At 44.0% G+C, this 57,671-nt stretch carries 52 protein-coding genes, 1 rRNA gene and 2 pseudogenes; 31 read left to right on the top strand and 24 right to left on the bottom strand.

Annotated elements, in window-relative coordinates:
• Positions 1-279 precede the first annotated feature (279 nt).
• Together F6K57_RS00275 and F6K57_RS00270 are read left to right on the top strand one after the other, a co-directional pair.
• Positions 280-408: a hypothetical protein gene (locus tag F6K57_RS00275; RefSeq protein WP_293037752.1), complete on the top strand. Its 129-nt coding sequence runs from the start codon at positions 280-282 to the stop codon at positions 406-408.
• Positions 409-566: 158 nt separating this feature from the next.
• A complete protein-coding gene (locus F6K57_RS00270) occupies positions 567-4,919 on the top strand; it encodes a caspase family protein (protein ID WP_293037756.1) in 4,353 nt (1,450 codons plus the stop codon).
• Positions 4,920-5,166: 247 nt separating this feature from the next.
• Here the strand turns inward: F6K57_RS00270 and F6K57_RS00265 are convergent, their stop codons facing one another.
• From F6K57_RS00265 to F6K57_RS00245, 5 genes are all read right to left on the bottom strand, one after another.
• Positions 5,167-6,003, bottom strand: a complete 837-nt coding sequence (locus tag F6K57_RS00265; protein ID WP_293063843.1) for an Rpn family recombination-promoting nuclease/putative transposase — start codon at positions 6,001-6,003, stop codon at positions 5,167-5,169.
• A gap of 196 nt (positions 6,004-6,199) precedes the next feature.
• A complete protein-coding gene (locus tag F6K57_RS00260) occupies positions 6,200-6,631 on the bottom strand; it encodes a putative toxin-antitoxin system toxin component, PIN family (RefSeq protein WP_293037763.1) in 432 nt (143 codons plus the stop codon).
• A gap of 9 nt (positions 6,632-6,640) precedes the next feature.
• Positions 6,641-6,892, bottom strand: a complete 252-nt coding sequence (locus tag F6K57_RS00255) for an AbrB/MazE/SpoVT family DNA-binding domain-containing protein (RefSeq protein WP_293037767.1) — start codon at positions 6,890-6,892, stop codon at positions 6,641-6,643.
• Positions 6,893-7,146: 254 nt separating this feature from the next.
• Positions 7,147-8,124: an ABC transporter ATP-binding protein gene (locus F6K57_RS00250; RefSeq protein WP_293063840.1), complete on the bottom strand. Its 978-nt coding sequence runs from the start codon at positions 8,122-8,124 to the stop codon at positions 7,147-7,149.
• Between the two features lie 137 nt (positions 8,125-8,261).
• Positions 8,262-10,640, bottom strand: coding sequence for a transglycosylase SLT domain-containing protein (locus F6K57_RS00245; protein WP_293063838.1), 2,379 nt, complete (start codon positions 10,638-10,640; stop codon positions 8,262-8,264).
• 91 nt (positions 10,641-10,731) lie between these two features.
• On the opposite strand from F6K57_RS00245, the gene F6K57_RS00240 reads away from it, so the two are divergent.
• Positions 10,732-10,923, top strand: a complete 192-nt coding sequence (locus tag F6K57_RS00240) for a hypothetical protein (protein WP_293037782.1) — start codon at positions 10,732-10,734, stop codon at positions 10,921-10,923.
• 125 nt (positions 10,924-11,048) lie between these two features.
• Here the strand turns inward: F6K57_RS00240 and F6K57_RS00235 are convergent, their stop codons facing one another.
• Complete coding sequence (locus tag F6K57_RS00235; protein WP_293026216.1) at positions 11,049-12,032, bottom strand: 3'(2'),5'-bisphosphate nucleotidase; 984 nt, start codon at positions 12,030-12,032, stop codon at positions 11,049-11,051.
• A 342-nt stretch (positions 12,033-12,374) separates the two neighbouring features.
• On the opposite strand from F6K57_RS00235, the pseudogene F6K57_RS41770 reads away from it, so the two are divergent.
• From F6K57_RS41770 to F6K57_RS00165, 14 genes and pseudogenes are all read left to right on the top strand, one after another.
• Positions 12,375-12,491, top strand: a pseudogene (locus F6K57_RS41770) (YqaE/Pmp3 family membrane protein); the annotation flags it as partial.
• 288 nt (positions 12,492-12,779) lie between these two features.
• Positions 12,780-12,911 (top strand): YqaE/Pmp3 family membrane protein, encoded by a 132-nt coding sequence (locus F6K57_RS00225; RefSeq protein ID WP_293026238.1) that lies wholly within the window; start codon positions 12,780-12,782, stop codon positions 12,909-12,911.
• Positions 12,912-12,935: 24 nt separating this feature from the next.
• On the top strand, positions 12,936-13,436 hold the full coding sequence (locus F6K57_RS00220) for a hypothetical protein (protein WP_293026213.1): 501 nt from the start codon (positions 12,936-12,938) through the stop codon (positions 13,434-13,436).
• Between the two features lie 751 nt (positions 13,437-14,187).
• A complete protein-coding gene (locus F6K57_RS00215) occupies positions 14,188-14,766 on the top strand; it encodes a DUF3727 domain-containing protein (protein ID WP_293026211.1) in 579 nt (192 codons plus the stop codon).
• Positions 14,767-14,832: 66 nt separating this feature from the next.
• Positions 14,833-15,912: an endolytic transglycosylase MltG gene (gene mltG / locus F6K57_RS00210; protein WP_293063834.1), complete on the top strand. Its 1,080-nt coding sequence runs from the start codon at positions 14,833-14,835 to the stop codon at positions 15,910-15,912.
• A gap of 671 nt (positions 15,913-16,583) precedes the next feature.
• Complete coding sequence (locus tag F6K57_RS00205; RefSeq protein WP_293037796.1) at positions 16,584-17,135, top strand: YqeG family HAD IIIA-type phosphatase; 552 nt, start codon at positions 16,584-16,586, stop codon at positions 17,133-17,135.
• Positions 17,136-17,479: 344 nt separating this feature from the next.
• Entirely contained in the window at positions 17,480-17,743 is a 264-nt protein-coding gene (grxC, locus tag F6K57_RS00200) for a glutaredoxin 3 (RefSeq protein ID WP_293063832.1), read from the top strand.
• A gap of 154 nt (positions 17,744-17,897) precedes the next feature.
• Positions 17,898-18,881, top strand: coding sequence for a glutathione synthase (gshB, locus tag F6K57_RS00195; protein WP_293063830.1), 984 nt, complete (start codon positions 17,898-17,900; stop codon positions 18,879-18,881).
• Positions 18,882-18,941: 60 nt separating this feature from the next.
• Positions 18,942-19,409, top strand: coding sequence for a DUF4870 domain-containing protein (locus F6K57_RS00190; RefSeq protein WP_293026201.1), 468 nt, complete (start codon positions 18,942-18,944; stop codon positions 19,407-19,409).
• Between the two features lie 31 nt (positions 19,410-19,440).
• The gene (locus F6K57_RS00185) at positions 19,441-20,580 is read left to right on the top strand and encodes a Gfo/Idh/MocA family oxidoreductase (protein WP_293063827.1); all 1,140 of its coding nucleotides are present in this window, start codon (positions 19,441-19,443) and stop codon (positions 20,578-20,580) included.
• A 228-nt stretch (positions 20,581-20,808) separates the two neighbouring features.
• Complete coding sequence (locus F6K57_RS00180; RefSeq protein ID WP_293063825.1) at positions 20,809-21,552, top strand: DUF4230 domain-containing protein; 744 nt, start codon at positions 20,809-20,811, stop codon at positions 21,550-21,552.
• Between the two features lie 50 nt (positions 21,553-21,602).
• Positions 21,603-21,719 carry a DUF2237 family protein gene (locus F6K57_RS00175; RefSeq protein WP_364300532.1) on the top strand — a complete coding sequence of 39 codons (117 nt, stop codon included), beginning with the start codon at positions 21,603-21,605 and terminating at the stop codon, positions 21,717-21,719.
• A 134-nt stretch (positions 21,720-21,853) separates the two neighbouring features.
• Entirely contained in the window at positions 21,854-23,104 is a 1,251-nt protein-coding gene (locus F6K57_RS00170) for a transposase (RefSeq protein WP_293063822.1), read from the top strand.
• Positions 23,077-23,340, top strand: a pseudogene (locus F6K57_RS00165) (DUF2237 domain-containing protein); the annotation flags it as partial. The gene F6K57_RS00170 and the pseudogene F6K57_RS00165, both read left to right, overlap by 28 nt.
• Here the strand turns inward: F6K57_RS00165 and F6K57_RS00160 are convergent.
• Positions 23,337-23,501, bottom strand: coding sequence for a hypothetical protein (locus tag F6K57_RS00160; RefSeq protein WP_293063819.1), 165 nt, complete (start codon positions 23,499-23,501; stop codon positions 23,337-23,339). The pseudogene F6K57_RS00165 and the gene F6K57_RS00160 overlap by 4 nt on opposite strands.
• A 177-nt stretch (positions 23,502-23,678) precedes the next feature.
• On the opposite strand from F6K57_RS00160, the gene F6K57_RS00155 reads away from it, so the two are divergent.
• Both F6K57_RS00155 and F6K57_RS00150 read left to right on the top strand, forming a co-directional pair.
• The gene (locus F6K57_RS00155; RefSeq protein WP_293063816.1) at positions 23,679-24,566 is read left to right on the top strand and encodes an NAD(P)-dependent oxidoreductase; all 888 of its coding nucleotides are present in this window, start codon (positions 23,679-23,681) and stop codon (positions 24,564-24,566) included.
• 421 nt (positions 24,567-24,987) lie between these two features.
• Entirely contained in the window at positions 24,988-25,575 is a 588-nt protein-coding gene (locus F6K57_RS00150; RefSeq protein ID WP_293063812.1) for a hypothetical protein, read from the top strand.
• A 156-nt stretch (positions 25,576-25,731) separates the two neighbouring features.
• Here F6K57_RS00150 and F6K57_RS00145 read toward each other — a convergent pair whose 3' ends face one another.
• Positions 25,732-25,938 (bottom strand): hypothetical protein, encoded by a 207-nt coding sequence (locus F6K57_RS00145; protein WP_293063810.1) that lies wholly within the window; start codon positions 25,936-25,938, stop codon positions 25,732-25,734.
• 586 nt (positions 25,939-26,524) lie between these two features.
• On the opposite strand from F6K57_RS00145, the gene F6K57_RS00140 reads away from it, so the two are divergent.
• Complete coding sequence (locus F6K57_RS00140; protein WP_293063808.1) at positions 26,525-26,977, top strand: DNA-binding protein; 453 nt, start codon at positions 26,525-26,527, stop codon at positions 26,975-26,977.
• Between the two features lie 116 nt (positions 26,978-27,093).
• Here F6K57_RS00140 and F6K57_RS00135 read toward each other — a convergent pair whose 3' ends face one another.
• Complete coding sequence (locus F6K57_RS00135) at positions 27,094-27,309, bottom strand: hypothetical protein (RefSeq protein ID WP_293063806.1); 216 nt, start codon at positions 27,307-27,309, stop codon at positions 27,094-27,096.
• An 820-nt stretch (positions 27,310-28,129) separates the two neighbouring features.
• Here F6K57_RS00135 and F6K57_RS00130 point away from each other — a divergent pair.
• Positions 28,130-30,799 (top strand): hypothetical protein, encoded by a 2,670-nt coding sequence (locus F6K57_RS00130; RefSeq protein ID WP_293063804.1) that lies wholly within the window; start codon positions 28,130-28,132, stop codon positions 30,797-30,799.
• A 480-nt stretch (positions 30,800-31,279) separates the two neighbouring features.
• Here the strand turns inward: F6K57_RS00130 and F6K57_RS00125 are convergent, their stop codons facing one another.
• Positions 31,280-31,543: a DUF4278 domain-containing protein gene (locus F6K57_RS00125; RefSeq protein ID WP_293063803.1), complete on the bottom strand. Its 264-nt coding sequence runs from the start codon at positions 31,541-31,543 to the stop codon at positions 31,280-31,282.
• Positions 31,544-31,848: 305 nt separating this feature from the next.
• Between F6K57_RS00125 and F6K57_RS00120 the strand changes: the two genes are divergently transcribed.
• The 3 genes from F6K57_RS00120 to F6K57_RS00110 all read left to right on the top strand — a co-directional run bounded on the left by F6K57_RS00120 (position 31,849) and on the right by F6K57_RS00110 (position 35,023).
• Positions 31,849-32,115 (top strand): hypothetical protein, encoded by a 267-nt coding sequence (locus F6K57_RS00120; RefSeq protein WP_293063800.1) that lies wholly within the window; start codon positions 31,849-31,851, stop codon positions 32,113-32,115.
• Between the two features lie 84 nt (positions 32,116-32,199).
• Positions 32,200-32,652 (top strand): DNA-binding protein, encoded by a 453-nt coding sequence (locus tag F6K57_RS00115; RefSeq protein WP_293063797.1) that lies wholly within the window; start codon positions 32,200-32,202, stop codon positions 32,650-32,652.
• Between the two features lie 112 nt (positions 32,653-32,764).
• On the top strand, positions 32,765-35,023 hold the full coding sequence (locus tag F6K57_RS00110; RefSeq protein ID WP_293025298.1) for a PBP1A family penicillin-binding protein: 2,259 nt from the start codon (positions 32,765-32,767) through the stop codon (positions 35,021-35,023).
• Positions 35,024-35,115: 92 nt separating this feature from the next.
• On the opposite strand, the gene F6K57_RS00105 is transcribed toward F6K57_RS00110, so the two are convergent.
• Positions 35,116-35,862, bottom strand: coding sequence for a Uma2 family endonuclease (locus F6K57_RS00105; RefSeq protein ID WP_293063408.1), 747 nt, complete (start codon positions 35,860-35,862; stop codon positions 35,116-35,118).
• A gap of 142 nt (positions 35,863-36,004) precedes the next feature.
• Between F6K57_RS00105 and F6K57_RS00100 the strand changes: the two genes are divergently transcribed.
• A complete protein-coding gene (locus tag F6K57_RS00100) occupies positions 36,005-36,727 on the top strand; it encodes a TPM domain-containing protein (protein WP_293063793.1) in 723 nt (240 codons plus the stop codon).
• Positions 36,728-36,862: 135 nt separating this feature from the next.
• Here F6K57_RS00100 and F6K57_RS00095 read toward each other — a convergent pair whose 3' ends face one another.
• The 9 genes from F6K57_RS00095 to F6K57_RS00055 all read right to left on the bottom strand — a co-directional run bounded on the left by F6K57_RS00095 (position 36,863) and on the right by F6K57_RS00055 (position 46,732).
• Positions 36,863-37,441 (bottom strand): PspC domain-containing protein, encoded by a 579-nt coding sequence (locus F6K57_RS00095; RefSeq protein ID WP_293063791.1) that lies wholly within the window; start codon positions 37,439-37,441, stop codon positions 36,863-36,865.
• Positions 37,442-37,576: 135 nt separating this feature from the next.
• Positions 37,577-38,041 (bottom strand): GIY-YIG nuclease family protein, encoded by a 465-nt coding sequence (locus tag F6K57_RS00090; RefSeq protein ID WP_293025295.1) that lies wholly within the window; start codon positions 38,039-38,041, stop codon positions 37,577-37,579.
• A 294-nt stretch (positions 38,042-38,335) separates the two neighbouring features.
• Entirely contained in the window at positions 38,336-39,532 is a 1,197-nt protein-coding gene (locus F6K57_RS00085; protein WP_293025293.1) for a GNAT family N-acetyltransferase, read from the bottom strand.
• Between the two features lie 137 nt (positions 39,533-39,669).
• Positions 39,670-40,797: a transposase gene (locus F6K57_RS00080; RefSeq protein ID WP_293063788.1), complete on the bottom strand. Its 1,128-nt coding sequence runs from the start codon at positions 40,795-40,797 to the stop codon at positions 39,670-39,672.
• Positions 40,775-41,317 carry an IS607 family transposase gene (locus tag F6K57_RS00075; protein ID WP_293063786.1) on the bottom strand — a complete coding sequence of 181 codons (543 nt, stop codon included), beginning with the start codon at positions 41,315-41,317 and terminating at the stop codon, positions 40,775-40,777. The genes F6K57_RS00080 and F6K57_RS00075 overlap by 23 nt, the downstream gene beginning before the upstream one ends.
• Before the next feature lie 110 nt (positions 41,318-41,427).
• Entirely contained in the window at positions 41,428-41,796 is a 369-nt protein-coding gene (locus tag F6K57_RS00070; protein ID WP_293063784.1) for a hypothetical protein, read from the bottom strand.
• A 590-nt stretch (positions 41,797-42,386) separates the two neighbouring features.
• Positions 42,387-44,567: an ATPase domain-containing protein gene (locus F6K57_RS00065; RefSeq protein ID WP_293063782.1), complete on the bottom strand. Its 2,181-nt coding sequence runs from the start codon at positions 44,565-44,567 to the stop codon at positions 42,387-42,389.
• A 66-nt stretch (positions 44,568-44,633) separates the two neighbouring features.
• The gene (locus tag F6K57_RS00060; RefSeq protein WP_293039317.1) at positions 44,634-46,304 is read right to left on the bottom strand and encodes an ATPase domain-containing protein; all 1,671 of its coding nucleotides are present in this window, start codon (positions 46,302-46,304) and stop codon (positions 44,634-44,636) included.
• On the bottom strand, positions 46,301-46,732 hold the full coding sequence (locus tag F6K57_RS00055; RefSeq protein WP_293025287.1) for a hypothetical protein: 432 nt from the start codon (positions 46,730-46,732) through the stop codon (positions 46,301-46,303). Before F6K57_RS00055 ends, F6K57_RS00060 begins: the two co-directional genes overlap by 4 nt.
• A 173-nt stretch (positions 46,733-46,905) precedes the next feature.
• Here F6K57_RS00055 and F6K57_RS00050 point away from each other — a divergent pair, with 173 nt between their 5' ends.
• Both F6K57_RS00050 and F6K57_RS00045 read left to right on the top strand, forming a co-directional pair.
• Positions 46,906-47,055, top strand: a complete 150-nt coding sequence (locus F6K57_RS00050; RefSeq protein WP_293063779.1) for a hypothetical protein — start codon at positions 46,906-46,908, stop codon at positions 47,053-47,055.
• Positions 47,056-47,641: 586 nt separating this feature from the next.
• Complete coding sequence (locus F6K57_RS00045) at positions 47,642-48,814, top strand: pyridoxal phosphate-dependent aminotransferase (RefSeq protein WP_293025285.1); 1,173 nt, start codon at positions 47,642-47,644, stop codon at positions 48,812-48,814.
• Positions 48,815-49,591: 777 nt separating this feature from the next.
• On the opposite strand, the gene F6K57_RS00040 is transcribed toward F6K57_RS00045, so the two are convergent.
• The 3 genes from F6K57_RS00040 to F6K57_RS00030 form a co-directional block, all read right to left on the bottom strand.
• Complete coding sequence (locus F6K57_RS00040; protein ID WP_293039323.1) at positions 49,592-50,425, bottom strand: phytoene/squalene synthase family protein; 834 nt, start codon at positions 50,423-50,425, stop codon at positions 49,592-49,594.
• 542 nt (positions 50,426-50,967) lie between these two features.
• Positions 50,968-51,822, bottom strand: coding sequence for a DUF3598 family protein (locus F6K57_RS00035; protein WP_293025281.1), 855 nt, complete (start codon positions 51,820-51,822; stop codon positions 50,968-50,970).
• A gap of 124 nt (positions 51,823-51,946) precedes the next feature.
• Positions 51,947-52,858 (bottom strand): ABC transporter permease, encoded by a 912-nt coding sequence (locus tag F6K57_RS00030; protein WP_293025279.1) that lies wholly within the window; start codon positions 52,856-52,858, stop codon positions 51,947-51,949.
• A 413-nt stretch (positions 52,859-53,271) separates the two neighbouring features.
• On the opposite strand from F6K57_RS00030, the gene def reads away from it, so the two are divergent.
• The 4 genes from def to F6K57_RS00010 all read left to right on the top strand — a co-directional run bounded on the left by def (position 53,272) and on the right by F6K57_RS00010 (position 57,385).
• The gene (gene def / locus F6K57_RS00025; RefSeq protein WP_293025277.1) at positions 53,272-53,835 is read left to right on the top strand and encodes a peptide deformylase; all 564 of its coding nucleotides are present in this window, start codon (positions 53,272-53,274) and stop codon (positions 53,833-53,835) included.
• Positions 53,836-54,249: 414 nt separating this feature from the next.
• The gene (locus F6K57_RS00020; protein WP_198953978.1) at positions 54,250-54,453 is read left to right on the top strand and encodes a hypothetical protein; all 204 of its coding nucleotides are present in this window, start codon (positions 54,250-54,252) and stop codon (positions 54,451-54,453) included.
• A gap of 633 nt (positions 54,454-55,086) precedes the next feature.
• Entirely contained in the window at positions 55,087-56,457 is a 1,371-nt protein-coding gene (locus F6K57_RS00015) for a PrsW family glutamic-type intramembrane protease (RefSeq protein WP_293063775.1), read from the top strand.
• 148 nt (positions 56,458-56,605) lie between these two features.
• On the top strand, positions 56,606-57,385 hold the full coding sequence (locus tag F6K57_RS00010) for a pentapeptide repeat-containing protein (protein ID WP_293063773.1): 780 nt from the start codon (positions 56,606-56,608) through the stop codon (positions 57,383-57,385).
• A 161-nt stretch (positions 57,386-57,546) separates the two neighbouring features.
• On the opposite strand, the gene rrf is transcribed toward F6K57_RS00010, so the two are convergent.
• Positions 57,547-57,664 (bottom strand): 5S ribosomal RNA (rrf, locus tag F6K57_RS00005).
• Positions 57,665-57,671: the final 7 nt, after the last annotated feature.

Raw genomic sequence — 57,671 nt, 5'->3', positions numbered from 1 at the left:
TTATTTATCTGGTTATTTTTATTAGTATCAGCCCTAGAGAAGCCAACAATTTTGTTCAATTTATCAATGAAGCATGGTAATTGGTAATAGGCAGAAGTGTTGCCTAGGGAACAGGGGTAAGAGTGTGGGGAGAGGGGGAAGATGGGGAGATGGGGAGATGGGGAGAATTTTCGACAAGCGATGCAGCGCGGTCTTGGGAGAGATTTTAAGATATCCTTTACAAATTTTGGAAACTTTTTTTAAATCATTATAGAACTAATTAAAGCGTTTTTCATAACTATGAGGTACACAGGATTTTTTCCCTCTTCCCTCTTCTCTGTTCCCTGTTCCCTGTTCCCTAAAACCCAGGAATCTGTACCTTACCCAATTGAAAACCGCTATATAACACAATTTGGTGCTTTTTTTTAGTTCTAAGTTCTAAGAATCAACACTTCTGCCTAGTTTACATCTCCTACAGGAAAGGCTATAGGGTGCATCTCGCTTTTGAAATTAGGCAAAAATTATAATAAAATTCCCGCGCCCGGGCCCCACACTCCCCGCGCCCCCGCCCCTTCTTTTTTACAAATATGAGATGCACCCAACGCTATATGTTCTCCCGCAATCTCGCCTTTATCATCGGTATCAATAACTACACCAACGGCATTTCTCCCCTGAACACCGCCGTAAACGATGCCAAAAAACTAGTGGAAATTCTCCGCGAGAAGCATGATTACGAAGTCTGGGAATGCCTAGACGAAGTGGCAACTCTGTCTAACTTCCACAAATTTTTATTTCATACCTTACCAGAACTTGTCACTGAAAATGACCGCTTATTCTTTTACTTCGCTGGTCATGGAGTCGCCCTCAATGGGGATGATGGTCCGGCTGGTTACTTAATTCCTCAAGATGCATCCTTAGGGGATACTAATAGTTATCTGCCCATGACCAAGTTACACGATGCTTTAATTAAATTACCCTGTCGTCATTTCTTGGGTATCCTCGACTGCTGTTTTGCTGGTGCTTTTAAATGGTCAAGCACCAGGGATTTACTAACATCGCCAGAAGTAATTCACCAAGAACGATACGACCGTTTTATTACTGACCCAGCCTGGCAAATCATTACGTCCTCAGCCTCGGACCAAAAAGCCCTCGATAACTTTTATTTAGATAGCGTACGCGGTCAAGTCGGCAATCATTCCCCTTTTGCGGCAGCATTATTAGAAGCCCTCGAAGGTGCAGCAGATATAATTCCTCCAGCTACGAATGGCAAACCCGCTGGAGATGGGGTAATTACAGCCACCGAATTATATTTACATTTACGGAATCGAGTCGAAATACCCACAGAAAAATGCCATCTACGACAAACCCCTGGTATTTGGTGTTTAAATAAGCACGATAAGGGAGAATATATCTTTCTTTCTCCCGGACATGAACTTAATTTACCCCCCGCACCACCTTTAGATCTCTCACAAAATCCCTATCGCGGTTTAAACTCCTTTGACGAGAAACACAGTTCACTGTTTTTCGGTAGAACATTACTAGTAGAAAAGTTAGAAGATTTTGTCAAAGCTAATCCCTTGACAGTGGTGTTGGGTGCTTCCGGTTCCGGTAAGTCTAGCTTGGTAAAAGCCGGATTAATTCCCAAACTACGGCAAGATAATACTGAGAAATGGTGTATTTTGTCACCCATCCGTCCTGGTGAGACTCCCTTGCAACCGTTAAATAATGTGCTATGTAATGCTAAGTTACCAAGGGTAGAGCGACAAAACCCAGAGCAGAACCTGGCAATGAGCATTGATGTTTGGGCGAAAAATAACCCCAACTCTAAGTTATTACTGTTTATTGACCAAAGCGAAGAAATTATTACACTCTGTCAAAACTTAGATGAGCGTCAGGAATTTTTCCAACAGATACTCACAGCCATAAATGCCCATGGGGATAAATTACGGGTAGTACTATCCCTACGTTCTGACTTTGAACCCCAAGTCAGGGATGCTGGCTTAAAGTTTGTCGGCGAAGAACTTAACTGGGGACGATTTATTGTACCAGCGATGACGCGAGCTGAACTGGGCGAAGCGATTCAGAAACCCGCAGAAGCACGGGTGATGTATTTTCAGCCCCACAAACTTGTAGAAGAATTGATTAATGAAGTGGCGGATATGCCGGGATGCTTACCACTGCTGTCTTTTGCCTTGAGCGAACTTTATCTGAAATACTTAAGGCGACAACGGGAGGCACAATATAGAGGCATCACTATTGACCGGGCGTTGACTCAAGCCGATTATATTGAATTGGGGGGAGTAATGCGATCGCTAACTCAAAGGGCTGATCAGGAATATCAGGCGCTAGTTAAAGAAAATCCCGCTTATGACCAAGTTATCCGTCATGTAATGTTGCGGATGGTTGCCCTGACTGGGGGTGAGTTAGCCCGTAGGCGCGTACTTTTATCAGAACTAGAATATCCGCCTCAGAAAAATGGTTTAGTGAAGGAAGTAATTGAGCGCTTTACCAATGCACGGTTATTGGTGAAAGGAGAAGATACTGTACGGAATCTTTATGTAGAACCAGCCCATGATGCTTTAGTACGGGGTTGGCAAAAGCTACGGCATTGGGTTCAACAAGAGAAAAATCTGGAATTACAACGTCGTTTAACTCCATCCGCCTTAGAGTGGAATGATCACGGAAAAACCAGATTTCTTTGGAATGCGAACCCCTATTTGGATGTATTGAATAAGGAGGTACTCAAATCTCCTGATAACAATTGGTTAAACCAAGTAGAAGCGGAATTTGTACTACGAAGTGTTAAGCGAAGACGGCGAAATACCCAAAGGAATTGGGGAATTGCATTGGGCGTAATGCTGGGATTGAGCGGGTTGACCATTTTATCTTTGATTGCTCAAAGGGAGGCGCTGATAGGTCAAGTTAGGGCTTCTCAAGAAGCCTCAGAAGCCAACTTGCCCTCGAACCAGTTACAAGCCTTGGTCGATAGTTTAAGGGCAGCAAAGTCACTACAGCAACCACTTTTGCTGTTATTCAAGCCAAAAAATCAGCTACAAAATCAAGTAAGAGCAACACTACTACAGGCGGTGCATGGTATAAGAGAAAGCAACCGATTGGAAGAACATAGCAGTCGGGTGATGAGCGTAGTTTTCAGTCCTAATGGTGAGCGGATTGCTGCCACGAGTGGAGATACTACAGTCAAAGTTTGGAACAGAAATGGTATCTTAGAAGCCAACTCAAAACAGCGGGGAATGGTTTTCACTACCCAAGAGGGTAAGTTTCTTACCTGGTCGGTAAGTTCGGACAATACGAACAATATCGAAATCAGGAGGCTTGATGGCACCTTGCTACAAACTCTCAAAGATGCTAATTTTCGGCCTTCGAACGTTTTGCCTTATATTGTTGTTAATAGTGTAGTATTCAGCCCCGATCAAAAGAGAATTGCCGTGGCTCGTGCTGACGGTACAGTACAACTTTGGAAAGCAGATGGAACCTTAATACGCACCCTGAAAGGACATAGCGATATAGTCTATAGTGTAGTTTTCAGTCCTAATGGCGAAATGATTGCTTCGGCGAGTCGCGACAAAACGGTAAAGCTGTGGAAACCAGACGGGACTTTAATACGCACCCTTGAAGGACATAACCGTGGTCTCTTGAAAGTCGCATTCAGCCCAGATAGCAACACCCTCGCCTCAGCAAGCTTCGACAACACGGTAAAGCTGTGGAAACCAGATGGGACTTTAATACGTACCCTCGTTGGACATAACGATGGGGTTTATAGCGTAGCATTCAGCCCTAACGGTGAAATGATTGCCTCAGCAAGCTGGGACACAACGGTAAAACTCTGGAAAATGGACGGCAGCTTGGAGCGCACCCTCTATGGACATAGGTCTTCTGTCACCAGCCTAGCATTCAGCCCAGATAGTAAGACCCTGGCCTCGGCAAGCACAGACACTACTGTCAAACTTTGGAAGCTGGACAACACTAAAGAAGGTATTATCAAAGCACATAGGGATACTGTCAATAGCGTAGCATTCAGCCCTAATGGCGAAATGATTGCCTCAGCAGGCCGGGACAAAACGATAAAGCTGTGGAAACCGGACGGGACTTTAATACGCACCCTGAAAGGACATAGCGATTCTGTCAATAGTGTAGTCTTCAGCCCTAATGGCGAAATGATTGCCTCGGCGAGTAGCGACAAAATGGTAAAGCTGTGGAAACCAGACGGGACTTTAATACGCACCCTGAAAGGACATAGGGATTCTGTCGATAGTGTAGTGTTCAGCCCTAATGGCGAAATGATTGCTTCAGCGGGGAGTGGTGTTATTCAGCTCTGGAAGCCAGACGGTAGCTTTATACGTAATCTCGAAGGGTATGTAAGTTATATAGTATTTAGCCCGGATAGTCAGATGATTATTGCTTCAGCTGGGTGGGGTCAAGGTTTGCTTCAACAGCTAGACGGCACCCCTGTAACCACCCTGCCAGCATATGGCTATGGAGTTAGAAGCGTAGCGTTCAGCCCCGATGGTCAGATGATTGCCTTAGGAAGTAGTGAGCCTAAACTCAGTCTCTTGAAGCCAGACGGAACCTTTGTGCGCGACCTCCAAGGACATGATGATGACGTCAATAGCGTAGCCTTTAGCCCCGATGGGCAGATGATTGCCTCCGCTAGTAGGGATGGTACGGTAAAACTCTGGGAAAGAAACGGCGCTTTGCTGAGTACCCTGAAAGGGTATACAGATCACGAACAGATTATAGTAGATTTCAGTCCTGATGGCAATAGCCTTGTCTGGACTAGTCGTAACGGAAAGGTGATTCTGTGGAATTTAAACCTGGATGATTTGCTCGTACGCGGTTGCAATTGGGTGCGTGACTATCTAGAGAATAACCCCAATGTTGACGAGAGCGATCGCCATCTCTGCGACAATGTTAACAAGTAGTTACCTTGATGTAAAAGTTTTGGTAGCCACGATTGTGTTTTTTGCAATTGGCTCATTTTTTTAATTGTCGAAGAATTTGCGTTCGCGTAGCGTGACCAAAGGTCAATCGCCTTCTTAAAAGTGTTGGGACAAAAGTGCTAGCCTCTTAAAAAGTTTTGGGACAAAAGTGCGATTGACCCTAGGTCACGCTACGGGATGAAGCGTTCGCGTAGCGTGGCCGAAAGGCCAATCACACCGAAAGCTAAACCTACGAGTCGGATTTGCTATCAGCAACAGATAGTGAACGCATCCATTCATCCAAATCGTCAGGTTTCCTAAAGTCCAACAACGCTTCCCCCAAAGCTTCAAGCTGAGGGAGGGATAAGGCTTGAACCTGCGATCGCATTTCTGGGGACACTTCGCCAATGCGACGCAAGAGTAGGCGGAGGATGAGAGATTGTTCCCCTTCGTGACGGCCTTCATCCTTAATATCTTGATAAATTACAGACTGCTCCATGATATCTCTGCGTAAAACCTGGTTAATGAAATCCCTCTTTAATAATAGCCCTGCTAGAATCCCAGCGGAGGCAGCCACATTGCTCTGTATCCTCATTTCTGGAATCGTCTCAACTCTTGCAGCCACCTGACGCAAGGTTTGAGCAGGGTCGGGGGTTTGTGTCAGCACAGCCAAGGGCAATAACCCCGTCGATTCCAGAAACGGCTGAGTCGATTGTTCCCATAGCCGAATGACCTCAAATTCGTGACGAGTACCAGGAATCTCAAACGCTGTCTGATAAACGAGTTCAGAAGTTGAACTGGTTAAGTAAATGACCACTTGGCGCATCTGCTTATTTGGAAAACGGCGGAAAACTCTTAGGCGGTAATCTGCCATTCTGAAGGCCATAGTTGAGTCAGGTTGAGTCTGAAACTCGACGTGAAGGACAAAATCATCAGAATTCAGCAAAATCAAAGCATCCGCTCGAATGGGTTCAAGGGACAGTTCAGATGGACTGAGTTGGGTCATGGTGATGGGTTCACCAAGTAACCAGGAGGCAAAATCTTCCGAAAAGCTCTCAGCGAGGAACTTGCAGGTATTATCGAACATTAAACGATTATATCAGAGTGCCCATATCAAGAATTCTGCTGGATGGGGACTTTCCTGAAGCAGTGCGATTGACCTGCATGTCACGCGGGGCGCGTTCGCTTTCTCAAAACTGTTGGGAAAGAAGTGCGATTGACCTGCATGTCACGCGGGGCGCGTTCGCTCTGTGTTTACTTTTGATTCAGAAGTCGGGGAATCACTAAAGTTTTTCTTGGTTGAGAAGTAGTGCGATCGCCTCTGCCGGATCCACCACCGTTACTTCCTCTAATATCTGACCGTAAAACGAACCAAAATGCTTCTTATCACCGGTTACCAAAAGGTCTGCCCTATTCTCTACTGCTGTCGCTAAAATAGGAGCATCTTTCAAAGGTAGCCCCATCTCCATGGCCCAATTAACTCGTGAAACCGGTGCTTCTCCAACAATAATTAGTTTGGGGATTAAATCCCGTTCCAATCGTGTCAAAGCTTCGGGATACTTAGCTGTAATGTTACGGCGTGTTTCTTCCAAGGCGTGAGGCGATGTTAGCAAAGCACAATACCCAGCAGAAGCTAACTCAAACAAAGCCCTACAGCGACCATCAGGACTAATAGCGGCTGCAAAGATTACATTGGCATCCAGGAACAGGCGCATGTATCTTTCCTACTCAGCATCTTTAAGTTGGCCCATTAGCTGTTCGGCTTCTTCGTTAGTTAACCGATCGCCTGATAAAAACTCCTCAATCCGTTCCTCTGTATACATCTCAATCGGATACACTCCCGCAGGACGCAGTATAATTCCACCATCCGCAGTAGTTTCTACCAGTAGCATAGTTTCACCTTCCAACCCTAAACGCTTGAGAATTGCTTTGGGAATAGAGAGTTGACCTTTTTTTCCTAGCTTGATGACTTCCATAATTTAAAATAACCATAATCCGGCAAACCGGACTTTAACTAAATAGTAATCTATAGCATTTGTATTTGAGTTGTGAACAGAATCCCTTAGGTAAAGGCAAGAGGCAAGAGGCAAGAGGCAAGAGAGTATAATATAATATAATTTCAGGATAATTACCCTTAATCAAAATTTCCCACACTTCCCACACTCCCCCCTCTCCCCACACTTCCCACACTTCCCACCCTACCGACTCCCGACTCCCGACTCCCGACTCCCTACTCCCTAAAACCCGGATTATTCAACTGCTTCATAAAAAACTCTTCCAATGAAGGACGATTTAAAGTCATACTCATCAATTGGGCATCCATCAGCCGGAGGGAAGCCATAAACTCTTGGGGTTCCCCTCGCAATTGACCGTACCAGCAATCATCCTCAAATTCCAATTCCATCAACCACCGTTTGATAATCTCTATATTCCCACCTTTGCCTTTAACTCGGTAGGTGTTATCGGTACCCAAAAGTTCATCTAACGCTCCCATACAAATTAATTCCCCATTAGCGAGAATCGCGATGCGATCGCAAATTTTCTCCACATCTGACAACACATGGCTGTTGAAGAAAATAGTCTTGCCTTGAGCTTTAAGAGACATAATAATTTCCCGGATTTGGTAGCGTCCCATCGGGTCAAGACCGGACATGGGTTCATCGAGAAATACAACTTCTGGGTTATTAACCAGTGCCTGGGCCATACCGATGCGCTGGAGCATCCCTTTAGAATACTGACGTAATTGTTTCTTTCGTGCGGCTGATTGGGACAATCCTACTAGTTCTAACAGCCGAGGAATGCGTTTACGTTTTACCTCATGGGGAATTTCAAATAGTCCAGCGGTAAAGTGCAAAAATTCCCAGCCAGTGAGATAGTCATAGAAGTAGGGGTTTTCTGGTAAGTAACCAATGCGCTGCTTGACTTTAACATTACCAAGGGGATGTCCCAGTAACCATCCTTGTCCGCCAGTAGGACGGACAATTCCTAGTAAGGTTTTTAACAGGGTAGTTTTCCCGGCTCCATTTGGACCGAGTAATCCAAAGGTTTCTCCCTGATAGACGCTGAGGGAGCAATTTTTCAGGGATTCAATTTTTTGATTGAGCCAGAAGCCCGTGCGGTAGACTTTGCGCAGTTGGGAGGTCTGAACCACAGGGATTGGTTCAGAGGTGGTGAGTTGGAGGGGTAAAGTGAGAGTAGATTGCTCCATCCTGTTGCTGGGATATGAGGGATATAATCTATATTTATTTATTCCCTATTTTGCCGATTTTGAATCTATTCTGAATAAAATCCATGATATCTGATCCGGTAGAGCCTGGCTGAATGTTTACGGTCAGTCTTGCTGGATCACTCTTGAGCAAAAAAGTCTACTAACTGCTGACCAACCTCAGGATTGTATAAGCGTAAGTAATTCCAGTAATTACCCAAAACTTGCTTGACATAGTTTCTGGTTTCACCAAAGGGTATAGTTTCCACAAACTCATCTAAATCAATGGGTTCATTTTCCTTTAGCCATTTCCCTACATTACCTTGACCAGCATTGTAACTAGCAATGGCGAATGCGGAGTTATCCTCATACACGCGATGGCTATGGGCGAGAAACCAGGTTCCTAGTTTAATATTATCGTTGGGTTCCGCTAATTTATAGTCGTTGAAATTGATGGATTTCCCTACCCAAGCTGCAGTACTGGGTAACATTTGCATTAAGCCCATGGCACCAGCAACTGATGTAATGTTTGGCTCAAATCGAGACTCTTGACGCATTAAGGATATAACCAGTAGAGGATTAATGTTACGCTGTTTTGACTCAGTTTCGATTATCTCTATATAGGGAAAGGGATAGAGGGCTTGCCAGTAAGCCGGTTTTTTCCTGATTTTCTGATACTGCTCCTGTTCTTGGGATGTTTCTCGGTCTTCGAGGGTCTCTACCTCGGAAATGCCTTTGAGGTATTCTCCCATCGCCAGCCTGAACAAGCCATCAGTAAACTGTTGTGGCACAGTCGGCTTGAGGCGAGTTTGAAATTCCCCTTGCCATAGGCTCCAAGCATCCTGGTCTTGACCAAGCTGATACAATTCCTTCAAAGCTGCTGAGCCCACAGGTAACTCGGGTCGCACCGTTGGCCAGTTTACAGTAAGGGATGACTGGCGCAGTGTGCTAAAGTCTCCCACATCCCAACCCAACTGTACCGCTGAGCGCCAAGCATAGTAAGATTGAATATGGTTGGTAATCACCTGCTTAAACGCTGCTTCGGCTTCCTGCTTCCGTCCTAGCTGAGTTGCCCATTTTCCCGACCAAAACCCTGCTCTACGGGCGATCAGACTGTGGGGATTATCCTTAAGGATAGGCTGAACGTTATGCCAAGCGGTTAGGATGTCTCCATTTTGTGCAGCCTCTTTAGCCATCTGCCAGCGATAGTCCGCTGCCGCATCAGAATTGCTATAGTTGTCGATTAACAATTGATAGGCTTGCTCAGCAGCGTTGGGACTTTTGAGTTGTTCGAGAGTTTTGGCTTTGGCCAAAAGTGCCTCAGCAGCTCGGTCGGGAAAGCGATCGATAACTTGGTCGAAATACGGTATCTTGTCAATGGGTGGTTCTAGTGCAGCGAGTTGGAGATAAGCCAAAGCGGTTTCTTTGGCATTGGGAAATTCCTCAACCATCTTTTTATAAGCCACTTTCGCTGCTTTGGGCTTTTGAGCATACTGAAGTGCTCTAGCCCCTAGGTAAGTATGCTTAGGTATTGGTTTAGCATTGGCATAAGCAGCACTGGCTTGAGCATATTTGCGGTCTTTCCAATAGGCTAATGCGATCGCTTCCCAATCTTGGGGCTGGATTATAGCACGATTTTTCTCATCGACAGATTTGCCGTAGTTACTCACTAGTTTATCTAGCACTAGGGTAACCCCTGGTTGGTCAAAGGTATACCTGGCTAATAACAGCATCAGTTCAGGTTGATTGGGCTGATCCTTGAGCTTTTGCTGGATTAATTCAATGATGCGAGGATGAGAAGGATATTTTTTCAGTGCTCGTTCCCAGTATTTTGCCTCTTCGGCAGAGAAGTCATACATCTGCTGTATTTTTGCTAACCACGGCTGCTCAGAAGTCGAGGTGATTCTGGCATATTTCGGAGCAATAGATTCCTGTTCTGGTTTGCGGTAGGGTGAATCATCTGACAAGAAGGCATACAACGCTTCAGCTGCCACTGGCTGATTACCATAGCGTTGGAGCAACTCCTGCCAAGCTTCTTGGGCTTGAGCTTTGTCCCCAGTGAGTTGGTAAGCCTGTGCTCGTTTGAGCACAATATGTCCGGCTATTACTGGATATTCCCACTCTAACTTATCTAACCAACGCAGTGCCTCCCTGCCCTGCTGCCCAGCTATGGCATCAACCGCCAATAGGTAACGAGCACGGCCACGATTGAGGGATTTTGGTCCAATTGCGATCGCTTCGAGTTGTGCCATCCGCTCCTCGGGGGATTGGGATGCTAGTTTTAGGACTGTAGTGTCCTTGGGATTTCTGCGCCCCATGATTTGCTGGGGCAGCAACACTACCCAATTCGTTAATCCTAGCGGGTTCTTGCGATCAATCAACACTAAAATGGTGATCGAGATCAGCAGTAGGCTCAATCCCACACTAGACGCTAGTAGGATTTGTCGTCTGGTACGCTGACGCAATTGCTGGCGCCATAAAGGATAGTAGCGGGAGAATTTCAAACGTGACCGTTTCATAGAGCCTCCTGGTGATGCACGTCCATAGTAGGATTAGATTTTGGGAATAGAAAGCTCTGTAACAACCGTGCTGTGATTTGATAGAAGACTTATGGAACGCGGAAAAATAGTCGCTATTATAACTGGAGCTATATCGATATTGCTAGCGATCGCTTACTTAATTATTGTCCAGCTGCTGGATTTTCGAGGAGAGATGATCCCTGCTCCAGTTAGCCAATCATTAGACTGGGGATATTGGATCGGGTACTTTTACCCAGATCTTGCCCAATGGTTAATTACTTAATAAACCCATAAGTGTCAATGAAACTCCCCGCGCGTTTACGCGCAGGGATGATTGGGCAAGAGAAATACTATTCCCTTGCCGGATCGTTGCCCCAGGTTCTGATCTGCCCTGTGCTTTAGCTGTCTCTATTTGGCTGTATCCCGCAGTGCTGCCAACACCGTCTCATGGATTACACCATTGCTGACAACCACACCCTGATTTTCAACTAGCTTAGAACCGATCGAAAAGTTCAGAGGCTTACCATGCATATCTGTAACAAGCCCACCAGCTTCCTCCACAACAATAGTGCCTGCAGCATGGTCCCAAATTTTCTCACGGTAGTTGGGATACTTCGAGGAAGGTAAACGTAGGTAAAGGGCTGCGTGACCAGAGGCAACCGCACCATACTTAGCCTGAGAATCCATCCGCAGGGAATCTGCAGTAATTCCCACCGCTTTAGCTACAAAATCTTGGCGAGAATGGTCACCATGACCAGATTCCACGCTTTCGACGAACCGGAGTTCTGCTGTATTACCAGCATCAGTCACTTGAATCGATTGGGGTTCCCCACCACTAATAGGTACCATGGTTGCTCCCTGACCCCGTACTGCCACAAATAGGACACCCCGTTCCCCATCTGGTTGGGCTAGGTTGACGGGTAAAGCTGGGCAAGCTAGCACTCCTACTTTCACTTCACCTTGTTCTACCAAAGCCAAGGCGACAGCATATTGATCATTACGCAGAAACCCTTTGGTGCCATCAATCGGGTCTAAGGTCCAGTAGCGAGGTCCAATCTCACCATTGCCTCGATTAATCCAACTAACCACTGCCTCAGGAGTAGCATCATTAGTTACAGATTGCACATAACTAGTTACCTGTGCCAACTGATTCGCCATGGTTGGTTCCACCAAATCAGCAGCATCTTCTTCACCCACTACTGGAACATTAGGAAAAGCTTGGCCAAGTAAGCGGCAAATCACTGCCTGGGAACCATAATCGGCAACAGTGACAGGGCTTTTGTCACTTTTTTCCATAGCTTCAGTCACCCGTTCACTCCGGACTTGCTCACAAATTTTGGCAGCGGCTAAGGCTGCCTCAATCGCAACCTGTTTCTCTTGTTGATAAGACATTGTAAATAACTGCTCCTAAGGGCGAAAAGATTTTTGGAAGGTTTTTTCGGTCATGGGTAATAGGTATAGCTAATCGGTAATAGACCCTTGAGTAATCACCATTAGCAATTAGAGATTACCTATTACTGACTAGGAACTGCCTGGTTTTAAAGGCTTGTGGCCTAGCAGCATGTTTTTCCCTGACCTTAGAGACAGAGCTAGGAACTGGCAGTCATTCATAGGTGTCATAACCCTTACAAAGGGGGAACTAATCTCCATTGCTGGCATCTTAGCTAGGAAATTCCGGATTCAGAGGAAATTACCAGGGAATTAACTAAGAGCAGTAATCGAGGTACAACAATAATGTATTTCATCCGGATCATCTGTGCCATTTTCCTTCCACCACTCGGTGTGTTCTTGCAAGTGAGTTTTGGCAAGTCCTTTTGGCTTAATATTCTGTTAATGGTATTGGGTTTCATTGTAGGCACTCAACTTGGTTTTCCCAAATATGGTGTAGTGCCTGCCATACTCCATGCTGTATGGGTGACTGCTAATCAATATCAGGATTAAACTGTTTACTAGGGACTCTGCCCTAACCGAACACAGACTAGGGAGGAATTATAGCTCCTGTAACCCGGCTCTAAGACTAGAATAATTTGGCACAATGGAAGTGAGTAGGCAAAAGCAGTGCTTCAGCCAATCAGCCTTGTCCTAACAAACACCAAAGGTATACAAGAATGGATGTAATTCGGACAATTATTATGCGCTATTTTAGTGCCACCACTGGGAGTATTTTTGCAAGTGGGTATTGGCTGGCCCTTTTGGATAAATATTCTTTTAACCCTATTGGGTTACATTCCAGGTATTATCCATGCCGTTTGGGTGATTGCCAAGAGATAAAATAAAGGATTAGACTGACTACAAATGTCCAAACAATCATCCCAACCTGTGAATGTGAAGTATAAGGCTTTGAACTATCAGGGAGTCTACCCCTGCCCAGTCTGTCGTGTCGGTCAGATTCAAAATTTATCGTTAATGGAAGCTTTTGCCTGTCACGAGTGCCGCCACATTTTCACTGCTGATCTCGAAAGGCAAATCCTCAAAATAACCGATCGGCAGCCCCCAATGACCTGGCACTGGAATGGCAAAAAGTGGACAGGGGCGCATCTAGAGGGGGTTGAATGGGGATGGGTGAATTGGTTATTAGCCTTGGCATTTGTAGTTTGTCCAACGACCTTAATTGGGGCAGCCGTTTATATGTTTCCCCCTGCCCCAGATAGTCCTGTATCTTGGCTTCCAGCTGCTTGGGTAGGGTTAACGTTTTTATGCCATCTGGCAATCGTTGTCTGGTTGGTGATGGAATTTTATCAATTTCCAGTTTGGGAGTACTTGAGAATTGGACGGCAGCGAATTATGGGTCGTTAGTTCTGTTAATTAACTTGAATATAGTGCTGAGTATTGTTAAGAATAACACCCTTAGATTTTAATCCTTTATAGTTTATAGTTACTAATTCATACTTGCTCAGGATCACAGCTCTAGCCGTTTACGGGGAAATTAAGTATAATTTGTTACAAAATTGAGGACTCCTGCTATAAGATAGGGGGTTGCTAGTGCTAATTATGCGTTCCCGTAGCGGCTCTGTTCGCGTAGCGTGGCCTTTGGCCTTAAGAGCATCCGATAGCGACTCTGTTCGCGTAGCGTGGCCTTTGGCCTTAAGAGCATTGACCGTAGGTCACGCTACTTGAGGTGCAACCCATGGCACTAAAACATTTTGGCTGAGCTGATTTCCTAGAAAAACACATTTTTATGCTAATGTCAAGTCCCACTGATTAGTTATACTTATAGGTTGCTAACAACACTTTTTTACAACTGATTGACCGTAGGTCACGCGGGGCGCGTTCGCTATGATTGAAGAATGTGCAATTTTTAGCTATACCATAGTTAACTAATGCTTATGCTCATAGAAAGCCGATCATTGTAGAAATAGTATAGACAAACCCATTCAAAGACAACTGCTGGAACTATCCTCGTTGGTTTTGGTGCTATCCTGATGGGAAGCAGTCTACACTTGAGCTTACTGTCGCGTACTGTCGCGTACTGTCAAAGCGTACTGTCAAAAGGGAGGTTGGATTTCTTTCCACGACCACTTGACCACTAATAGACACATTAAGTGCCATGTTTTCATCTCAATCCCCCCAAGAAAATGGGGAATCTCCAAAAGGGGACATTACGCTGAAGGACGCTAACGGTAAAACTCTCGAATGTTACATTGAGCATTCCCTAGAGCTGGAGGGTTGTGAATACCTTCTGCTGTTACCTGTGGACTCACCCATAGAAATTGTTGCTTGGGATGAGGATGATGATGAAGACTTAGCTGATGCCTCTCTAGTTGAAGATGAAGCTGAGCTTGACTTGATATTCCCTGACGCCCAAGCTGTTCTGGCAGAGCAAAATCTTCAGCTCAAGCGCACCGCTTTTACCTTAACTGTTGCTGGTGAGTTGCCACCAGTGGACGAAGACGACATTCTCACCCTGGAAATTGAAGACGATAATGTTCCGATGGAAGCAGAGGAACTACAGGAGCTAGCGAGCTTTTATTACAAAGAACAAGAGTATGGAATCTATACGCCTGTAGAGCCACTCCTGTTTTTTGCTCGCTCGAACCAATCTGGTCAACCCGAGTTACTGTCTACACAGGAAATTAAACAAGTTCAGCCAATGCTCGAAGAACTGCTATTCGATGATCTCGAGTAGGAGACTTGAACTCGGGTTGACCCCTTAAACGATTCAGGGGAAACTAATGTTTTGGTGTATTAGAGTATGAAAACTCTCAAAAGCATCTCCAATAGGTTTTTTTATTTCGTTCTATTGCCAGCGACCCTTGGTATTTGTGCATGGCAGGGTTGGGAGTGGTGGAGTTGGGTGGTATCCCCACCCGTTAAAGCACAATCTTCCGAAGATGTCGCTCCAACCCTCGTAAAAATCGAGATTCCCCCAGGAACCCCAGGTCAGCAAATAGGCAGAGATCTGGAAGCTTCTGGTTTAATTCGCTCAGCCGATGCTTGGAAACTGTGGACTCATTGGCGGCAGCTGGTAGACCGAGATGGTGAGTTTAAAGCTGGAACTTACGAACTATCACCAACTCAACCCCTGACCAAAATCGCCGAAACCATTTGGAAAGGGAAGGTGATGCAGCTGTCTTTCACCATACCGGAAGGGTGGTCGATTCAGCAAATGGCGGATTATTTTGAATCCCTAGGATTTTTCTCGGCTGATGACTTTATCGCTGCTAGTAGCAAAATCCCCTGGGATAAGTATCCTTGGTTGCCCAGTGAGCTGCCTCATCTCGAAGGTTATTTATACCCAGATACCTATAAGTTACCCAGTGATGGCATCTCGCCACAAACAGTCATCCAACAAATGCTTAATCGATTTGAACAGGTAGCTTTACCAGTATACCAAAAAGGTCAGGACAAAACCCAGCTTAGTATCAATGATTGGGTAACATTAGGGAGCATTGTCGAGAAGGAAGCGGTAGTTGCTGAAGAACGCGATCGCATTGCTGGTGTCTTTACTGAACGGTTGCGGCGAGGGATGAGATTAGAAACGGATCCCACCGTTGAATATGGATTGGGGATTCGACAAACTGCTGATCAGCCCCTAACCTACAAGCAAGTGCGGCAACCCTCCCCTTACAATACCTATCTCAACCCAGGATTACCGCCGACCCCGATTGCCAGTCCTGGAATAGGGAGTTTGAAAGCAACCCTTGATCCCGAAGACACCGAATACCTGTTTTTTGTGGCTCGTTACGATGGCACTCATGTTTTTAGCAAAACCCTAACAGAACACGAAGCAGCTAAAAATGCCATCCGTAGAGAACGGCGAGCAAAGCAATAAACTATAACAACTCGTGATCACAGAAGCTTTATCTACTGGGGAGGTTGAGAGAAAATGCATCCCCGACCTAAGATGACGGGGATGCATTTTCGACAATGTTAATATTAGGAGATAAGGGTCTCAAAAAACTGGGTATTGACCCTACTCAGCTACCGACCGTGCGGGGGAAAGTCAGGCCAATGGAGATAACAGCCAATTAGGTTGTGCCATATAATCACCATGCCTGCGACGGATGGGGCTAGCCACTGTTGACGATTTTCTCCAAATATCTTGCAGTATCTACAAAAATATGTTAGACTTTGATTAGTTATCTAGTGTCATTGAAAACATTCTGGTTCCTTGAATTGAAGCCGAAAACCAAAGCAAACCATGATAGTGGTTGCGTTTTCTATTAAACACAGATAATAGCGCCAAGAGCGGAACAAAACCTATCTTGGCCTTGGGAGATACCCCCTGGCTGCTTAAGCAGCTTGCATTAGTGGGCTAAAATCGGCAAAGTAGATTTTGGTAGCTAAAAAGTATCGGAAGTTCAAAGGTTCAATAGAACTGAATCACTATAACCGTTGCCCGCTGCCATCATCAGGCTGAGCGGGCTTAGTGTATTGACAATTGACGGGTAAGCATCAAAAATCAACAGAGTTACCGACTTTCAATTTATCAGTTAACTAAATATGTCTTGGGTCTCAAAGTTACAACCTGACTTAATCCTTGGTGGCTCCATCTTAGACCTGACACCAGATATTCTCCAGCAATATCAGCTGTCAGGTCTAGTGTTGGATGTTGACCAGACTTTAATACCAGTGACGAAATCCCGTGTTTCTCAGGAAATTGAACGGTGGGTAGAGCAAACTAGACCGATGGTTTCCCTGTGGCTGGTGAGTAATAACCTCAGTGAACATCGCATTAGCCGTATTGCTTCCTCCCTAGATTTGCCTTACATATATGGAGCTCGCAAACCTTCGCGACGCAAGCTGAAAATAGCTGTAGATGCGATGAACCTACCTATAGACCAAGTGGCAATGGTAGGCGATCGCTTATTCACTGATGTCTTAGCTGGGAATCGACTGGGAATGTTCACCATTCTTGTAGAACCAATACGGGACCCAGCGATGAGCAAGTCTTTATACCCAATGCGTGATTTAGAAGTGTGGTTCTCTCAAGCCTTAGGGGTTTCCCTGACCACCATGCAACAAAACTTCAACAAACCTGACAAATCAACATAAACTGAAATATAAAGAAAATATTATAAAAATTACTAAACCAAAATTTGTCTGACACAATAGATAACAGTTGGAAAGAGGGTCAGCTTATATAAAGACCCTATATATGACCAACCTTTTAAATGGGGTCAGCTTATATAAAGACCCTAGATATAACAAACGCTTATCACTAATAGACAGCCCAGCCTTGAGGTAATCAGGAGCTGGGCTGTCTATGATTTGCCATTACATTACCCAGCCTTGACCCCTATTAGCCTAAGTAACGTAGCCCAATCCTCAAGAATCTGCACCAAGCTAAACCCCAAGGTAAAATTTAAGAAACATTACTTAACAAACTATCGCCAAGCATGAGCGCAAACGTTGAAATCTACACCTGGAGCAGTTGCCCCTTCTGTATCCGTGCTAAAGGTCTACTAAACAAGAAGGGAGTTGAATTTACTGAATACTCTATTGATGGTGATAACCAGGCACGGGCGAAGATGGCTCAAAGGGCAAATGGAGCACGCTCATTACCACAGATTTTTATCAATGACCAGCATATCGGTGGCTGTGATGAGCTTCACACTCTGGAATTTCAGGGTGAGTTAGACAACCTGCTCAAGGCAAGCTAACCACTAGGTGATTGACAATCTAGTCTGTAGGATCGCTCTTGGGTATTGGTATATCGCTGTTACTCGTTCCCCGTTCAAGATCTTGATCAGTATGTTACCGAATCAAATAGGATTGCTGTAGCATAGGGTAATTGCCTGACAGGGGAATTCAACCGTGAAATTTGCGTTTATCATAGACCCTCTCCCGAAACTTGATCCCGGTCACGATACTAGTGTGGCGCTGATGGAAGCCGCACAGGAATTAGGTCATGAGGTTTGGGTCACTCAGGCTCAACAATTGAGTGTTATTCAGGGTCAGGCTTGGGGGCTTCTAGAACCTGTGCAACTAACTCCAGCCAAACTCGATGACGGGCATTGGGTCGTCATCGAGCAGTGGTACCAGACTGGTAAGGCTCTGTTGAAACCTCTAGAGGAGATGGATGCTGTCTGGATGCGGACAGACCCGCCTGTTACTATACCTTACCTGTATGCGACCTATATCTTAGACTACATCAATCCAGATAAAACGTTGGTGATTAATTCACCAACTGGCATCAGGACAGCTAACGAAAAAATGTATGCCCTCCAGTTTCAGGAGGTGATGCCACAGACAATTGTCAGTCAGGATAAATCGGTGATTCGGCAATTCCTGGAGGAAAAAGAGACAGCAGTACTAAAACCTCTGGGAGGCAAAGCTGGTGAGGGGATTATATTTCTACAGCCAAGCGATCGCAATTTTAACTCCTTGGTGGAAATTAGCACTAAACAGGGTAGTGAGCCAGTGATGGTTCAGGCTTATCTGCCTGCGGCGAAAGATGGAGATAAGCGGATTATCCTCTTGAATGGTGAACCGATTGGAGCAGTAAATCGCATTCCCACAGGTAAGGAATTTCGGGGTAACATGGCTGTGGGTGGTCGAGTAGCGGCTACGGAAATTACTCCCCGAGAGGAAGAAATCTGTTCCCTGCTCAAGCCAAAACTGCAGCAAGATGGCTTATATTTTGTAGGCATAGACGTTATCGGCGGCTACCTCACCGAAGTTAATGTCACCAGTCCTACTGGCATCCGGGAAATTGACCGCTTAGATGGTACTCATCTGGCTAAACAGGTAATTACCTGGGTTGAAGCAGTTAAAAACAACGGCGGTGAAACAATATAATGGCTTAACCAGACTCTTGAGCAAAGTCATGGGATGTAATGTCGGTTTTGGGTCAGTTTTATGGATCAAGTAACAGTGCCACGGAACGATAGGAAAGCTCGAATCTGGGGGATGCTGTGTCATCTATCCTCCCTGCTATGGATTCCCCTATTGATTATGGGTCTACCTATCCCTTTGGCTAACCTGGCAGGCCCGTTGATGATCTGGTTAAACAAGAGAAATAAATACCGCTTTGTAAAGGTTCACGGTAAAGAATCTATTAATTTTCAAATCTCGATTACCCTTTACGCTACCATTATCCTGACCATATTTACTGCCTTTGCCTGGGCGTTTTTCATCCTAATTGGTGCAATAAAAGATTTTGACCCTGACTCTTGGTTGGAGCTGTTTAAACTCATAGAATTCTGGTTATGGTGTATAGCTAGTATCCTGGGAATCATTGATTCACTGCTGGTGACTATGGCCTCAATCGCTGCTCAATATGGTAGGCATTACCGTTATCCGTTTACCCTGCGATTTTTACGATAAGTCCCTAATATAAGTCACAAGATAGTCGATAATGGCTGAGTTTTCTGCAACAGGTGCAACTGAACAGCTACCAACAATTGGTGTGGCGGTAGTTGGAACTGGATTTGGACAAAAAATCCATATCCCTGGCTTTAACGCTCATTCCCGAACGGAAGTGGTGGCTGTCTATCACCGCGACCCGGATCAGGCAAATGCGATCGCAAACCAATATGATATTCCCCATGGATGCGATCGCATAGAAGACATCCTAGCTTTACCGGAAGTAGAAGCGGTTAGCATCTGTACTCCCCCGTTTCTGCACTACGAAATGGCGAAAATGGTTCTAGAAGCAGGCAAACATCTGCTACTAGAGAAACCGATGACCTTAAAGGCAGCCGAAACCCAGGAGCTTTACCAACTCGCTACAGAAAAGGGTGTTGTCGCTATACCTGATTTTGAATTCCGCTTTATCCCCTCATGGCAGCTGTTAGCGGAATATCTCGAAAAAGACTATGTGGGTAAAAAGCGTCTGATTAAAATTGACTGGTTAGTCTCTAGCCGAGCTAATCCTGAACGCCCCTGGAACTGGTATGCTCAAAAGGATAAGGGTGGCGGAGCACTAGGGGCAGTTGGTTCTCATGCCTTTGATTATATTCATTGGCTATTTGGACCAGTGCAGCGGTTGTGTGCTCAACTGAGTACTGCAATTCCAGCACGACCAGACCCCAACGCTAGCAATTTACTTAAGCCAGTAGATGCTGATGACACCTGTCTGTTATTACTGGAATTGGCAGATGGTACCCCTTGTCAACTCACTATTAGTTCCGTAACCTATCACGGGCGAGGTCACTTTGTAGAGGTTTATGGCGATCGCGGTACCTTAGTCTTAGGCAGTAACAATCTCAAAGACTACGTTCATGGATTTCGCCTGTGGGCAGCCACCGCCGGTCAATCCCTGATGGAAGTAGAAATTCCCCAGCGACTAGCATTTGCTGAAACCTATCTCGATGGTCGTTTAGCGCCATTTATCCGGGTGGTTGACTATTGGGTGCAAGCCATTGACAATGGTAGCGTTACCACACTATCTCTCAAAGAAGGAGTGTACTCCCAGATGTTAATGGATTTAACCCATGAGTCTCATGAAACTAGACGTTGGGTTGAGGTAGATAAGCATAAGTATAGCGGTTTTTAATAGGGAATAGGGAATAGGGAATAGGGAATAGGGAATAGGGAATAGGGAATAGGGAATAGGGAATAGGGCAAAAAAAATTGTCTACCTCATTAGGCTAGAAATTGCTATATATCGCTTTGATAATTTTAAAATAGATTTTTGACACCAAATAGCATTTCATTGTTATTAAACAATAGCATAAATTAGGAATAAATAACTGTTAATAATTAAATTTTAAGGTAAACAAAAATGAAGAGTCAGCATCGAAAGCATCAGTTACTCAGCATTATCTCTAGTATACCTAGAGGTTTGATTTTGATGAGCACAGGGGGCATGATACTCACGACCCTAATTTTAGGAGTGGTGATGTGGCGCACTAGCTCCCGCTTGTTTGAACAAGTTAATGGTCTATTCGACTTATCACAATTAAACTTATCACAGCCAGAACCAGAGGTGGATGTGAGAAACGTTGTGGTTAATAAAGTTCGTAATGTTAGTGAATTGACCACTGCTGTGTTTAGCATGGAGGCAGTTGTTCCAACTCGTCAAGATAGAAACTTAGGACAATATCGCTTAGCGTCAACGACATTACTCTACATTGCTTATGGGGAAGTTAGAGCTGGGGTTGATTTAGGGAAATTAAGCGTGGATGATGTCAAAATCAGCAATGACTCGATCCAAGTGCAGTTGCCACCACCCCAATTACTGGATAGCAAGATTGATGTTACCCGTTCCCAGGTCTACGACTACAACCGAGGATTTTTGGGTCTTGGACCCGATGTTGCCCCTCAATTACAGATGCTAGCTCAACAGGAAACCCTCCGAAAAATTCAGGCTACTGCTTGTCAGCAAGGTGTGCTAGAGCAAGCTAATCAAAGGGCGCAATTAGTGGTGACTAATTTATTGATGACAGCTGGTTACAAAACCGTAGACGTAAAGCTTCAACCTTCATCACCATCGATGTGTTTGACAGCTTTCCAAACACCATCCTAGCACAACACATAAGCAAGATTATTGTAGTAATTAGAGTTAACTACCGGATCATGAACAATGCCAAAAACGTTCTTGGCGGAACACTTAAGGTGTGCTGCACATCTCCGATGACGGGATTTTTTCGGAACGGAAAATGTGACACAGGACCAACTGACCGAAAACCCTGAGGGCGCAAGCCCCTAAATTCTATTTATGGGGTTAGCCCGAGCAGGAATTTATTCCCTAACTGCTCGGGAACTTTTATCTCAGCTAACCGACTACAATATTAAGTAAAGATAGAAGACAAGGAGGTGATACTGAAGTGTTAGTTATGGAGTTCAAGGCTGTGTTGAAAAAGCCTCAAGAGTGGGCAATCAATGAAGCTATTAGAACTGCTCGCTTTGTCAGGAACAAAGTGCTTCGGTACTGGATGGACAATCGCGGAGTAGGGAAGAAAGAACTCTATCGCTACAACACTCAACTAAGGGACGAATTTGAATTTGTCAAGAATCTTAACAGCCATGCTTGTCAAGCCTCTGTTGAGAATGTAGAGCGTGCTATTAAGCGGTTCTTCGACAATTGCAAGAAGAAAGTCCCAGGAAAAAAAGGATACCCAAAATTCAAGAAGCATTCCAGGTCTGTTGAGTACAAGCAATCAGGATGGAAACTATCCCCCGACAAAAAGTCAATCAAGTTTACAGACAAGAAAGGGATAGGAAAAGTTAAACTCAAAGGTACGTGGGACTTATGGTGCTTCGACCAAAAACTCATCAAGCGAGTTCGTGTAGTACAAAGAGCCGATGGGTATTACGTTCAGTTCTGCGTAAAAATTGACAATTCAGAACAACTGGAAGCTACTGGATATACCATTGGCCTGGATGTTGGACTAAAAGACTTTTACACCGACTCTGATGGATATTCAGAACCTAACCCTAGATTCTATCGCAAAGGCGAAAAACGCTTAAAGTTTCATCAACGTAGAGTTTCCCGAAAAAAGAAAGGCTCTACTAACCGAAAGAAAGCTATTAATAGGCTAGGCAGGACACACCTCAAAATAAGTAGGCAGCGTGAAGAACATGCCAAGATACTGGCGCGTTGCGTAATCCGGTCTAACGACCTGGTCGCCTACGAAGATTTGAGAGTTAAAAATTTAGTTAAAAACCATTGCCTTGCCAAATCTATTAATGATGCAGGTTGGTACAAGTTTCGGGAATGGCTAGAGCACTTTGGCACTAAGTTTGGTCGGATAACTGTTGCAGTAAATCCTGCTTATACTAGCCAAAACTGCTCTAGTTGCGGAGAAGTGGTCAAGAAGTCATTATCCACTCGAACCCATGTTTGCAAGTGTGGATGTCAGTTAGACCGTGATCACAATGCCGCCATAAACATCTTAACGAGAGCCTTAGGTACGGTGGGGCACACCGGAACTTATCAAAACGCTCGGGGAGACTCGACCTCTACTCTGCTTGGTTCCGACCTGGTTGAGCAAGTTGGCTCGCTGAACCGAGAATCCCCTGGCATAAGCGCCATGGGGAGTGTCAAGTTGGTGTACATATCGTTTGTGCAGAAATGACGGAAGAGTTTCTCTCTTTTACTAAGCAAAGAGGGAATGATTTGAGTACACCATCCCCAGTCTATAATTTTCCTGGTCTTAAACCTGGAGATCAATGGTGTTTGTGTCTCAGTCGTTGGAAGGAGGCGCTGGATGCTGGGGTTGCGCCACCAGTGATTTTGTCAGCAACCCATGAAGCAGCCCTTGATTACATTCCTTTGGAGGTATTTAAGGAACACGCTGTTATGAACGGCTAATCGTTGATATAGCCGTTTTCAATTAGGTAAGGTATACATGTTTTTAGGGAGCAGGGAGTAGGGAGTAGGGAGCAGAGAATAGTTAGGTAGGGTGCGTTAGGGACGGGCGAGCTCTCATTTTCTCGGTAGCCAGTGTTAGGAAAGTCCGTCCCGTAACGCACCAATGGGTCAAACAGCTTTTAGGAGATGCACCCAATTGAAAGTCTTGGGAAAAGCCCATCTAAGCTGACTGCTGAACGCTGATTGCTGTCAGCTTATTTAATGGGCACTTAAGGAAATCAAAAGATAGAACAGTAACAAGGATATCTGTTTTCCCCCCTTACTAACTCTAAATTTTGATGAGAAAAAAACTCTTAGTGACAGGAGCTAGCGGTTTCCTTGGATGGAACCTTTGCCAGCTCGCTAAAGAAAAATGGGATATTTATGGAACGTATTTTACCCAGAAAATAGATATTCCGGGAATAAGCCTAGTAAAGGCTGACTTGAGGGAATTCCAAGACATGAAGCATCTGTTTGCTGAGATTCAGCCAGCAGGAGTAATTCATACCGCAGCTCAATCTAAACCTAATTTTTGTCAGACCCATCGAGAGGAATCATACTCGATTAATGTTACAGCTTCTATCAATATTGCTCGACTAAGTGCAGATTATGATATCCCTTGCGTGTTTACCTCTACTGACTTGGTCTTCGATGGTTTAAATCCTCCTTATCTGGAAACTGATCCGGTATCGCCCATCAGCTATTACGGTGAGCAAAAAGTTATGGCAGAAGAAGGGATGCGATCGCATTATCCTAAAGTCGCGATTTGCCGGATGCCCTTAATGTTTGGCATGGCTCCTCCTACTGCCAGTAGCTTTATCCAACCCTTCCTCAAAATCCTGAGAGAAGGGCGACCATTGAGCTTATTTACCGATGAAATTAGAACCCCTGTCAGTGGCACAACAGCAGCCAAGGGACTGTTATTAGCGCTAGAGAAAGTCCAAGGTCTAGTTAATCTGGGGGGAAAAGAAAGGATCTCCCGCTATGAATTTGGTTGTCTGATGGCTGAGGTATTTGAGCTTTCCCAAGATAACTTGGGACGCTGTCTACAAAAGGATGTACCGATGGCTGCCCCTAGATCTCCGGATACGTCATTGGATAGTTCATTAGCATTTAGTTTGGGGTATCAACCGTTATCAGTGCGGGAGGAATTGGAAGGGTTACGGGGGAAAGTCGGAAAATTCTAGCATTTATATTTGAGTTGTGAACAGAATCCCTTAGGTCAAGGCAAGAGGCAAGAGGCAAGAGGCAAGAGTTAATCAAATATATAACGCTACACCCAAGGCAAAAAGTGTGTTTAGGACCTAGATACAAACGCGCTTATTTAGCGTTCTGAATCAGATGTAAACCTGTATGGTCTTTTTTGATTGGACAATTAAACTTCCGATCTCTTGCCCCTCTTGCCTTTTGCCTGTTGCCTTTTGCCTTTTTCGGTCAGAAGACGTGATTTCCCTACCGTTAGTGCGGTAGTTACCACGAAACAAAACAAATCTCCCACAAGTCAATAGTCCTAAGTGAAGAGGCAAACACCAGCAATTGGTCTTGATACTGCTGCTAACTTCTCTACCTTGGCCTATCGGTACACCTTCAACTAAAAAAGGGAATCAGATGAAAAACTTGCGTGCAATCACCCCATCCTCTTATATTATTGCTGCCTGTGCATTAACCGGAATTTTATCCTTTAGTGCAGTAACTAGCCAAGCTGGTCAAAGTAAGTTCTTACCATCAGGTAACTCTACCGCAACCGCTCAGGTTGAATCAGTAGACAATCAAGACCTACTGGCAGCAGTACCGATTCCCAGCAGTGAATTACCACCAGCCCTAGAAAAGAATACCGTATTTCGTGCGATCGCAAATGGTGGTTTCTTTGGTCAAACCGTTGAAACCCGTCTGCTCAACAATGGACAAGTGATTCAGCAGTACATACGGATCAATGGGAATAGCACTCCCACCGAGATTGCTCGCATTTCCCGTCAAGATGTCAAAGGCTTTGAAGAGTTTCTCAACAAAGACGTAGACTTTGGTCAGTTTGATCAGCTCAGTTACCCTGCTCCTATTGGTGCTGCTGATTACATCAGTGTTACTCTGAGCAGCAATGCTGGTACCACACGTTATGCCGATATTGGTCATAACCAGCTCCCGGAAGCTTTGCAGCAAGTGATTCAGAATTGGGAGACTATTGTGAGTAGTAAATGAGCGGTCAGTGGTCAGCGGTCAGTGGTCAGCTGTGGCACAGGCTTCCAGCCTGTGACCTAACCCCTCAAGTAGGGTGGAACAGGCTTCCAGCCTGTGACCTAACCCATAAGCTGATAACTGATCACTGATAACTGAAAGCTGAAAGCTAATTACTCCCTACTCCCTATTCTCCTCAGATTCTTCATCTATATCCTGCCCAATATCAAATACAATGATAAATTTCCCATCAGGCATTAACCGCTTCAGAGCCTCCATGTGACCTTCCGCATCCGAACGGTTGCGGAAACGACCAACAACTACTCTTTGCATCTTGGGCAATAGCCGAACTACCGCCCATGGATATAGGCGTTGAGAGTACGTCATAATAATAAGTTATCTCCTTAACTGGGGGACGAGAGCCAGCCTTCCGTGTGACTTCTGTAGGCTGGCTCTTACCGTGGAACGTTTCTTGATGCAATAGCGAGTGGGGGAAACCCCCAAGACCGCGCTGCATCGCTTTAGCGCCCACGGTAATTTCATTATAGCACAAATAATCTTATATTATAACATATTTTGAAAATTTTTGTAACAAACTTGTGAGGGAGTCGGGAGTCGGGAATCGGGAGTCGGGAGTAGTGGAGTCGGGAAAAATCCTGTTTCCCCAACCATTAATTAATTAATTTTGTAAGTGACTATGTGTGATGGTAGCTAGCCGCTGCGTGGACTCAAGCTACCTTAAGGGATTCTTAGGACAGGCCAAACAATGCTCCTTTGGAGCCGCTACGCGATGAAGCGTCGGCTTTGCGATCGCGTAGCGTGACCAAAGGTCAATCGCATTTCCCTACCACACCCTAAACTCTTCCGTTTCTTCCCGATTCCCGATTCCCGACTCCCGACTCCCTAAAGTTGCCAATTTTTTCTTTATCCCTTATAATAGTATTATAGGAAGAGTTAAAAATTAAGTCCACTAATGAACAAGTGCGTTGGAACTACTGAAGCGGCATCTCTATTAGGAATTTCTTCTCGACGATTGCGCCAACTCCTAGAGAAGGGTCGCGTCCGGGGTGCTTATAAAACTGGGAAATTCTGGATTATTCCTCTGTTCAACCATTTGCCACAAATTACCAAAGGGTCTCGTGGACCAAAAGGGAAATGGCGCACTAGTCGTCCTCCCGCTTTAGCCAAGATTAATGTCAATCGCAATCACATTGGCTCGAATATCAAGAAAAGCCCTCAAGACCGGAAGCCAGTGATTTCAGTAAAACGCAGTGGTACCAATCTCTACGGCAACGAAGTGGAAATCCTTGGTCCATGTAAGATTGTCTATAATCCCGATAATCCACTCGATTGTGGTGCTCGTTTGTGGATCGAAACCTTTAGTGATATTCACTTTATTGGTGGGAGTTTTCCGGCGAGTCGGTGAGGGGGTCAAGGGTTTTGGGACTATTTTGGGTAACTACGGGTTTTGTGAATACTTAATGTCGCTCACATGCCAAGGATTGCACGATAAGTTGAGGTACAGAGGGTAATCACCAAAGGTCAACCAACAGGCGTGTTTTCAATCGGTATTCTGCACTTCAAACGAATCAATGACTCTGGTGTAGGGAAAGTGGTAACGGTTTTAGTAGACTTGCTCTTCTTAATCTCTGTATGGATGAGGTTCCCATCCTGGTCATACTTCTGAGTTACCACATCTAAAGGAGTGGTCACACTGGTTACCATCTTCTCATTCTCAAGCAAATCTTTAGCTACCAAGATCGCCCGATGACCTAACAGCTATCTTGGCAGCTAAATGAGTATTTTAAATGAGATTAACCCCTTCAATAGCAAGGGATTCAATAAACTAAAAATACATTTTTAAGCACCTACACAGAATTAATTACCTACTCGCAATCTCTGTAACCCTTACATTGTAAATCTTTGAGTTTTATGAAATGTGTAATGTAAGCATTCAGCCATCAGCGGTCAGCCGTCAGCCCTGAGCCATTACCGTAGCGTGAGCCTTGGCCCAAAGCTAATAGCTGATAGCTGATACGCGACACGCTGATAGCTGATACGCGACACGCTGATAGCTGATACGCGACACGCTGATACGCGACACGCTGATAGCTGAATCCTTACTGTGTAATTAATTTTGTGCACCTGCTTATTAAAATTGCATTTTTAAATTACTTAAAGCCTTACTTATTAAGCGCTATAGCGATTATTTTATACTAAATTTATCATAAGCACCTACACAAAATTAATTACCTACTCTGAATCTCTGTAACCCTTACATTGTAAGGCTTTGAGTTTTGAAAAATGTGCAATTAATTTTGTGCACCTGCTTAGCCACACTAGGAGAGCAAAAAAAATTACCCTTTCAGGAACGCCATAAAAGGTACCCTCAAGGGTACTTTCAAACCTGAATCATGTCGTATAGTCTATAAATGTGGCCTAAATAACGCACACAAAAACATCTAAATGCTAAATGCTATTAATGGCATTTAGGATGTCTGCCATATATATAATTAGGTCTCTATGCAATAGGTTGTAATCCTTTTAGTTAGTTCATTCGCAAGATATTTTTTTAAACATGACTACACCAGTAATCGACCAGATTTACGCACAACTTAGTGAACTGTTCGGGAGCGGCATTACTGAACGATTTTGTATGATGATTCCAGGGACAAGTCTTGATCCATCAAGATTCTCATGGAACACAAATGGTGTAAAACCAGCGATAGTGAGGGCGGCTGAATCTGAACTGGTCAATCAGATGTTTTATCCTGTTCAAGTCACAGGGAGTTCCAACGGTCACCATCTCGGCTATCAGTATTTACAGGCATTAAGCGTTTTGGTTCCCCGTTTTGATGAGGAACTAATGAAAACAAAGGCCGAACTCAGAAACTTCCTCAGCTCTCAACCAGACTACCGATTAAAGGGTAAAGACTATGGAGGCAGTGTTATTGAACTGTATTCCGAATTATTTGCAAAATGGGTTGCAAAGAAACAGGAATGGGAAAAACTACAGCAAGACACAAAGGATCGGCTACGTGAAGAATACAAAGACAACGAAACGGGGAAAATCAACGAAAAGGCAGCCAATGAAGCATTCTTCGAGTGGTATGAACAAAGTGCTGAAGGTCACATGGCTGAGCTAAATGCAACAATGGGAGATGTACTTGGATTCTTCAGTCCGGAAGACATGAATGCAATTCTCGGTGTTCTTGAAGCGGGACCTGGTGGCTCAATTCAAGAAGCACGACAGAACCTTCTGAATATTAGAGAGCTTTTACCTGATGGTGGGTACGCTTATCCCGTTGAGCTAACTCCCTCAGACTGGTTTATAGATCTAACAAGTGACATAAATCCAGAAGATTTACTGGAATCACCCAAATACATCATAAGTAAACTGTCGAACAGACGAAAAGTTTTAAATGCTGCCATAAGCCAAGTTAATGCGCTTATAAAACGAAAGGTAAGCGACGAAAAATTAAAGGAAGCAAACGATGCATTGGTAGAAGCTGAAAAAGCATATAGCCAAGCACAAACTGACCTGACCGGACAGTTTTCTGATAACGCTGTACTTGCATTCAATATCTATATGGAATCCGGTGGAAGTGGTGAAGAAACAAAGGAACTGGAAGAAATCAATAACATAAAGAATACTCTTGATAAAGATGGTGATCATCAATCATCAACCATCTCCAAAGAAGATCTTGAAGAATTAAAAAAGGGACAAAAAGACCTTGACGAAAAGCAACAGGCACTCACAAATTCTGCTCTGGATGTAGCAACAAAAGGTGTTAATTATCTTAATCTTCAAGCCGGAGATTTCGGTAATCTGGAACCTCTGCTTTATCGGATCACAGCATTACTGAATGAAGTTCAAGAACTGGAGCAAAATTTAAAGCAAGCAGCCAAAAAAGCTGATGAAAAAAAAGACGAAACACCGCTACCTACTGTAGGAGAGAGATTAGAACATAAATCCAATAAATCGGAAGGCTCAGACCGTTTTATGGATCTGACAATGTATGTCACCTCTGAAGCAATGGATCATACCACTACCCTCCAAACAAGTTTCGAGCAAACCGATTGGCACGTTAGCTTGTTTTTTGGAAGCGCCGGGGGACACAAAGAAAAGTCAACGCTTCATAGCACTGACAAATTCACAGAGATCAGTACAGCAATAGAGATCGGAATGAAAGTTGCAAAAGTTAACATTGAACGCAACTGGTTTGAACCTGGTATTTTCAATCTGACCTCTACAATGGATCGCCTGTCCAACCAAAAGGTTACTTTCGGATTTAACGAACTCGAAAACGCACGTAAGCTTGCAAAAGAAAAACCTGAAGAAGCTCAACAAGCTCTTAATGATGCACTTGAGAACGCTAGGAAAACTTTAATCCCTTGCTTCCCAAGTTCTTTTTTAGTGGCAAAAGACATTACTATCCGTTTCAAAGCAAATGAGAACAGTCTCAGTGCAATTCATTCAATGCTTGACAGCAAATCCTCAATAGGTGGAGGGTTCCTGTGTTTTAGCGCTTCACACTCTGAAGCATCTCATTCTGATGATAAAAGGGTGAGTTCATCCATTAAGGAGAAAGTGGTGACAATCAATATTCGAGTCCCACAAATAATTGGATGGTTCCTCCAATTTGCTCCTGAAGACCAGAGTAAACCGATTTCTGCCGACACATCAGAGACAAACACAAAATCAATTAAAGAGTATGTGAAAACCCTTGCAGAATTACAACAGTCTAACGCTCCAGCTTCTCCAACTCTACGAAGAAGCCCTATGATGAATCTCATGGTGACAGGTGCTGATGTTGATCGAGACCACCCATATTACGATCCAGCAGACGATTCAGATTCAGATTCAAACTATCAAGGCTATGATCCTAATAAAGATCCAAACCCTTCCCCAGACGATTTAGGTGCCATTACGGCAACAGGTAATGTATCAAATGATCTTAATTTTTGGCTGGATAATAAATATTATAAACGACACCAACCTACAGCTCACGTAACAAATAACTCAAAAATAGTATTTATTTGGGAAAACGCTTACTACAACCCCGCCAGAAATGACAAAGATCTTAATTTATTCAGTATCAGGGCAAATCTCCACTACAACATTGCAACAAAAGTAACAACAATGGGCGCGTTATGGATAGATCAACATCCTAACGTACAGCTTCATCCGGCAATGAGCGGTGGGTTATATAAGTATATGAACAACATAGCCCAATCTCTGATATGAATATACCCTAATTTACCTTAAAAACGTCGAATGACCTCTCATTCGGCGTTTTTATTGTCTGCAAAAAATCGATAAATCCTAGTGCTATTTTTCAATATGTTTAACGCACTAGTAAAGAGCCATAAAAATGTTAATAAAGTCCGTGGCGATAAGTATAGAATGGCTTTGGGATTCCATTAAAATACACTGACAGGATACAGGAGACAGGATTAACATTGACAGATTACGAGACTACGGGGGTGACAAGGAAAGCACAAAGTAGATGGATAAGACTTGCAGCCTTCAACCCTCGCTGATAATTGGCCCATTTCTGGCGACTTAATTTCATTAATGCCTGAGTTTAAGAGCTAATTTGTAAAGTAAATATTAAGAAGCCTGAAAACCTTGCTATGATTGTCTTTTGGGTATTAAATAGTTCAATTGTTCTAGTTTAGCCCAAGCCTTATCCTACAAGGATTACAGCGAGTTTACAAATCAGCTCTAAAGCGCGAATAATTGCAAAGACTCAAACCATGTTTGCCCATGTAAGCCAATATAAAAATTGGGCGTTGCTGATTCTGGATATGTCAGAGGATTTACACTTGAGGATTTAGCCACATATTTGGGATAGTTATATCTCCAATTTTGTCCTCGATAAATCCCTCCAATTTCACCCTCTGTTACTTCTAGTAGAGAGGGTTGAACGTCGTAACTTAGACCACGATACCTAAGTTTCATATCTCCTCCGATTGTTAAGTTTGTCAAACTTATATTAAATTTTAAAAAACACTTATGGATTTAAGGCTATTTTTCTGTTAAATCCTGGTTATATTTTTTTAACCTTATAATTCCGATAAAAATATGACTGAAACCGTTGCTTGATCAGGGTTCCATTTAAATAACTATACATAAACAAATAAAATTTTTTATTAATAAATTTACTAATAGTTTCTATGCCCTTACTTGGGAGCACTCCCAAGGGATGCTCCTTTGGAGCCGTTACGGGATGGCATGACCGACCATAGCTCAACTCTTCCGCTTGTTCAGAAGTTGTGGACGGGGATTAACAAATGCGATTGACCTGCATGTCACGCTACGCGATGCTCCTTTGGAGCCGCTACGCGAACGCATTTTCCAACAGCTATAGCGATCGCATTTCCATATCATATGCGATTGACCTTTGGTCACGCTACGCGATGAAGCGAAGCTTCCGCGCTTATGCGATCGCATTCCCGATTCCCAATTTTCCAACTATTCCGATATTGACGCAGTCGCTAATATTGGAAACCACAGCACTTGATTTGCTCTCCACCCTCTCCACACTTACCACACTTTAGCTACTTTCATCCCTATTTAAAAAAAGTTGCCAATTTTCTTTTTATCTATTAAAATAGGATTATAGGAAGAGTTAAAAACACTCCATGAACAAGTGCGTTGGAACTACTGAAGCGGCATCTCTATTAGGAATTTCTTCTCGACGATTGCGCCAACTCCTAGAGAAGGGTCGCGTTCGCGGTGCTTATAAAACTGGGAAATTCTGGATTATTCCTCTGTTCAACCATTTGCCACAAATTACCAAAGGGTCTCGTGGACCAAAAGGAAAATGGCGCACTAGTCGTCCTCCCGCTTTAGCCAAGATTAATGTCAATCGCAATCACATTGGCTCGAATATCAAGAAAAGCCCCAAAGACCGGAAGCCAGTAATTTCAGTAAAACGCAGTGGTACCAATCTCTACGGCAACGAAGTGGAAATCCTTGGTCCATGTAAGATTGTTTATAACCCAGATAATCCCCTCGATTGTGGCGCTCGTTTGTGGATTGAAACCTTTAGTGATATTCACTTTATTGGTGGAAGTTTTCCGGCTAGTCCCTGAATCGGGAATCGGGAATCGGGAATCGGGAATCGGGAACAGGGAAAAAGAGCTGATTGCTAGAGCGATTAGAATGGTTCAATAAGCACCCAAGAATCGCTTATCGCTGACAACCATGAGTTCTCAACCACCCTCCAAACCACCAAAAACCATACTTAGTCAGCTAACTCAGGTAGTACAGACCATTCATGCTAAGGTAAATCTTCAAGCAGTAGCACTAAAGCCTAATGCTAGAGTGCCGGAACTTTGGGTGCAAGACGCTAATACCAACAAATCCGATGTCTATCCCCTGGTTGGGGACCGTTACGTACTCGGGCGCAGTTCCAAATCCTGTGACATAATCGTTCGCAACCCAGTAGTCAGTCAAGTTCATCTCTCCCTAGAACGGTATGGTAGGCGTGGGCGTAGGTTTATCATAAAAGACCAAAACTCTACCAATGGTATCTATCGTGGCAGACGCCGACTTTCCTCCTTGCTTCTGTATCACGGAGACACCCTTACCATCGGACCACCAGAACTAGCTGCATCAGTTGAGCTACAGTACGTCTATCCTCCCCCCTGGTATATCCAAGGAATTCGTTACTTTCTCTATGGCATCGGTGGCTTAATTGCCTTAGTGGTATTACTAATTGGATTTCAAACCCTGAGAGCACCATCAGTCAGGCCATTGCCCGAGGGAGTTACAGGTCCTGTGATTGTTTACTCTCGTGACCAAATTCCCCTACGGCAACCCCGGACCGATGCTCACCGAGAACTGAGGAGGTTATCGGATTTTTCCCCATATTTGCCCAAAGCAGTGATTGCTTCAGAAGACAGCCGCTTTTACTGGCACTTTGGAGTAGACCCCTATGGGATTATGCGAGCTGTGGTGCGGAATCTTCAAGGGGGAGGCATTCGCGAAGGTGCTAGTACCATAACTCAGCAGGTAGCACGAAGCCTATTTCCGGAGTATGTCGGTCGAGCCAATACCGCAGACCGGAAAGTGCGGGAAGCAATTATTGCCCTGAAGTTAGAGACAGTTTACAGTAAGGACGCGATCTTAAAGGCTTACTTAAACCGAGTTTACTTGGGTATAGAAGCATTTGGTTTTGAAGATGCTGCTCAATTTTATTTCGACAAATCAGCAGCTAATCTGAATATCCAAGAAGCCGCAACTCTGGTAGCAAGTTTACCAGCACCCAATAGCTATAACCCGATCCAGAATTATGATACGTCATTACAATTACGGAATCGGGTGATTGACCGGATGCACGCTTTGGGAATGATTAGTCGAGAAGAGGCTAATCGAGCTAGGCGATCGCGGATTGAAGTTAGCCCGAAAGCCCGACAAATTCTTTCTAGCACCAAGGCACCCTATTTCTATAACTACGTTTTCCAGCAATTGAGGAGGTTACTGGGCAAAGAGTTGGCTAAGGAAGGTAATTTTATTGTAGAAACTACTGTAGATACCGAGTCTCAGGCCAAAGCTGAAGCAGCTCTACGGGACTATGTCAAAAATACTGGTAGCCGCTTAGGATTTTCCCAGGGAGCGATCGCAAGCCTGAATACCAGTAATGGCGAGATTCTAGCCATGGTTGGAGGTGCCGATTACCAAAAAAGCCAGTTTAATCGGGTTATCCAAGCCAAGCGTCAACCAGGCTCAACCTTTAAACTCTTTGCCTATGCTGCTGCCTTAGAAAAAGGGATTTTACCAAGCAAAACCTACTCCTGCTCTGGGATTAAACGGATTAGACGTTGTGAGCGGTCTGGAGATGCTACTAATATTGATATGTATGCTGGTCTGGCTCAATCGGAAAATGCGGTAGCGATCAGGGTAGCTCAAGATGCTGGTTTAGATAGAGTAGTACGGCTGGCGCAACGGTTGGGTATTAGCTCAAAACTCGAGCCTGTGTTTGGTTTAGCCTTAGGTCAAAGTGAGGTTACTCTGTTAGAAATGACTGGAGCCTATGGTGCGATCGCAAATCAAGGTCTGTGGTATCGTCCCCATGGTATTGTCAGAATTCTCGACAGTAGTGATTGCACCGATAACCAAGACTACCAAACCTGTCGAGTAATCTACAACTTCGCTGATCAGCCAACTATCAACAAGCAAGCGGTTTCACCAGCGGTAGCCAACACCATGACAGAAATGCTTCAGGGTGTAGTCACTAGTGGCACCGGTCGCAGTGCTCGGATTGGTCAAGGAGAAGGGGGAAAAACCGGTACTACTGATAAAAATGTAGACTTGTGGTTTATCGGTTTTATTCCCAAGCATCAGATCGTTACAGGGATTTGGTTAGGTAATGATAATAATTCTCCTACTAGTGGCAGTAGTAGCCAAGCTGCCCAGTTGTGGGGGATGTATATGGGTCAGGTGGTAGAGAAACAGAGTTGATACCGAAATTGGTTGGATGGGGAGATGGGGAGATGGGGAGATTGGGAGAAGAGAAAGTTGTTGCTTTGACCGCAACTTGGTATCAAAGGTGATCAATCCAAAAGCTGATCAGGATTGATTCCCATTTGTTTGAGTCGAGACTTCAAAGCTTCAAGCTCTTGTTGAGCTTGATTAGCAGCTTGTTGAGCTTGAGTAGCCCGTTGCTCAGCCTGTTGAGTTCTCTCATTTTCGGAGGGATACCGTCTAGCATTTTGGTCGTACCAATACAACCACTCCCTAGTCCAATCAAGATAAGTTCCTTCTGCTGTGCCTATGCCCAAACCAATTTCCGGCATCCAGACCGGATTCCCTGGTTGACGCACATACACTCCATCTACCAAGCGATGCACTTCAAAGCTATCCCCTTTTCGAGGTTGAAAGTTATCGCTATCATAAATAACGTAATATAATAACCCTAAGTCAGCATAGTCTAATTTTTTCTGGTCATACTCGCCGTTATAGGTTTGAGAGACAATCTCGATCGCGAGAATTGGCACAACACCATTTTCTTCCCACAACACATAACTTAAACGTCCCTGACGACCCTTAGGGCGAGTTTTCCATCTCTGTACTCCTAAACTCAGGAATCCATCAGGCACTATGGCTGACTGTTTGGGATTGTAATAGTATCCCATATCTATACCAAAAAACCAATCCCTGCGCTCTGACCAGATTATCGATAAAATCGATTTCAATAAGTGAGGGATGGTATCTTGCAGTTCATTATCCACAGGGGTTTCATCAGAAGAGGGTAATTCTTCTGAACTCGGAAGGTATTGTAACGGGTCATAGTTTAACATGGTTCCATTGGCTAGACCTGACTGGTGACATGTTAGCAGTTTCACGAAGTACCATTATCTTGGCCATAAATAAGATTAGGTTGATTGGCAGTTCTATAGTATTTTGGGGAAAAGCCAATTTTGCTTTGTTGTCAGGTTTTTTATGAAACAGCTCCTCAACCAACTACACAACCAACGCAAATACATAAAATCCCTAATTATCCCTCTTTTAGCTATCTTGTTAGCAAGCGGAATAATTGCAGCACCAGCCAATGCCATCAATGTCTATCAAATGCCTAACATTAGCGCTGGAGAACCGACTTGGGTAATTGACAAGTCAGAGGTTCTGTCTCGCTTTACAGAAGGCAAGTTGACTCAATCCTTAGAGGATTTAGCGAAAGCAACGGGCAATCAAGTTAGACTGGTCACTGTCCATGGCCTAGATTATGGTGAAACAGCAGCAACTTTTGCCCAAGGGTTGTTTGAAAAATGGTATAATACTCCAGAAGACCAAGCTAATCAAACCTTGATAGTGCTCGATACTGTCACCAATAACAGTGCTATCGTTACTGGCAATGCCGTTAAGGAAATTATGTCCGATGACATTGCTGAAAGTGTGGCTTCTGAAACCCTACAGGTGCCGCTGCGGGATGGTAACAAGTATAATCAGGGTTTCTTAGATGTAAGCGATCGCATAGTAGCTGTTTTATCTGGCGAACCTGATCCCGGTCCTCCTGTAGTTGAAGAAGAAATCAACATTGCTGGCAACTTTAAGAGTGCAGAAGAAACTCAAGAGAGCAATGCTACCCTTTGGGTTGTAGTGATCTTGGTTGTTGCTACAGTTGTGCCGATGGTTACCTACTTTTTCTACCAAGGTTTTTCCTAAAGTATCAGGTAAGCGAACAGCGAGTTTTTTTTAAAACTCATAAATTGGTTAAATTGGTAATGGGCAATGATTTAGATGTTTGCCTATTACCATTAAATCTTTTGTTGATGACTTCGTAGTAGTTGAATTCTGTAATTAAGTATTGTCCGTGGAAGAGGACAAGGGAAATGCTAACCAGATCCAGAAATAGAGTAGCAGGAAAATAATGGGCATAGCAATCGAAAGGGCGACCGTTACAATCCGTACAGCCAGAACTGAAATCCTAAACCGTTGAGCAATGGCTCCACAAACCCCTGCAATTACCTTATGGCGTCTGCTCCTCGTAAACCGGTTTCTTGTGCTCCCTGAAATCTGATCTTCTGACTTTTTAAAACGCTTTACTAAGGTAATCACCAATCCCACAGTACCCACAAATGCGGAGGGAATTGTAAAGATGGCAAACCCATAAGCAAAAGTCATGAACGAAATAATATTCCCAAGCCAAGGCTGTTGCGGACAAGTAAATGACATTGTTCCCATTCCAACAGATTCACAGCCAAAGAACAGTGCCAATTGGACTCCGCCAAAAGTGAGCAAAAGTGGTAGAATACCGTAGAGAATACAACCTGCGATCAGATCCGTGTGTTGCGAAAGTGTAACAGAACGACGGACAGGAATGGCAGCTAGTGCTGGTCCAATGAAAAATAACAACAGGAGTAAAGGAAGGTAAATCATGCCAGAGTTAATGGCATGCTAAAACCACAGCCTTAGAGCCCTTGGTGTTAGCACCCTTGGTGAAGAACTACTCCTATGCTAGCCCAATCTCTCCCAGATCGGGAAAGATGTGAAGCTCCTGTGGGGTTAATAGTCTCAAAGAGATGATATATATCTCATCACTTCTGGAGTCGCATCAAACCATTCCCCAGAAATCCTAAGATGTTGGAACTTTCTGTGAAATTCTGTTTCCATCTTAGCACTTCCTGGGATAATTTTTATTAGTTCTAAAGTGGTTACACTCTTAGTTTCAAGCCCTCTAATCTTACCATTGGGGTTAGTAGTGTAACCAATCCGAATCGCATTGCGTCCCTTGTCTAAGATAAAGAAAAGCCTAGCTGGATTGTCTTCGTCAGAGCTGGATAGGCAGCTTTGTACTAAAGTCCCTGTGGCTTTGTGCAACCGAATAAAGGTTTGAGCGTCACTAGCGTATTCTGGAAGCTTAGAACGCTCTACGGCCATGGTCATATAACGCAATGCGGCGGCGTGTCTTCCCTCCGACGCTTCATCCACAGCCAGAGCTAGCAAGTCATAGGGTGAGCATTGGCGAAAATTACTCATTCATTATTGTTGTAGTTCGGCTTAGCAATACCTGATTTGTCTGCTACGAAGTCGTTATATTACCACACTCCATGACCTTGTGTCAAGCCACATCTGGGAAATCTGATCTGTGCCAGGGCAAACGCATCTAAATTCTAGAAGCCTTACTCAGAAGATATTTGAAAATTCATAAGCATAAATACTTATCCTATGAATCTCATATCCACTAGGCATTTCAAAATAAGATGCGTTTACCCTGTGATCTGTGCTTTGTGCAAAAGGCGCGTTTATTCAAAATACTCGTGCATCTCCTAATTAATCCGGAAGCTGAAAATTAATTTCCCGTTTGGTAAAGGGCAAATCTTGATTAATAGCCTCAATTTCCTCAAGTTCCATTAAGTTAACCTCATCGATATAGTTTTGAAAAATCCGGTCAAAGCGTTTATCATAGAATCGATGAACACTATAGTTAGCAGTTGCTGGGAATCCACGACGCTTCTTGTGACGCCCACCAGCACCAGGGTCAAACATGGTGATGCCCTGGCCGATTGCCCACTCAATCGGTGCATAGTAACAGGCTTCAAAATGTAGGCAGTCAAATTCTTCAAAACAGCCCCAATAACGACCATACAAATGATTGCCCTTATTGATACAAAAGGACATTCCCACTGGTTTTTGGTCATCCTCCTCCTGGTAAGCAGCAATTAGTACCACTCGCTGACGGTAGTTAGGATACAATTGCTTAAAAAATTGGCGCGTGAGATATTTGCTACCCCACATAAATTTATCGCAGGTGCTGCTGTAGAAGCTGTAGATTAAGGGAAACAAGGATTTTTCAATGTCATTCCCCGTTAATATTTTCAGGGTTAGACCTGCTTTGGCTACAGCCTTACGTTCTCGTTTAATATTGCGGCGTTGATTGGCATTAAAGACCTTTAGGTAATCCTCAAAACTACTAAAGCCTTGGTTTTGCCAAATATAGCTGTGATGTAGCCAGCCCTTAAAACCATTGCGTTCAATTACTGGTCGCCAATCGGGGTCAACAAAGAGGAAGTGACAACCAGACAGATGATTGCGATCGCAAAAATGATCGATAGCACTTACCATGATCTGTGTCAGTTCATCTTCATCTTCTCCTGGTGCCATTAAAAACCGATAGCCTACTGCTGGGGTAAATGGTGTCATACCCAACAACTTTGGATAGTAGGAAATGCCCAAGCGGTAGGATAAATCCGCCCACTGTTGGTCAAAGACAAACTCTCCGTAACTGTGACCTTTGACATACATAGGTGCAGCAGCGATCAGCTGTCTATCTCGCCAGACCGTTAGGTGATTGGGCAACCAACCGGTTTTAGCAGTAGCACTACCAGATGTTTCAATATTATTCAACCACTCCCACTCCAAAAAAGGGGTTTTTAGGGGTTGGGCAAGGTCATCCCAAGGGGATTGGGGAATATCTGCCATGCGGTTGACCCAGATAACGGAATAGTCAAGCTTGGGTTGTTGAACCATTGGGGTAATCTAGGATTAGGGGAACTTGAGATTTGGAAAATCTAAAGTCTGAAGTCTGAAACAATTCCTGGGATCAATTACTGAAAAACTGGAATGTTTGTTACCGATACTTTTTAGCTACCAGAATCTACCAAAGGCTAATTCTGGCTCACTAATGCAAGCTGTTCACGAAGTGTCGGCTTTGCCGAATCACTCAGCCAGGGGGTATCTCCCAAAGCTCGTAGAAATATTCCACGAGCGCCGTTGATATCTCGATCCATTGTTCGACCATCAACTTTTGATTTAATAATTTTGCTTCCGCCTATATTGACCAGTTCTCCTGTCCAGCTGACAGTTTTACTGGTATAAGCTTCACAAACGTCTACGACGATTTTTCCAGTCTCTTGAGCTTTGTGTTTCAGAAACTCTTTGAATCGATAGTGAGCAAAGTTGAGCATGTTCCGGACAGTCTTAGATCTTATTCTCCTATTCCCTTTTTTAGACATTTGAGCTGTTTCAAAAGTTGGGAGTAAAATAACATCAAAGTTGTCAACCAGAAATCTAGCCGTCTTATGATGAAGCTCGTTTATTAGATTCTGGATTTTGATTACCATCCGTCGGGCAGCTTTCCTCATTCGGCGTTTCTGTCCACCCTTAGATTTACTAATCCTAGACATCAAATTATCTAAGTGCTGACATAATCGCTGAATCCGAGAAAAATCTCCATCTCCAATCTTTCCTACAGATGTTTCACTAAAGAAAGTGATAAAAGTCCTAACTCCAGGGTCTAAAGCAACTACTCTGCCTTGGTTTTCGGTTTTATTTTTAGTTACTTTATAGGGAACAACTAGATAATAGTTCCCATTGTTACTGGTTAGTCGGCAATCGCAAATATCATCAGGAAGACCTTCAGTATAAGTTATCTTTCCCAGTTTTGTATGATATATTCCCGCAACGGAAACTGCTGATTTTGGGATATAGCAAGACTGAATGGGGTTTTTGCGAGACCTGAACCTTACTCTGTTTATTTGTGAGGTCTTTTTGTATTTCTTTTTGGCCTCCCGAACAGCAGTGCAAGCATCCTTAATCGCTATAGATTTAATTTGATAAGGTACTACTTTACACCACTCAGGGAGGTCGTTTAATATGTCGGTTTTGATAGCTTTCCAGTTAGCTTTTACAATGCCTACCTGGAGTATTTTGATGGTTTTATTGAACACATAACGGGACACTCCAAACCATTGGCGAACAAGCGTACGCTGTTCAGGGTTTAGGAACAGTCGCATCTTCTTTGATTTTCTTCCCATATTTTCTGAGTCCGTGGACACGGCATGAGAAGACATGAATGATGGAGAGAAGATCTGCGGTAAGCTCGGATTCTGGACAACTTTCAGGTTGGTCGAGAACCAGGATTTTTCCACCGTTGAGACCGACCAAGTACTCAATGAGTTCAAATCCGAATCGGGTGAGTCTGTCTCTACAGGTAACAACAATCGTGAGCTTATCTCCGCGCACGACTCGCTCCAATATGGTTTTAAGTCCTTTCCTCTTGTAGTTGAGTCCTGAACCAATTTCTTTGACGATTTCTGCTTCCGGGAAGAGGGAGTGGAGGTAGGCGACTTGCCTAGCAAGGTCGTCTCTTTGTTTGGTACTACTGACTCGGCAATAGCACACTGTGAATTGACGAAGTCTATTATGTTCTGTATGTCTTGAGCCGAACCTGAGTAGGCTTTCTGAATCAAAAAGTCTAGTTCCTCCTGGAGTCTTTTCCCATCTGATCGTCCCATTGTCCCCATACTTCCTCAACGTGTTCCTAGAGAGTCCCGTAAGTTCGACCGCCTTAGGTCGTGGTACAAGTGCCATAGGTATAATCTACCACAATTTCAGATATAATGGTAGATAAGTTGATATTTTAGTTAGCTGTTGCAAGCCTCAACATGATTACGGTTAGCCAATGATTGACTTTGCTGCACCGACGATACAAAAGTCGGTCGGTTAGTTAGCAATGGGTTAACACAAGTACTGGCGGCGATTGCTTTGGTCTCTAGATCCATCAACTGTACACAATCGATCGGATGTGGTAACAGTTGAGCCAATTGTTCTACAAATTGTTGATAGGCGGTTGGGGATTCCGACTTTAGGGCTACAGCTTCACTGGCACTCACCAAGTTGCTTTTCAGGGCAGCAATTGACTCTTGAATGCTCTGTGCCTGGAGTACAGCAATTTCGGTAAGATTTTGGCGAGCACTGTCCAACAGCAATGAGCGTGCCTTTGTGTAAGTCACATACACTCCTGGGTAGTGATAAAGATGTAGTGATTTTGCTACGGTCTGATGGAGGTTTCGGGAGCTAAAATCACTACTTGTGTAACACTACCCACTCCTGTTAGTAATACTGGCACACTTAACAGCAGAAGGCGCGAAAGTAAAATCCGACGAAAGGAGGATAGACCTTGTTCACTCCAATCCTGATATTTTATCTCAAGTCATCCGACAGAACAAATTAGATGGCGGATGTAGATTAATGTAGATTGTGGCAGTTGTGGCTAACACCACAACAGAGGGCTAATTCATCCCTAACCTAAGAGGATGAGGGCTCAAGGCTAGCCACTGTTGACGATTTTATCCAAATATCTTGCATTATCTCCAAAAATATGTTAGACAATGATTAGTTTTATAGTGTCATTGAAAACATTCTGGTTCCTTGAATTGAAGCCGAAAACCAAAGCAAACCATGATAGTGGTTGCGTTTTCTATTAAACACAGATAATTGCGCCTTGAGCGGAACAAAACCTATCTTGGCCTTGGGAGATACCCCCTGGCTGCTTAAGCAGCTTGCATTAGTGGGCTAAAATCGGCAAAGTAGATTTTGGTAGCTAAAAAGTATCGGTGCTATCAATCACAATCCCCTTAGTGGGGGAGATACTGTAAGGGTAGGGACGCTGATCTGCCTTAGCGCCACGAATTTTACTAATTCGCAGCCAATTTTTGTAGCCAATGTCTGCTCCATTATTCATTTGATCCCAGTCAGGTGAATAAAGGTCTACTACGACATCATAAAGGTTCAGTAAATTGTAGAGATCGCTTTTTTCCATGCCGTCCTGAGCAAAAATATCTAACACTGCCACATCAGGCTGACGGAGTTGGCGATTTTTGCGGTAGACCAGCTTAATAAACTCTCTAGGAGTACAGCTGATTAATAGAGGCGTGAGGGAGTCAAAGATTACTCTACAGGGTTTAGGCATCTGCTCGAGCTGTTGGGCAATCCTGAGCAAAAGCATCTCCGGGTCATTCAGATTCAGGTGTACAGAGGTTGTTGGCAATGTCTCTACCATGGGACTAAAGGTATCGAGGATCACCAACTGCCCTGTTTCCAGGTAGGGGTCAGGGAGCAATCCCCAACTTGGGAGGGTTTGATAAACTTGTTGTCTGGGAATATCGGCACTAATATATAGCACTGATTCTTGGCGATGCAAGCCTGAGAGCAAAAACTGATAGGCTAGGGTACTCTTACCCAGTCCGGGAGCGCCCTCCACCAAGCAAGCGGTGTTATAGGGGATTTGGCTTGGGAGCAATTTTTCGAGTGACCCAAACACTAAATAGGGAGCATCCTCAATAAATTTTAATGATTCGGTGGTTGAGGGGGGAGATATTTGGCTGGCACTGTACAATATCTCAATACCGTTTTCTGTGATTGCCATGCGGTGAGAACCACAGACATGGTCAGATGCTCGCATTTTAAATACTTCTAGATAGCGATCGCGTCTACGACCAACCAGTTCTTTTGATAGCACAATCATGCCATCGACAATGGTTTCTTCCACACCAAAGCTGGATAGGTGTCCAGTTTCATGAGCAGGGATACCTGAGATAAAGATACCCACTCCACCGATTTGTTGCATCAGGGTTGCTAATTGGAAGGTTTTTTCTCGCTGGATGGCTCGGTTATTGACTTTGTAGAACAAGACTGATATTGAATCCACCACAAAACGTTGAGGCTGGAAGGAGGCGATTTCCTGAGCAATTTGATCTAGGTGTTCTTCAACCCGGATGTTAGTTTGGGTAACAAAGACAATGCGCAGCATTTCCTGTTGAATCAGACGTTCTAAGTCCCAACCAAAACCGGCTGCCATCTGGGACAGATGAGAGGGGGTTTCCTCAAAAGAAAAGAGCAAGCCTTTTTCCCCTCGGTCAACTCCAGCCATGAGAAACTGTAGGCCAAAGGTAGTTTTACCAGTGCCAGCAACTCCCGAGAGGATGATTGAACGACCGTAGGGGATACCTCCCCGCAACAGTTGATCCAAACCCGGAATTCCCATCACCATACGCCCTGCTGGAACTGACCAACTCACCGACTTTTGCCTGAGGGTTAGGGTAGGGCTGAGAATCCGCACCCCCACATTAGTGATCACAAAGGGAAATGGTTCCATATACGGTGCCAGACCCCGTAATTTATGAACCTGTAACCAACGGCGTTGCTCCCCTGCCTCCTCATGGGTCGAAAGGTAAATGATGCCATCAGCCAAAGCAAATTCTGCACTGTAGTTAATCTGAGAGGGATCGGATTCACTCACTAAAAAAGTCGTGCAACGAGCACTGGCGAGGCGAACCGATAGTTCGTAGCAAAAACGGCGGAAGTCACCACTTTTTTCGGTCAGGTCAGCAATGGCCTTAAAAGAGTCAATGACTATAACTTCTGCTTGATGTTGATTGACCAAACCCACTATATGATCTGCCAACCTAGGCATCGGTTGTTCAATTAAGAATGAACCGACATCACTATAGATCACCTGCTCACCAAATACTTGAGCATCGAAGAATTGGAAGTGCTGCATATAACGCACCACCTTAAGGGTTGGCTCGGAAAGGGTACTGAGGTAAAGAGCTCTCTTATGGGGTTGGTGCTTGATAGTGTTAAACAGAATCTGCTGCACCAAAATTGTTTTGCCAGTGCCAGGAGCCCCTGCCAAGATATTCAATGAGTAGATGGGAAAGCCACCGCCCAAAACTGCATCCAGATTTGGCACTCCTGTAGGCATTAATTTGATTTTGGGCATTAGTCATTAGCCATTATTCATTAGTCATTAGTGGTAATTTAACTAATAATCAATCAAAATCATCAATCAAATCGTAGCTTTGTAATAGGTTGTATTCTGACTTTCCCAGGTAATTACCATACCCTGCTGCTTCAGATTCTCTAACTCATGGAGCAACTCTTGAGGGCTGAATCCAGTGCGATTTGCTAATTGATTGATGTCCATCTCCTCCACCCCCTGCAAGATTTCCATGATATTACGACTCTGGTTAAGCAACTCCTTAAAGCCATTGTCATTGAAGTAATTATTATTAAAGACAGGCATTCCAGTCAGCACACCAGTTTGAGCTTGAATCACCTCGTCGATGCGAATTCCATCTGAGGTAATTTCAAAAAACCGGATTTCTTTGCTGTGGGGCGCTCCCCTTACCTTCATAATGTTTATGGCTCGTCCAATGCGACCGGATAGTTCTACATAGCGCAAGAGGATAACATTATCCACCACAAAGGATACGCCATGTTCACTCAACTGAAACGGTCCGAAGAGCTCCCCAATTTCGTTGGTTACGATGGTGGTCACACCTTGAAGTTTAAACTGGTTCACTAAGGAGTAAATATAGTCTTTGTAGCGAACCTTATTTGGGGTGGCAATCTCAATATCCTTGAGAGAATCAAGCATAATCCGGCCAGCCTTAACCCTGTCTACAACAGCTTTCACCTTAGCAGCATGGATATCCGGCTGTAGTTCTACGGGAGAATCATACAGATGCACTAGCATTCCCTGCTTTTCCATGGCCTCTAAATCCCAACCTAAGGACAGGGCAATGGCTTTGAGCTGTTGGGGATTTTCTTGAAAGGTAACAATTACTCCAGGCTCCCCTTGGAGAATTCCAGCCACAATGAAGTGAAGTCCCATCAAGGTTTTACCAGTGCCTGCGCCTCCAGCAACCATAGTTGCCGTGCTATGCTGCAATCCCCCATCTAACATCCTATCCAGTTCAGGTATGCCAGTGGAAAGTTTGTTTTGGCTGGCCTGGGTCTGCTTCGATAAGTTTTCCAGCATCTTAATCCGGGGATAAACTTCTATGCCAGTCTTACTGATTTCAAAGGGGTGCAACCCGGTAAAATAATTTTCCCCCCTGAGTTTGAGCACATCTAAATAACGCTGGTAGTGTAACCCCAGAGGCTGATTTTGCAGACGAATAATCCCATCGGCGATGGCAAAGATGGGTTGATGTTTAATTTCTTCGTCAGTGTATTCCCCTACTAAAAAAGCTGTTACTCCCCAAGTGGTCAGACGCACTGAGAGGTCGTAGCCAAACTTACGTACTTCTACGGGATCCGTTGCCAAATCATGAATAGCTTTAAAGCTATCAATGCCGATCAGCGCAGGTCGATACTCCTTTACGTAATTAATAATGGCAGCGATCGCTTCTGTTAGACCCTGCTCTCGGATAATCTCGCCGATGTCGAGATAAATTACTGCAGTACCTACCTTACTGGGGTCAAAAAAATCAAACTTTTGTAGGTAGTGCAGTAATTTGACTGAAGGTTCAGATAGGGTGACTAGATAAAGGGCTTTGTGCTCTGTACTAGCATTGGTGTATAGTATTTGCTGGGTAAAGATCGTCTTACCAGATCCGGGTGGCCCAGTGATGATGTTAATGGACAATTCCGGAATACCACCAGCGAGAATCGAGTCTAGACCAGGAATACTAGTAGGCAGTTTACCTAAGGGCTTTGTCCGAGGCCTGATCATATAAGTTTTTTCCCTTCAATTTCCTTGAGTAATTGTCTGACTAGAATGTCGCCCGTCAAGATGGCTAGAATATCGATTAGGGTTGTGACTAACTCTTTGAGCGCCTCACGAATTAACAACCGTTGTTCTGGTGAAACCTTTTGGCGAAACACCTCAAACGAAACTCCCTCGGCACTTGATTCTATGTAGCCAATCAGGGGATATTTTTCCGCTGTCAAAGCTAGAGATCTTTCCATAATCGACACTACTGTCACTCTACCTAAGGTCGGCATAATCCGGTTCCAGATCGTGGTGAGCAAATCTTCGTAAATGTCGATAACTTCTTCCTTACGGGCCTCTGTCTTCGCCTGGTCAACTTGATCCTGGACTGGCTGTTCAGCTAATGGTTGTGCCGATCGCATCTCCATTTCTCTATTAGGATCGCTCATCGCACTCTCCTCAAATTTTCGTGCCCAGTTAAGGTTAAGAAAACTATTAGTTCTAGCTGAGGGGGTTATATAAGCTCTGAAAAGCCGACTATATAAGGCTTTGATGCCAATAACTCAGGCAAGATACAGTCCGAAATTGACCCTGGATTCATTGTCAGCCATGCAAAGCGCGAGTGGGGAAAACCACGGCAGTTGCTCATGGCGCATGGGTCTGTGTACGGAACCTGCGTCCGCACCGCTGTTTGCCCCGTGGAACGGCAGTCGCTCATGGTGTGGCCTCCTTTGACCGCGCTGCCTCCTTTGACCGCACTGCCTCCCCGTGAGGCCACTGCATCGCTTTCTGGAAGCTTAAACCCTTATAACTAGGTGCAATGTCAGCCCAAAACAGCATGTATCTTTCTGTTACTTATGAGCTGAAATTATTACCCAGTAATGATTTCAGCTTGCATGTCGCCCCCCCAGTAGTTCTATTCATGGCTATCTATGGATAACTACCAGTTTATCCCATCAATTTCCACAGATTATTAGATTATCAAAAGTAATGGGATTGGTTATCTCTTTTTTTAGATTTTTTTAAATTTTTTTTAGTAATACCGAATTAAAAACAAACAAAAATTAATACAAAAGTATTTAAATATAATTAACATAACTTTTCTTAAAGGAAAAGTAAACAACGCCTTTAAGGATAGCAACACAATACTGAAGCAATAGAAAAATTCAGTTTTTTTTTATCTCGATTAACTGCTGATACCAAATCCTGTTTCCATACCCCCCTGATCCGCATAGCCCTATATTCCTGGGATAAAAAGATTTGGTCGATTTTTATAAAGGGGTAATGACCAAGCGGATTTGGTATGAGATTCGCTAGTATGAACCACGGGTACCTTCACTCAAAAAAAAGAAGAAACCATGAAAACCCTGACCTCCCGCATGGAGGCGGTGCAGTTGCCAGTCATTCCCATGGTTGGCGAACTGATCCGTAAATATCCTGACACAATATCCTTAGGACAGGGGGTGGTATATTATGATCCCCCTCCAGAGGCAATGGCAATGTTGCGTGAATTCTACAGCTTACCAGGTAATCATAAGTACAAACCGGTACAGGGAATTGCGACTTTGCGAGAGGCAATTGAGGCAAAACTGCAAACTGATAACAAAATTGAGATTAACTCCGCCAACCGCATCGTTGTCACCGCAGGAAGCAACATGGCGTTTATGAACGCGATTCTGGCAATTACCACTCCCGGGGACGAGATTATTCTTCAAAGGCCTTACTATTTCAACCACGAAATGGCGATTAAGATGGCTAGTTGTGATCCAGTGCTGGTGCCAACCGATGATAATTACCAGCTAAATCCGTTCGCGATCGCACAGGCTATTACCGACAGAACCAAGGCAGTAGTGACCATATCACCTAATAATCCTACTGGGGCGGTATATTCCGAAGAGGCATTGCGTCAGGTAAATCAACTCTGTGGCGATCACGGAATTTACCACATCAGTGATGAAGCTTATGAGTATTTTACCTACAACGGGGTAAAACACTTTTCTCCAGGTGCCTTTCCCGAAAGTAGTCAACACACTATTTCTCTCTACAGTCTCTCCAAAGCCTACGGTTTTGCCAGTTGGCGGATTGGCTACATGATTATTCCAGAACACTTGTTTGAAGCAATTCAAAAGGTTCAGGATACAATCCTAATTTGTCCCCCAGTCATTTCTCAGTATGCGGCTTTAGGGGCATTGAGTACTCGAAAAGATTACTGTCAACCTCATATTAATGCGATCGCGTCTGTAAGACAGGTGGTATTGAACTCCCTGAAACGTCTAGAGGGTTTGTGTACCATTGGTTCTGCGGATGGAGCGTTCTATGTTTTCCTAAAAGTGGATACTCAGTTGGATGCTTTTGAGTTGGTACAGAGACTGATTCGGGAACATCGGGTAGCTGTGATGCCAGGTAGCGCCTTTGGTATTGAGGACGGGTGTTACCTCAGGCTTGCTTATGGTGCTTTGCAAAAGGAAACTGCAGCAGAAGGTATTGAACGATTCGTTGCAGGTCTTAACGAAATTTTACAAAAAGTTTGACCCAAGGGCAGGAGATGCAAAAAATATTTTGTAGAAAAATTGACTCACAAATTGGCCACAAGGGGCGAGGTATCATACCAGTTTTTTTTCTAGTGAACCCACCTGTGCTTGGTGGGTTCATAATACATTTTGATTGAGACTGATGTCATCTAAACCTGCTTACTGGCTTGGTTTTGGCAAAGTCTGGTTAGGCGTTATTGATGCTTCTGTCTGGCAGAATCCACCATAACACCGGAGACAAAATCATACAGGAAATAGAAAAAATCAACACCAGTAATAGAACTTGGCTCAGTTCGCTATCCATAGGTCTTACCTCTTTACTATCGACTCAGGCTTTTTAAAGCCTCTAGATTTATACTTCAATATGAGTTAAGTCTATTCCGGATAACAAATTATGGGTAGTTTTTATGGTAAAGATTTCTCTACTCTGGTGATACTTATAGTTAACTTATAATAAGTTTTATTGCGAATTCGGGGAAAGTGCGGTGCGACCCGTGGCGAATTTAATTCACCTAGGTCAAGGGCACCGGGAAAGAAATATCATGCCAAATCCGGTTGACTAATTATCATTGCCTTCTCGGGTAATGGATAATTGGTCATGGGGACTTGAGCATTTTTAAATTCAAAATGCCAAATTCAAAATTTCAAATGAATAGTCTTCTAATTTTGAATTTTTTCCACCGGATAAAAGCTCCTGAATTAATTTATGGGGTAGTTTTGAATTTTTAATTTATAATTTTGACTGGTAGCAAAGCGATTGAACCTTAAGATCTAGCACTACCTCACAGTCAACTTCTCAACAATACCAATCACTGCCTCACGACTAAGTTTAGCTTGTCCGAGAGCTAAAACATCAAGTGTTGCATGAGCCAAAGCAAGAGGAATTTGACAAAAATTTCTAGCTGGACCTTTGGGAAGAGCGTTAGTATAGGCATCAGCTAAAGAAAGATTTCTACGGGCATACCTTTGCATAGTTTCTGAACTCCATCCCTGGGGAAAGAAATCCACGTGACGTGTCAAATCATCAGTTCGATTACGTAGAATGTTAACTGCCTGTAAGCCTCGACCAAAACCAATTGCCTGGTGACGATTGGTTTGGGTTCCATCATACCAAGCCCACAAATCAGAAAGTAATAATCCTACAGAACCAGCAACACTGAAAGTGTAGCCATTCAAATCACCCTCTGTACGAATCTTCCAACCGCACTCAACCCAGTAAGCCATTCTATCTGCCATTGCTGAAGTTGCTTCCCAAATTCGAGGTGCAATGGTTTCTGGTGCTAGAATTGCCCAATCACCAATACGAGTTGTTACCTCTGGAAGTGTTTCATATTTACTTAAAACTGCAAGAAGTTCATCATTAGTATAACTATTAGTAGAACTAGCATTATAACTGCTGCCCATTGTTTGTAGGTTTAAGCTAATTGTTCTTAACAGCGCTGCTTTGGTAGACTTACCAAGTTGAGGATGATCTTCGATTTCATCAATTGCACGCATGCATAAGTAGGCAGAAGCGACAGCTTCTTGAAGGTCTTTAGGCAGAGTACTAATTGGAATATAAAAAGTCCGACTAGTCTCTTTGAGAATCTCTAAGCTACCTTTATAGGTCATCTTTACCAATCCATATTCCCTATGGGGCAAATTTGAACAAGTTTTTTGGATCTGACTGAAATTTCTGGGTATTATACCACTTTTATTTCAGATTCAATCCATAATTTTGAATTTTGATACAAAAATTTACAACTTTAACGTAAGTTGGTAGTTACCGCTGTGGAATAGAAACAAAAAAAACGTAGGCGCAACTTTAACCACTTAACAGGTTAAACAAGCTATAGGGCTAGTTGAGTTAGAATAGGGAATAGCGCTGCATCACTTTATTAGATCAATCCACGGTGCGCGCCTCCTAGGGCGAGTAAATCGCCCTTGGGTCGCACCGCTATGTTTATATTTAAAATTAAAATGCTATATAGCATTTCCAAACCAAATCTTTGATTGCTCATAACATCAAAAAATACTTGTATTTCTTTCCTACTGATCCGAAGTTATCTTTATCCATCAATCCTAATTTCACATCTCCTTTAAAAATGCTGTATATAATATCGATTCAGATTGACTGGGTTGTAAACAAGCCCACCTACTTCATCCTTGATACTTTATCCTTTTATATAAGGCCCAGAAGATACTTTGTGCTCTCTTACCAAAGTAAGACTAACCCATTGCCCTTTATCGTTAAAAGAGCGAATCAGCCGCTGACGTTGGTTAGGTTGCCACAGCCAACCTACTTCTAGGAAGAAAGAATGACCTGACTTAACCATTATTGGACAAGTAGACGATGCCCCATCGGGCAATAATAAGACTTGAGTAGAAACAGCACCCTCGTCAAAATACAGAATTGAGCCATCAATCTTAGCGCTAGAGGTGATGGTACCTAATGATTCTCCTGTGCCAAATGTGAGTTGTTGTACTAAGCGGTTACTTTCATGATGCTGAAGTTTAAGGTGAGTAGGATAGATGTTAGGCGTACGCAAATCAGAATAAAGCGTTACCGCCTCTCCACGCCACTCTCCGAGCAACTGTTCCAAGGTTAATGCTGGACGTTCTGGTGTATCCGTACCCGCCAGTTTTTCTCGAATTAAGGTCAACTGTTTCAGCTGACTCTCCCTGTTATACAGTTGCACCATCCGCAGACGACGGTTACCCTCAATCAAGCCAAATTCTGCCCCAAATTCGGAATAAGGAGCCCACTGTAGTGCGCCTTGGGAAAACGCACCAGTGTCAAAGAACATAAGATAGCGATCTACATGGGTGTATTCCAGAACTCGGTTGAATATAGCTTGTTCAGGTGGCAGATAGCGAAGAGTCAAACGAATTTTTTGGTTATCGTCGAGTCCTTCTATGGTGAGCACAGAGGGAATATCTTTTAACTGTTGCCCTTTTGGTGAGAATGTGGTAAAGGAACCATGCCAACTCCCTTGATTTTGCAAAAAACATTCCCATTGCGATCGCATAAGTAGTCCTTAGTTATTAGCTGTGAGTCATTAGTCATTGGTCATCAGTCCTCTGTTACTCTAACCACTTGCCATGACACTAACCACTGACAAAATACCAGAATTAGACCAAATTTTGGTAACCTCATTTCCCGATAGCGATGCTTTCGAGACTAACAGCTAGGCAGCTACCGAGCAAACCCACTGAACCCCCCAGAATCAACAACAGTAAGGGTAGCACAACAATTTTAAGTGGATCCGGTGGTACCACTGTAGCGATAAATTCGATAAAATCAGGTCCAGTCGCTAGCAGATTAGTCAGAAATTGCCGCAGACCGATCAACAAAACCCAGGCTAGGACTGCCCCAGCTACACCAAAAGTAATTCCTTGCAACATGAACGGCAGATAAATCCAGGATCTGGTTGCCCCAACTAGCTGCATAATCTCAATTTCCCGGCGTCTTGCGATCACAATCAGGCGCATTGTGGTGGTGACAACTGCCACTGCGGTCAGACTGAGAATGGTAGTAATGATCAGACTCACCCAGCCTAAACCATGATGAAGCTGTCGCATTTGTTTGAGAGTCTGATCCATATACTGCACCTGATCTATTCCTGGCAACTGTGACAACTGCTGGGCAAGAATTAGCACATCCTTTGGTTTGCTTACCTTTACCTTCAGTTCATCCACTAGGGGATTCCCTTCCAACTGTTCCGTAGCAGCTGCAATCTCCGAAATTCCCAGTTCCTCAACCAAGGATGCCCAAGCTTTTTCTTTGGAAATGGTTTGAACCGCCATCACCTTGGGCAGTTTCTGAACTGCTGGTAAGACCATTTCTGCCTCAGCCCCTGGTTCGAGATAAACAGCTACTTCTAGTTGATTCCCCAACTGATTGAGTAGCCCACCTAACTGCCAGGAGGCTTGCCAGCTTATACCAAAGAGAAACAATAGGACAGTCACCGTGCTAACCGCCGCCCAGTTGATCCAGCCGCCACGTTGTAGACCTAAGAAAGTTTCCCGCAGCAGGTAATCCAGTTGAGTGAGAAATTTAAACATCAGTCCCTGACTTGGTGTTACTTTTGGGTTCTAATCGATAGAGCTGCTAGTTTCCAGCGTAAAAGAATTGTGGGATACCAAGAAATCACTTGAAACGTACGATTTTGACATAATACCCACCTATGGGCGACCAGGGAGAGTCAATCAAATCATTGCAACGCGCTCCCCATCCCCTCTCTTGGTGTGCGTTCCCTTGAGGAGGTTCAGGCAGCGCCTTGTCGCACCGCAGCGCAAAGGCTCTTGGGGCGTGGGGCATGATAAACTAAGAAAGCGAGGCAAGACTATAATAATAGACCAACTTAGGCACTCTGTCTTAGGCACTCTGTTGAAGAATGTGTATGTTGAGTGTTCTAATCCTTTAGCAGCTGAGCGTCTAACCCTAACCATACCCTGACTCACAACTCAATAACCCCATGACTGCTGAACTTATCGTTGAAAAGAAAAAATTAGAGAATCCACCATTAACAATTCATTATCTAGGCGATCGCGTCCTGCGTCAGCCTGCCAAGCGGGTTGCTAAAGTAGACCACAACATCCGAAAATTAGCTGAGCAAATGCTGCAAACCATGTACAGTGCAGATGGTATCGGTTTGGCAGCCCCTCAGGTCGGGATTAATAAGCAAATAATTGTGGTTGACTGTGAACCTAATAACCAAGATAACCCACCGCTGGTGTTAATTAACCCAGAAATCAAGAGTTTTGGTAGCACCCCGTGTGATGGCCAGGAAGGTTGTTTGAGCATCCCCGGTGTATATTTAGATGTCACCCGTCCAGACGACATTGAAGTAGCCTACAAGGATGAGAACGGACGCCCTAGAACCTTAAAGGCGAATGGATTACTATCTCGCGTCATTCAGCATGAGATAGACCATCTTAAAGGAGTGATGTTTGTTGATCGGGTGCAAAATGGTCTAGCCTTGACTGAAGAACTGAATAAGCACGGATTCTCACCCCAAGCGGTGAAACCAATTAAATAACTATACCAATCTGATTTTATTTGTGCAACCTCTGGTGAGGTCGTCATAGGGTGATGGAAAAGACTATAACAACCTGTTCTTGTTCAATTTTCAATTACGATTGCTATAGTCACAGTTGCTATAGTCACAGTAATATTTATACTCCCTTAACTTTCTACAATTTCCTGAACTGTGACTGCTCTTATAAACTTGATATGAAGTCCGGTTAATCACTTATAATAGGGTTTATCGGATCGGTATAAATTTAAAATTGGCAATTGTCAATCTTCAATGCTTAATTAACTAACACCCAAGCATGATAAATACTAAAACGCACTAAATATGACCTATTACTTAGAGGTTAGGTCTAATTGATTGGCCCACAGCTAATTTCAATCTTATGATTTCTGATAATAATCTTTAACAAAAAAGCTTATGATGACTCCAAAAAGTGCTCTATTTTTGATGATTGCCTGTGTGGCTGGGATTGCGGCTGTGGGTTCAATTTTTGAACTTTCCTATGGTGACCCCGAGTTAGGTAAGTTGGTGACTGGAATTATCCTCGCTGCTAGTATTCCTATTGGTGGTCTCTCTTTCTACCTAGCGGTGCTTGATGCCAGGGCGAATATCAAGGGCTAATGATATTTTAAAAAATAGTAGTGAAATTCGTTTGGTGGTGCAATTCCTTTGCTAGAAACCATCGTAAACCGTGGGTGATTAGGATCCAAGGATATACAAAAATGATTGGACAACTGATCACTATCCTGGTGATGTTAATGCAGCCAAAGTAATCCAAAGCCTCTGCTAAGGCGACCGTTGGGCATTTGGGAAGTATGCGAGCGATGCAGCGCGGTCTTGGGGAAAGAAAACCCCCACTCGCGCTTTGCATGGCTGACAGGGTGGATGTTTCCTATATCTGTGTTGATCGAGAGATCTGCAAAGGAAAGAAACGTTCTTGAAACTAGAATCCCCTGCCGGATTAGCATGGGGAGTGTGATTGAACCTCCCCACCCTAAGAGGGATGGGGATTCCCAGGCACAGCCGTGGGCGACTGTTATCTCCATGGGCGTGACTTTCCCGCGCACCGAACGCGCCCCGCGTGGCCTATGGCCAGGGTAGCTGAGTAGGGTCAATACCCAGTTTTTTTGAGACCCTTACTTTTTATATTAACACTATTTGAGAGGGAAAATTCATCCCCGACCTTTGAGGACGGGGTATTCTTTTCCCTCTCAAACTCTCCCACTCTGATAACCAATAACGACCAAAGTAGCAATGACTGGTCAAGTTTACAGTGGATTTCTGCGCCAGCTTTCCACTAGTGATAACAAAGAGATACTCGCCCTACTACCCCTTTCTGAATTAGAGGATAACGTCATTGGACGTGACCCTAGCTGTAAAATTTCCTTAGATCCCTATCGCTACGTCAGCGTATCGCGCCGTCATGCGGTAATTAGCCCTCTGACCCCTCTAAAAAATGGCTGTCCCCGCTGGGAAATTTGTGACCTTGATAGTGTGAATGGCACCTATGTCAATGGCGAATATTTGCAGGGTTGTCAGCAATTGCACTCAGGGGATCGGATTGAGTTGGGTCACGATGGTCCAAAATTCATCTTTGAGTGCGAGGTAACGACATTCGTTAATTTACCATCCATCCCATCCCAAACTATTGCCATAGAAAAACCCCTAAAACCGATTAGCAAGATACCAAAGCCTCAGACTGATTATGTCACCTTTACCCAACTGTTTCCCATCTTCTCAACAGGACGGGATTTAAATCAGAAAGCTTTTTTGGCTCCTGGTATCGTGACTGTACTCTTTGTCGTATCAATGTTTGCTGCAGTTGGTCAACCAGTAGTTTTTAATCTGTTGCTAGCTGCCTACTTGGCAGGATTAGCCTATTACTTTGTTTACCAACTTTGTGGCAAACCTAAACCTTGGTGGGTGCTGGTGGGTAGTACTCTATCCACCAGCTTAATCTTGATCAGTCCGCTGCTGCCCCTATTTATCAATATTTTTCGAGGAATTTTACCTGGCGATATACCACAACTAGGTGAAGTTGTCAACTTGACTACTTTATTCATCCGGATGTTTTTTGGTGCTGGGTTAATGGAAGAGTTGCTCAAGGCTATACCTGTGCTGGGATTATATGCTTTGGGACAGTTGCTGCGTACCCCTTGGCGAGAAAGAATTGGTGTCTGGGAACCCCTCGATGGAATTTTATTGGGGACAGCATCAGGGGTGGGATTTACCTTGGTAGAAACCTTAGGGCAATATGTGCCGAATATTATAGACGATGTGATACTGCCAACTACTGAATTGGACGGTCACCTGTTAGGATTGCAGTTGCTGATTCCTCGGGTTCTTGGCTCAGTGGCAGGACACATGGCTTATAGTGGATACTTCGGGTATTTTATTGGGTTAAGCGTCCTCAAACCCCGTAAGCGTTGGCAGATCATAGGCATTGGCTATCTGAATGCTTCTGCTCTGCATGCCTTGTGGAACGCCATGGGATATGTTAATAGTATACTCTTGGCAATAGTTGGGGTTGTGTCCTACGTCTTTTTAACAGCGGCAATTCTCAAAGCAAGGGCACTGTCACCAACGCGATCGCAAAACTTCGCCACCCAATTTTTTAAAAATTAGGGATAATTATGAAAGTTTAAGGTTTAAAGGAGTTTAGAAGTTTAGCCTATCACGTTAACTAAAAACTTTAACCACAACTAGGATTTACACTTCATAATTCATAATTGCTAATTCATAATTAGCAGCTGTTGGAAGAACAATGAATTCCATGAACATCAAACTCACAATTTTCACCAGTGCGGCTTTACTAACTACGACCAGCCTCAGCACCATTGCTAAAGCTGAAAATCTAGCTCATACTCAACAGTTACTCTCAACCAAACAGTGTCAAGGGTGTGATTTAACTAGGGTAGGTTTGATTATGGCTGACTTAGTGGGTGCTAATCTCGCTGGGGCTGACTTGAGTCGTGCTAATCTCAGCCGTGCTAATTTGACAGGAGCTGACCTGAGTGGTGCCAATCTCACTGGTGCTTCTCTCAATGGTGCTAATCTTGCTGGTGCTAATCTTGCTGGTGCTAACTTATTCAGTACTGACCTGAGGGAAGCGTTTTTAGTTAATGCCCAATTGTATGGTGTGAGCTTGAGTAATGCTTATATACAAGGAACGATTGGTATTCCAGATTATGCAGGTACCCCAGAAGATTTCTATGCGTGGGGAGTAGTAGAAGCCAAAAGAGGTAACTACAAAACTGCCATTGAGTATTACGACAAAACCTTGAGCATTAAGCCTGACTTTGCTCCAGCTTTTTTGGCTCGTGGTATGGCTCGTTTCCGACTAGGAGAGGAAGCAGCAGCGACCCAAGATGGCACTATTGCTAGTGAACTGTTTAAAGAACAAGGAAATATTCCTGGATACCAGGCGTCACAGAGTTTGGTTAAAGGGATAGAAATTGCCCAAAATTCTGTAACCTCTAAAGGAGGTTCTAATTTAGGCAATGCCTTGGCATCGGTTGGGAGCATACTCTTGAGATTTCTTTCTCCGTTTTAAGTGGCTTTTAAGTGGCTAAATTTTAATAAGTTGCTAAATTTTAGGTGTGGGCTGATGGCCAAGCACAACTATCCCTATTTCCTAGAACTATCGCTATTTCCTAAAATCTAAAACCTCCTCAGGTCAAGATTACCTAAGGAGGTTTTAGTCTAAATTAATTATCCTGGCACTGAGCTATTTTAGCAGGCAGCTACCCACCAACTATCTTCGCCGCAGCTACGTTTCACCTCCGAGTTCGGGATGGGGTCGGTGTGGTTCCGTAGCGCTATAAGCACCAGGAAGGTAG

This window comes from Moorena sp. SIO4A5 (genome assembly GCF_010672005.1).
In the GTDB taxonomy this organism is placed as follows: Bacteria; Cyanobacteriota; Cyanobacteriia; order Cyanobacteriales; family Coleofasciculaceae; genus Moorena.
This window is presented reverse-complemented; position numbering and strand designations above follow the sequence as displayed.

What these genes read in the sequence shown, in the direction of transcription:
- F6K57_RS00275 (WP_293037752.1), top strand. Translation starts at nt 280, where the DNA reads ATGAGGTACACAGGATTTTTTCCCTCTTCCCTCTTCTCTGTTCCCTGT.
- F6K57_RS00270 (WP_293037756.1), top strand. Translation starts at nt 567, where the DNA reads ATGAGATGCACCCAACGCTATATGTTCTCCCGCAATCTCGCCTTTATC.
- F6K57_RS00265 (WP_293063843.1), bottom strand. Translation starts at nt 6,003, where the DNA reads ATGTTCGATAATACCTGCAAGTTCCTCGCTGAGAGCTTTTCGGAAGAT.
- F6K57_RS00260 (WP_293037763.1), bottom strand. Translation starts at nt 6,631, where the DNA reads ATGCGCCTGTTCCTGGATGCCAATGTAATCTTTGCAGCCGCTATTAGT.
- F6K57_RS00255 (WP_293037767.1), bottom strand. Translation starts at nt 6,892, where the DNA reads ATGGAAGTCATCAAGCTAGGAAAAAAAGGTCAACTCTCTATTCCCAAA.
- F6K57_RS00250 (WP_293063840.1), bottom strand. Translation starts at nt 8,124, where the DNA reads ATGGAGCAATCTACTCTCACTTTACCCCTCCAACTCACCACCTCTGAA.
- F6K57_RS00245 (WP_293063838.1), bottom strand. Translation starts at nt 10,640, where the DNA reads ATGAAACGGTCACGTTTGAAATTCTCCCGCTACTATCCTTTATGGCGC.
- F6K57_RS00240 (WP_293037782.1), top strand. Translation starts at nt 10,732, where the DNA reads ATGGAACGCGGAAAAATAGTCGCTATTATAACTGGAGCTATATCGATA.
- F6K57_RS00235 (WP_293026216.1), bottom strand. Translation starts at nt 12,032, where the DNA reads ATGTCTTATCAACAAGAGAAACAGGTTGCGATTGAGGCAGCCTTAGCC.
- F6K57_RS00220 (WP_293026213.1), top strand. Translation starts at nt 12,936, where the DNA reads ATGTCCAAACAATCATCCCAACCTGTGAATGTGAAGTATAAGGCTTTG.
- F6K57_RS00215 (WP_293026211.1), top strand. Translation starts at nt 14,188, where the DNA reads ATGTTTTCATCTCAATCCCCCCAAGAAAATGGGGAATCTCCAAAAGGG.
- mltG (WP_293063834.1), top strand. Translation starts at nt 14,833, where the DNA reads ATGAAAACTCTCAAAAGCATCTCCAATAGGTTTTTTTATTTCGTTCTA.
- F6K57_RS00205 (WP_293037796.1), top strand. Translation starts at nt 16,584, where the DNA reads ATGTCTTGGGTCTCAAAGTTACAACCTGACTTAATCCTTGGTGGCTCC.
- grxC (WP_293063832.1), top strand. Translation starts at nt 17,480, where the DNA reads ATGAGCGCAAACGTTGAAATCTACACCTGGAGCAGTTGCCCCTTCTGT.
- F6K57_RS00190 (WP_293026201.1), top strand. Translation starts at nt 18,942, where the DNA reads ATGGATCAAGTAACAGTGCCACGGAACGATAGGAAAGCTCGAATCTGG.
- F6K57_RS00185 (WP_293063827.1), top strand. Translation starts at nt 19,441, where the DNA reads ATGGCTGAGTTTTCTGCAACAGGTGCAACTGAACAGCTACCAACAATT.
- F6K57_RS00180 (WP_293063825.1), top strand. Translation starts at nt 20,809, where the DNA reads ATGAAGAGTCAGCATCGAAAGCATCAGTTACTCAGCATTATCTCTAGT.
- F6K57_RS00175 (WP_364300532.1), top strand. Translation starts at nt 21,603, where the DNA reads ATGAACAATGCCAAAAACGTTCTTGGCGGAACACTTAAGGTGTGCTGC.
- F6K57_RS00155 (WP_293063816.1), top strand. Translation starts at nt 23,679, where the DNA reads ATGAGAAAAAAACTCTTAGTGACAGGAGCTAGCGGTTTCCTTGGATGG.
- F6K57_RS00150 (WP_293063812.1), top strand. Translation starts at nt 24,988, where the DNA reads ATGAAAAACTTGCGTGCAATCACCCCATCCTCTTATATTATTGCTGCC.
- F6K57_RS00145 (WP_293063810.1), bottom strand. Translation starts at nt 25,938, where the DNA reads ATGACGTACTCTCAACGCCTATATCCATGGGCGGTAGTTCGGCTATTG.
- F6K57_RS00140 (WP_293063808.1), top strand. Translation starts at nt 26,525, where the DNA reads ATGAACAAGTGCGTTGGAACTACTGAAGCGGCATCTCTATTAGGAATT.
- F6K57_RS00130 (WP_293063804.1), top strand. Translation starts at nt 28,130, where the DNA reads ATGACTACACCAGTAATCGACCAGATTTACGCACAACTTAGTGAACTG.
- F6K57_RS00120 (WP_293063800.1), top strand. Translation starts at nt 31,849, where the DNA reads ATGCGATTGACCTGCATGTCACGCTACGCGATGCTCCTTTGGAGCCGC.
- F6K57_RS00115 (WP_293063797.1), top strand. Translation starts at nt 32,200, where the DNA reads ATGAACAAGTGCGTTGGAACTACTGAAGCGGCATCTCTATTAGGAATT.
- F6K57_RS00110 (WP_293025298.1), top strand. Translation starts at nt 32,765, where the DNA reads ATGAGTTCTCAACCACCCTCCAAACCACCAAAAACCATACTTAGTCAG.
- F6K57_RS00105 (WP_293063408.1), bottom strand. Translation starts at nt 35,862, where the DNA reads ATGTTAAACTATGACCCGTTACAATACCTTCCGAGTTCAGAAGAATTA.
- F6K57_RS00100 (WP_293063793.1), top strand. Translation starts at nt 36,005, where the DNA reads ATGAAACAGCTCCTCAACCAACTACACAACCAACGCAAATACATAAAA.
- F6K57_RS00095 (WP_293063791.1), bottom strand. Translation starts at nt 37,441, where the DNA reads ATGATTTACCTTCCTTTACTCCTGTTGTTATTTTTCATTGGACCAGCA.
- F6K57_RS00090 (WP_293025295.1), bottom strand. Translation starts at nt 38,041, where the DNA reads ATGAGTAATTTTCGCCAATGCTCACCCTATGACTTGCTAGCTCTGGCT.
- F6K57_RS00085 (WP_293025293.1), bottom strand. Translation starts at nt 39,532, where the DNA reads ATGGTTCAACAACCCAAGCTTGACTATTCCGTTATCTGGGTCAACCGC.
- F6K57_RS00080 (WP_293063788.1), bottom strand. Translation starts at nt 40,797, where the DNA reads ATGCGACTGTTCCTAAACCCTGAACAGCGTACGCTTGTTCGCCAATGG.
- F6K57_RS00065 (WP_293063782.1), bottom strand. Translation starts at nt 44,567, where the DNA reads ATGCCCAAAATCAAATTAATGCCTACAGGAGTGCCAAATCTGGATGCA.
- F6K57_RS00060 (WP_293039317.1), bottom strand. Translation starts at nt 46,304, where the DNA reads ATGATCAGGCCTCGGACAAAGCCCTTAGGTAAACTGCCTACTAGTATT.
- F6K57_RS00055 (WP_293025287.1), bottom strand. Translation starts at nt 46,732, where the DNA reads ATGAGCGATCCTAATAGAGAAATGGAGATGCGATCGGCACAACCATTA.
- F6K57_RS00045 (WP_293025285.1), top strand. Translation starts at nt 47,642, where the DNA reads ATGAAAACCCTGACCTCCCGCATGGAGGCGGTGCAGTTGCCAGTCATT.
- F6K57_RS00040 (WP_293039323.1), bottom strand. Translation starts at nt 50,425, where the DNA reads ATGACCTATAAAGGTAGCTTAGAGATTCTCAAAGAGACTAGTCGGACT.
- F6K57_RS00035 (WP_293025281.1), bottom strand. Translation starts at nt 51,822, where the DNA reads ATGCGATCGCAATGGGAATGTTTTTTGCAAAATCAAGGGAGTTGGCAT.
- F6K57_RS00030 (WP_293025279.1), bottom strand. Translation starts at nt 52,858, where the DNA reads ATGTTTAAATTTCTCACTCAACTGGATTACCTGCTGCGGGAAACTTTC.
- def (WP_293025277.1), top strand. Translation starts at nt 53,272, where the DNA reads ATGACTGCTGAACTTATCGTTGAAAAGAAAAAATTAGAGAATCCACCA.
- F6K57_RS00020 (WP_198953978.1), top strand. Translation starts at nt 54,250, where the DNA reads ATGATGACTCCAAAAAGTGCTCTATTTTTGATGATTGCCTGTGTGGCT.
- F6K57_RS00015 (WP_293063775.1), top strand. Translation starts at nt 55,087, where the DNA reads ATGACTGGTCAAGTTTACAGTGGATTTCTGCGCCAGCTTTCCACTAGT.
- F6K57_RS00010 (WP_293063773.1), top strand. Translation starts at nt 56,606, where the DNA reads ATGAACATCAAACTCACAATTTTCACCAGTGCGGCTTTACTAACTACG.